The organism is Stenotrophomonas sp. STK17_22, from assembly GCF_051983905.1.
Lineage (GTDB): Bacteria > Pseudomonadota > Gammaproteobacteria > Xanthomonadales > Xanthomonadaceae > Stenotrophomonas > Stenotrophomonas maltophilia_A.
In genome coordinates this window covers 5,067,120-5,122,962 of record NZ_CP197010.1, presented here as the reverse complement: position 1 = coordinate 5,122,962, position 55,843 = coordinate 5,067,120, and the positions used below count along the sequence as shown (strand labels likewise).

Sequence of the window (55,843 nt, the reverse complement as noted above, 5' to 3'; positions counted from 1 at the left end):
GGCAGCACCAGCAGGGTCAGCACGGTGGCGGTGATCAGGCCACCGATCACCACCGTCGCCAGCGGCTTCTGCACTTCCGCACCGGAACCGCTGGCAATCGCCATCGGAATGAAGCCGACGATCGCCACCAGCGCCGTGGTCAGCACCGCACGGATACGGCTCGATGCACCGTTGATCGCTGCCTGCAGCGGCAGGTCACCGGCATCCAGGCGTTCGCGGATCGCCTGCATCAGCACCAGGCCGTTCAAGGTGGCCACGCCGGAGACGGCGATGAAGCCGACCGCCGCCGATACCGAGAACGGCATGCCACGCAGCAGCAGCGCGAGGATGCCGCCGACCAGCGCCAGCGGCACGCAGCTGAACACCAGAATGGCTTCCTTGCCGCTGCGCAGGGCCATGAACAGCAGGCTGCCGATCAGCAGGAACACCACCGGCACCACCGTTGCCAGTCGCTTCTCCGCGCGCTGCAGGTTCTCGAACTGACCGCCCCAGGTCAGGTACGCACCCGGCGGCAGCGCCACGTCGGCTACTGCGGCCTGCGCCTCGCCGACGAAGCCGCCCAGATCACGGCCACGCACGTTGGCCTGCACTACCACGCGGCGGCTGCCGTTGTTGCGGCTGATCTGGTTCGGTCCTTCGCTGACCGTGATGCGCGCGACCGACGACAGCGGAATCACCAGCCCCGACGGCGTGGCGATCGGCAGCGAGGCCAGCTGGTCCGGATCGTTGCGCGAGGCATCGTCCAGGCGCACCACCACGTTGAAGCGGCGATCACCTTCGAAGATCTTGCCGGCCGCGGTGCCACCAATGCCGGTGGACAGTGCATCACTGACGTCTGCGGCAGTCAGGCCGTACTGCGCCGCCGCCACGTGGTCGATCGCCACGTTGAGCGTAGGCAGGCCGGAGATCTGTTCCACCCGCACGTCGGCCGCGCCGTTCACCGCACGCAGCTTCAGCGCCACCTGGTCGGCCACCTTCTGCAGCTGGCTGAAGTCATCGCCGAAGATCATCACCGCCAGGTCGGTACGCACGCCGGAGATCAGTTCGTTGAAGCGCAGTTCGATCGGCTGGCTGAACTCGAAGCTGTTGCCCAGCTGCTGCCCGGCCAGCTTTTCGAAGCGTGCCACCAGCGCGTCCTTGCCCAGCTTCGGATCCGGCCAGTCCTTGCGTGGCTTGAGCACGATCACGCTGTCGGAGATGTTGGTCGGCATCGGGTCGATCGCCGCCTCTGCGGTACCGGTGCGCGAGAACACGGTTTCCACTTCCGGCTGCTTGGCAATTGCTTTTTCCAAAGCCAGCTGCATCGCCAGCGACTGCTCCAGCGAGGTCGACGGCACGCGCAGGGCCTGCATCGCCACGTTGCCTTCGTCCAGCGTCGGCATGAACTCGCGGCCCAACAGCGAGAACGCGCCGATGCCCACCACCACCATCATCACCGCACCGGCCAGCACCGTGCGCGGATGCGCCACGGCTTTGCGCACCACTGGTTCGATGCGCGCACGCAGCACGCGGATCAGCTTGGTTTCGTGCTCGCCATCGTCAGCATGTGCATCGCCGTCCTTCACCTTCGGCTCGCGCACCAGCAGTGCGGCCATCGCCGGCACGAAGGTGAAGGAGAAGATGAAGGCACCGATCAGGGCCAGCATGAACGTGGCCGCCATCGGGTGGAACGTTTTGCCCTCCACGCCCTCCAAAGTAAGGATCGGCGCGAACACCAGCAGGATGATCAGCTGGCCGAAGGCCGCAGGGCGCGCCATCTTCATCGCCGAATCGGCGGCCACGCGCAGGCGTTCCATCGCGGTCAACGCACGGCCCAGTTCGGCGCGGCGCTGGCCCAGCATCAGCAGCGTCGACTCGACCACGATCACCGCACCGTCCACCAAGATGCCGAAGTCCAGCGCACCCAGGCTCATCAGGTTGCCGCTGATGCCGAAGCGGTTCATGCCGATGACTGCGAACAGGAACGACAGCGGAATGACCAGCGCGGTGATCGTTGCCGCACGCAGGTTGCCCAGCAGCAGGAACAGCACCACCACCACCAGCAGCGCACCCTCGGTGAGGTTCTTGGCCACGGTCTTGATGGTGGAATTGACCAGCACGCTGCGGTCCAGCACCGGTGCCGCCACGATGTCGGCCGGCAGCGACTTGTTCACCTGTTCCAGGCGCGCGGCGGCGGCCTGGGCCACGGTGCGGCTGTTGCCGCCGGCGATCATCAGCGCGGTACCCAGCACGGCTTCATGGCCGTTGCGGCTGGCCGCACCCAGGCGCGGCGCGCGGCTCAGCTCGACCTCGGCCACATCGGCCACGCGCACCACCACGCCATTGCGGGTAGCCACCGGGGCCTGTGCCAGATCCTCGGTGGTCAGCGCCAGGCCGTCGGCACGTACCACCAGGCCTTCGCCCGCACGCTGCACGAAACCGGCACCGGCCTGCACGTTGGAACGCTGCAGGGCAGTGACCAGGTCGGCCAGGCCGAGGCCGTGCGCGGCCAGCTTGGCACTGTCCGGATGCACGCCGTATTCCTTGACGTAGCCGCCGACCGTATCGACGCCGGCCAGCCCCGGGCTGGAACGCATCTGCGGCGCGATGATCCAGTCCTGCACGGTGCGCAGGTAGGTGGCACGTTCTTCCGGCGTGCGAAGCAGGTTGCCTTCCGGCGTGCGGTAGACCTCGCCGGCCTGCCAACCCGCTTCACCGGGCTTGGCCAGCTTGGCCGGATCGAACGCGGTGAAGTCCACGGTCCACATCAGTACCTCGCCGAGGCCGGTGGTGACCGGCGACAGCATCGGCGACGCGCCATCGGGCAGGTCTTCCGATGCCTCGCGCATGCGTTCGGCCACCTGCTGGCGGGCGAAGTAGATGTCGGTGGCATCGGTGAAGATCGCGGTGACCTGCGAGAAGCCATTGCGCGACAGCGAACGCGTGGTGGTCAGGCCGGGAATGCCGGCCAGCGCGGTTTCCAGCGGGTAGGTCACCTGCCGTTCGATCTGCTCCGGGGTCAGTGCAGGTGCCACCGTGTTGATCTGCACCTGGCGGTTGGTGATGTCCGGCACCGCGTCGATCGGCAGCTTGCCCAGCTGGAACAGGCCCACGGCAGCGATCAGCGCCGCCATGAACACCACCAGCCAGCGGTGGCGCACCGCTGTTTCAATGATCAGCTTGAACATGGTCGCCTCCTCAGTGGCCGTGCTCGGCTTCGCCCTTGGCCAGTTCGGCCTTGAGCAGGAAGGCGTTGGCACCGACGATGCGCTCGTTGCCGGTCAGCCCACCGAGGATCTCGATGCGGTCGCCGGCACGGCGCCCGGCCAGCACCGGCTGCGCCTTGAAGCCGCCGTCGACGGCGACGAACACCGCGCTGCTGCCATCAACGTTCTGCACCGCATCGGCGGGCACGCTGAGCGAACCGTCCTGGCCTTCGGTGACCACCACTGCCGAAACCGGCGAACCGGCCGGCGGCAGCGACGCATCCACCGGCGTGGCACGGATGACCGCGACGCCGCCCTGCTGGCGCACATCGGCGGCCGAACCGGTGACGGTGGCGGTGAAGCTGCCACCCGGCACGCTGACTTCCAGCTTCATACCGGGCGTGACCTGCGCGGCCAGCGCGGGCGGTGCGGTGAACACCAGCTCGTTCATCGTCGGGTCGGCGACGTCGGCCACCGCGCTGCCGGCGGCGACCACGCCGCCCGGGGTGACCTGCACGTTGCCGACGATGCCGGCCACCGGGCTGGTGATGCGCACGCGACCGCTGGCATCGGGCGCACCGTTGGCGGCGGCCTGGGCCTGCGCGGCAGCAGCCTGGGCCTGTGCCGCCAGCGAACGTGCACGCGAGGCTTCCATCTCCTGGCGGGCGACCACGCCCTGGTCGACCAGCGCCTTGTCGCGGCCATAGGCCAGCCGCGCGGCTTCGGCTTCGGCCGCTGCGGCCAGCGCATTGGCGCGGAACACCGCCGCTTCGCCGCTGACCACGATCGCCAGCGCCTGGTTCTGCTTCACCGCGGTGCCCGGCGCGACCAGCACGCGCTCGACGCGGCCGGTCACCGTGGAGGCCACCGACGCGCGTGCGCCGACCGACGGTTCGACCCGGCCGGACAGGCGCGTGGAACCACCGCCACCGCGACCGATCGCGACCACTTCAATACCGGAGGCCTTGATCTGCTCCGGGGTCAGCTGCACCACGCCTTCGTCGGCGTCAGCAGGCGCCTTCGCGGTTTCTGCCTTGGCTTCCTTGCTGCCGGCGGCATGGCCGTGGCCATCGTCGGTGCCGGCCTTGGCCGCAGCGGGGTTTTCATTGGCAGGCGTCTGCGCGTTGCCGGCGCAGCCGGCCAGCAGCATGGTCAGCAGCACGCCGCCGATCAGCGGGAAAGTACGGGAGAGAGTCATTTGGCCTCCACAAAAGGTGCGCGCCCTTCCAGGCGGGCAAGATCGATTTCCGCGGCGACGCGCGACAGGCGCGCATCCACGGCGGTGCCGCGGGCGGCGATGAGGGCGCTGCGCGTGCTGCGCAGTTCCAGCTGCGAGATGCGTCCGGCGTCGAAGCCAATGCGGGCCAGGCGATACGCCTCTTCGGCGGCGACCACGCTTTCATCGGCGGCGCGGGTACGGCTGCTGGCGGCCTTCAACCCGGCCACCGCAGAGAGGCGCTCGGCCTCGCTGTCGCGGCGCTGCTGGTCCAGGCGCGCTTCGGCCGCGCGCTGGTCGGCATTGGCGGCGCGGATGCCACCGCGGTTGCGGTCGAACAGCGGGATGCTGAGGCTGACCCCGAGGTTGTAGGCACGCTCGCCGCCTTCGCGGAAGCGGGTCTGCGCGGCGGTGACACTGAGGTCGGGCAGGGCACGCTTGCGCTCCACCTCGACCAGCTTGCCCGCCGCATCGGCTTCGGCTTCGGCAATGCGCACCGCCAGCGCCACGTCGGTGGCACCGCGCGGCAGCGGCGGCGCACGGTCGAGCAGGCTGTCGTTGATCGACTGCACCGGTGCATCCAGCAGTGCAGCACCGGCCAGGCGGGCCAGCGCGGCATCGCGGAAGGCCTGCGCCTCATCCAGCGAGGCGCTGGCGTTGGCCACTTCGCTCTGCGCCTGCACCGCACGCAGCTGCGGTTCGCGGCCCTGCTTGACCAACGCGTTGACGGCGTTGGCGTCATCGCGGGTGAGGCTCAGTGCCTCTTCGGCCAGGGCGTAGCGGCGCAGTGCACTTTCCGCCTGTGCGTAGACCACCGCCAGCTGGCTGGCCACGTCGCTGCGGCTTTGGGCACCACGCAGGTTGGCGGCCTGTGCTTCGGCCCGGGCCGCACGGACGCGCGCGCCACGCTGGCCCCAGACCTCCAGCGGCTGGGACAGGGTGAGCACGGTATCGGCCTTGCCCATGCCGCCGTAGGAGCCGGTGCCCCAGGCGTTTTCGGCGGAGTAGGAGAGGGAAGGATTGGGCAACGCACGGGCCTGGTCGGCGCGCGCGTCGGCGGCCTCGGCCAGCGCCGTACCCACACGGGTACCGGGCAGCTGGTCCAGGCGTTCAAGCAGGGTGTCGTAGGAGGGGGCGGCTTGCGCCATCACCGATGCCGCCGGGGCCAGGCCCAGCAACACGGCGACGACCAGCCCGGCCGCGCGCGGCGACCGAGGTGTCAGGATCGACATAGGGGGATTCCGGTTGTGAGTGAAACGGGAGCCCGCGATTGCGGGACGCGCTCAACTCACGCCCGGGGGGGACGCGTCAATTCATCCTGGGCGACCGCATAGGTCGCAACGTCGCCGGCATTCATCCAGCGCGCCGGCAGCGGCGTACCGAAGGCGGCGAAATCGTTCGCCGGCAGGCTCAGCGTGGAGTGGTGGCAGTGGTTATGCGTGCAGGCACCCGTGTGCTTGCTGTCGCTGTCACCGCCTGCATCGTCCGCGAGGGATTCGACATGGGCGCTGCTGGCATGCGGTTCCACCGCACACACCAGTGCGTCGGCCACCGGCACGACCACGAATGCCGCCATCAGCAGCATCATCAGGTACGTACGCAGTTGGCGGGTGATCCGGCGCATGGAGGGGAGGCTAGCAAGCGGTTTTCGCCGGATACAATATCAATGGCCACCTCGGGAATTCGTCGGAACCTCCCGTTCAGGTGGGCCGGGCACGCCAGCTCTGGCAGGTGCCGACCTCCTGCCCCGGTGGGTGTCGACCTTGGTCGACACGCTTTTCGGCCCCCGACACGTTGCCGGCCAGCGGCCGGCACTACCCGTATCACGGCAGCTCCGCTATCACCCTGATCTCGAACTGGAACCCGTACAGCCAGGTCACGCCGACTGCCCTGGTAGGTGTCGACCTTGGTCGACACGCTTTTCGACCCCCGACACCTTGCTGCCGGCCATCGGCCGGCACTACCGCCGGTCTGCAGGCAGCTTCGCGATCACCCTGATCTCGAACTGGAACCCATACAGCCAGGTCACGCTGACTGCCCTGGTAGGTGTCGACCTTGGTCGACACGCTTTTCGACCTCCGACACATTGCCGGCCAGCGGCCGGCACTACCCGTATCACGGCAGCTTCGCGATCACCTTGATCTCGAACTGGAACCCGTACAGCCAGGTCACGCCGATGCCGGTCAGGGTCGGGTGCGGCGCCTCGCCCCAGTACTCGGGCACGATCGCCCAGGCCTTCTCAAAGTTCTTCTCGGGGTCGACCAGGAACACGGTCACGTCGACCACGTCATCGAAGCTGCAGCCGGCGGCAGCCAGTACCGCATTGAGATTTTCGAAGGCGCGGCGCACCTGCGCTTCGAAGTCCGGCTCAGGCGAACCATCCTCGCGGCTGCCGACCTGGCCGGAGACGAACAGGAAGCCATTGGAACGGATCGCCGGCGAGTAGCGGTTGCGCTCGTACAGGGCCTGGCGGCCGGCGGGGAAAACGACATCACGCTGTGACATGGGGAAGATCCCGTGGGAGAGAACGCCATCCTCCGCGCCAGCGCTGTCTGGATAAACCGCGATGATCGGCCTAGATTGATTGCCAATTCCAAACAATTATGACCCACCATGGACCGTTTCGAGGCGATGCGGGCCTTTGCCCGGGTAGTGGAAACCGGCAGCTTCACCCGCGCCGCACACACGCTGCAGATCAGCCGCACTACGGTCACCCAGCTGGTGCAGCAGCTGGAGGCGCACCTGCGGCTGCGCCTGCTCAACCGCACCACGCGCCGGGTCAGCGTCACCGCCGACGGCGCGGCCTACTACCCGCGCATCGCCCGCCTGCTGGCCGAGCTGGAAGAAGTGGAGGGCGGGCTGGGCGACGCGGCCACCCAGCCACGCGGGCGGCTGCGCGTGGATGTGCCCGGGCCGTACGCGCGGTTGCGGCTGGTGCCGGCGTTGCCGGATTTCCAGGCGCGCTACCCGGAGATCCAGCTGGACATCGGCGTCAGCGACCGCGAGGTCGACGTCATCGCAGACAACGTCGATTGCGTGATCCGGGGTGGTACCCCGACCGACCCGGCACTGGTGGCGCGACCGCTCGGCGCCCTGCCGATCGGTTTCCACGCCAGCCCCGGCTATGTGCAGCGTTTCGGCCTGCCGACCGATCCGCGCGCACTGGAAGGCCCCGATCACCACATGGTCGGCTTCCTCAGCCCGCGCAGTGGCCGCGCACGCGTGTTCGTTGCACAGCGCGGCGATGAGCGCGTTGAGGTGCAGGGCCGCTATACGGTCGGCTTCGATGATGGAAACGCCTATCTGGCCGCTGCGTTGGCGGGGTTGGGCGTGGTGGCGCTGCCCAGCTACATGGCCGAGCCGCACATGGCGCGTGGCGAACTGCTGCCGCTACTGCAGGACTGGCAGCTGCCACCGATGCCGATGCATGTGATGTTCCCGCCGAATCGGCACATGAGCCAGCGGCTGCGGGTGTTCATTGATTGGGTGGTGGAAGGGTTGGGGTGAGTGCATCGGTCGCGTGCGAAAATCCGGCTACACGTACTGGAGAACGCACACCCTGATGAGCCGCATCGTCGCACTGGATACCGAAACCACCGGCATCTCCCACCGCCTGGGGCACCGGGTGATCGAAATCGGTGCCGTCGAACTGATCGATGGCCAGCTCACCGGCCGCCAGTTCCACACCTACCTGCAGCCGCAGCGCAAGGTGGACTGGGGCGCGCAGCGCGTGCACGGCATCAGCGACGCGATGCTGGTGGGCAAGCCACTGTTCTCCAGCAAGGCCGCCGAGCTGCTGGAGTTCCTGCGTGGCAGCGAGATGGTCGCGCACAACGCCACCTTCGATGTGGGCTTCCTGGACAACGAGCTGCGCCTGGCTGGCATCCCCGGCACGCTGGCCCAGCATTGCCGCATCACCTGCAGCCTGAAGCTGGCGCGCGGGCGCTGGCCAGGCCAGGGCAATAAACTGGACGACGTGTTGCAGCGCCTGCGCATTCCCAGCCAGCGCGGCCTGCACGGCGCGTTGAAGGATGCCCATCTACTGGCCCAGGTGATTCCGCATCTGCGCTGAGGCCTGGTCGCCGTTACATCGGCCGCAACCAGCGCTCGATCATTGCCACGCCACATGCCACCCCGTCCTCACTGCTCATCGCCACGCCCAAGGCCGCCGCGCGTGCGCGTGTTGCTTCGGTTGCAGCGAAGGTGATGGCTGCTGCCAGCGCTGCTGCATCCAGTCGCTTCGGTGACAACGGTGCCGGTGCTACGCCCAATCGATACAGGCGATCGGCCCAGAAGAACTGATCTGCGGCGAACGGCATCACCAGTGAAGGAATGCCGGCGCGGCAGGCCGAATGCGTGGTGCCGCTGCCACCGTGGTGGATGGCGAATGCGCAACGCGGGAACAGCGCTTCGTGTGGGGTCGGGCCCAGGACGAAGACAGAATCGGGCAAGCGCATCGCAGGCAGTCCCACCCAGCCGGGAAACAGCAGGACACGGCGCGGTGCCAACGCCTGCAGCAGGGCCGGCAACACGCGTTCGCGATCAAAGCCGGTCATGCTGCCGAAGCCCAGATAGACCGGCGGCGGTCCGGCGTCGAGGAAGGCCTGCAGATCGGCCGGCGGCGTCCAGGGCGCATCAGGAAACCGCCATTGGCCACAGACGATGTGGTCGGCCGGCCAGTCCGTGGGTGGCGGCAGCAGCTGCGGCGAGATGCCATAGAGCATCGGCAGGCCGGACCACAGTGAGCGGCGCGGCGATTGCCCCAGCTGCTTGCGGGCCTCGTTGATCGGCTGGCGGAACTGGCGCCAGATCAGGCCGTTGACCAGCCCATAGCTGGCCCGGTTCAACCAGCCCGGCGAGCGTCCCGGCGGCAGGAACGGGGAGCGGAAGGCACGCGTCGGGGTCAGTGGAATCATGCCGGTCCCGATCACCGGCAGACCCCGGCGTTCGCCCACACTCATGCCGACAAAGGCCGCCAAGCCACCGGTCAGAATCGCATCGCAGCCTTCGGCAGCGGCATCGGCCTGACGCATCCAGCCGCTGACATGCTGCAGCGCCATCCGTGCCAGCCCGCTACTGGCGGCGGCAACACCGTTGCCACGCGAGACCAGCGCGACCACTTCGTCATGGATGTCACCTTCAAGAGCCGCATGGGGCACATCCAGTGCCTGCGCGCTGCCCAGGGTGCCGCCATCGGCAAGCAGTGTCACCTCGTGGCCTGCGCCAATCAGCCCATGGCAGAGCATGGCCAGCGGACGCGTATCGCCTTCGGTTCCGTAGGTCAGGGCCAGCAGCCGCATGGAAAGCTCCGCAGTGAACCGGGCCAGTATGCCGGTTGGTGGGCTCCCGGCCCTCCCGGTTCAGCCCCAGCCTGTGGGTAACTTGCGCAAGTGCTTGAACCCGTGCATAATGCGCGGCTCGCTGTGTCCGGTTTTCTACCGGGCGGCGCCTCCGGGAGCACGTCCCCGGCCGCCCAACGCCAGCGTAACCCTTTGATTCTCTTGACGTGTGGTGGACAACCATCGAGGCCGCCGTCTCCCGGGCTACGGGCTGACACAACTTACTATCGAGGTGCGCAATGTCCCGCGTATGCCAGGTTTCCGGCAAGCGAGTGCAGACGGGTAACAACGTCTCGCACGCCAACAACAAGACCCGTCGTCGTTTCCTGCCGAATCTGCATGAGCGCCGCTTCTGGGTTGCCAGCGAAAACCGCTGGGTGAAGCTTCGTGTTTCCGCGCATGCACTGCGCACCATCGACAAGAACGGCATCGATTCCGTTCTGGCTGAGCTGCGTGCGCGCGGCGAAAAGGTCTGAGGAGTAGACGATCATGGCAGGCAAGCGCGATAAGGTCCGTATGATTTCGACCGCTGGTACCGGTCACTTCTACACGACCGACAAGAACAAGAAGAACACCCCGGGGAAGATGGAATTCTCCAAGTACGATCCGGTCGTGCGTAAGCACGTCCCGTACAAGGAAGGCAAGATCAAGTAATCCGCAAGGATTGCTGATCCCCGCGAAAAAACCCGCCCTTGTGGCGGGTTTTTTCATGCCTGGCATCCAGATGGTGGGTGCCAACCTTGGTTGGCAACTTGTCCCGCCCCCGGTAGGTGTCGACCTTGGTCGACACGCTGTCCCTTCACCCGGTAGGTGCCAACCTTGGTTGGCACGCCGTCCCCACCCCCGGTAGGTGTCGACCTTGGTCGACACGCTGTCCCCCACCCGGTAGGTACAAACCTTGGTTGGCACACGGCTTCAAAGCAGTCGAGCGCGGCTCGACTCTACACACCCCGCTGGGCAGAATGGCCCATCACCTCCCGACGGGCGACGCGATGCTGTTCGAGTGGTTGCTGGGTTCCTACCTGCTGCTGATCGACTGGCTGATCCGGCTGGTCGCGCTGTGCTGGATCCCCACCCGCACCACGCCGGGGGCGGCGCGCAGCTGGCTGCTGCTGGTCGGCTTCGTGCCGCTGCTGGGCCTGCCGCTGTACCTGCTGTTCGGCCATCCGTGGCTGTCACGCGAGCGCATCCGCCGCCAGGCCGAGGCCTCGCAGGTCATCCGCGAGGAACAGGCGCTGCAGCATCGCCTGCGCTGGACCCCGCAGCCGGACACTGCCTGCGCCGAGATCGTGCCGCTGGTGCAGCGCCAGGGCGACTTCATGCCGGTGCATGGCAACGCGGTGGACCTGCTGACCGACTACGACGAATCGCTGCACACGCTGATCGCCGACATCGACCAGGCCGAAGACCGCGTGCACCTGCTGTACTACCTGATGTTTGACGACGCGGTGGGCGAGGCGATGGTCGAGGCGCTGCAGCGTGCAGCCGCGCGTGGCGTGCAATGCCGTGTGCTGCTCGACGCGGTGGGTGCCAAGCGCGGTCTGCGCGCCTATCGCAAGCGCCTGCAGGCGCGCGACATCGAAGTGCGCGCGATGCTGCCCGGTGGCCTGCGCTGGCGCCGCAGCGGGCGCATGGACCTGCGCAACCACCGCAAGATCGCGGTGATCGACAACGAAGTGGCCTATGTCGGTTCGCAGAACCTGGCGGGCCCGCAGTTCGTGCCCGGCCACCCGAACCGAGAGCTGGTGGCGCGCGTGCGCGGCCCGGCGGTGGCGCATCTGGAAGCGGTGTTCGCCAGCGACTGGTACATGGAAACCGGCCAGCGTCTGGACGTGATCGCCGATGTGCCCGAGTGCAGCGATGACATCGCCACCCAGCTGCTGCCCAGCGGCCCGGCCTATCCGTACAGCAACGCACGCGATGCGGTGGCCGCGCTGATCCACCTGGCACGGCGGCGGCTGGTGATGGTCACGCCGTACTTCGTGCCCGACGAGGCCACGTTGAGCGCGCTGCGCATTGCGGCGCTGTCCGGCGTGGACGTGCAGCTGATCCTGTCGGCCAGCAACAACCAGCGGCTGACCTCGTGGGCGCAGGAGGCGTACTACGACGAGCTGCTGCGCTGTGGCGTGCGCATCGCCCTGTACGAACCGCAGTTCCTGCACGCCAAGCACATGAGCGTGGACGAGGACATCGCCGTGCTCGGCTCGATCAACATGGATATCCGCTCGTTTGCGCTGAATGCCGAGATCGGCCTGATCTGCTACGACCGCGCGCTGGTGCAGCAGCTGTGCGCAATCGAGGACAGCTACCTGCGTGAATCGCGGCAGCTGGATCTGCAGCAATGGCGCAGCCGCCCCACGTGGAGGCGCAGCCGCGAAGGCATCGCACGGCTGGCCGATGCGTTGATGTAAGGCAATGCCGGCCGCCCGCTTCGGCAATCCGGCCTGTCATCGCCGATGGCCTACAATCGGCACATGACTGATTCACCGCGTAATGGCGAACTGGACCTGGCAATCATCGGTGGTGGTGCGGCCGGGGTGCTGGTGGCGATCCAGGTACTGCGCCAGGCCAAGGCGCCGCTGGCGCTGGCCATTTTCGAACCCGCCTCGCAGCTGGCGCAGGGCATCGCCTATGCCACGCCGTGGCCGGAGCATCTGCTGAACGTGCCGGCGGCGAAGATGAGTGCGTTTGCCGACCAGCCCGGCGATTTCCTCGACTACCTGATGGCCGCCAACGCCTACCCGGGCGAGGCGCGCGAGGTGCTGGGCGAGCGTTACGTGTGCCGCCACTACTTCGCGGCCTACCTGCAGCAGCGCCTGCAGGACGCTGCCGCAGCCAGCCCGGCGCAGCTGCAGGTGATCGCGCAGCCGGTACTGGGCCTGCAGCCGGATGACCACGGCTACCAGCTGACGCTCGGCGATGGCCACACGCTGCACGCCGCGCAGGCGGTGCTCGCCACCGGCAACAGCATGCGCCCGCTGCCGGTGGCCGGTGCCGATGCACTGCCCGCCGATGACGTGATCGAGGCCTGGGACTACGACGGCGTACGCACCCTGGCCGGCGAGCAGGCCGTGGCCATCGTCGGCTCCGGCCTGAGCATGGCCGACACCGTGCTGGCATTGGTCGCTGCCGGCCACACCGGCCCGCTGCACGTGATCTCGCGCCACGGCCTGCTGCCGTTGCCGCATGCGCACGGCGGCTTGCCCAGCTTCGACCCGGCCACGTTGCTGCCGATGAACCTGCGCCAGCGCCTGCACGCATTGCGCGGGTTCGCACGCCAGACGCAGGCCGACGGCCTGCCGTGGCAGGGCGTGATGGACCGCATCCGTCCGCACGGGCAGGCGCTGTGGTGCAGCCTCGACGCGGCCGACCAGCGCCGCTTCCTGCGCCATGTGGTGCGCTATTGGGACGTGCATCGCCACCGCATCGCCGAAGAAGTGGATGCGCAGCTGCAGTCCCTGCAGGACAGTGGCCAGCTGCGTATTCACCGGTCCCGCCTGCAGCGCGTCTGGCGCGACGGCGATTCACTGCAGCTGTCCGGCCGCGATGCCTCGGGCAATGAACAGCAGTGGATGATCGGCGGGGTGATTAACGCCACCGGCGTGGAGACCCGCGCCAGTGCGCTGCGCAACCCGTTGCTGCAGCAGCTGCAGGCCGACGGTCTTACCCGCCCCGGCCCGCATGGGCTGGGCCTGGACAGCACGGTGCCTGGCGACCGCCTGTGTGCCGCCGGTGGCCAGCCGCAGGCACGGCTGGGCGTGCTCGGCAGCCTGCGCATCGGCAGCCTGTGGGAAAGCCTGGCGGTGCCTGAACTGCGTCAGCAGGCCCAGGCACTGGCCACCCAGGTGGTCGCAGGAGCCGCGACGGCGATGCCGTAAAATGGGGGCATGGATGTCTCCCACCTGCTTGATGGCCTGAACCCGGCCCAGCGCGAAGCCGTCTCCGCTCCCCCCGGCCACCACCTGGTGCTGGCCGGTGCCGGTTCCGGCAAGACCCGCGTACTCACCCACCGCATCGCCTGGCTGCATGAAGTCGATGGCGTGCCGACCCACGGCATTTTCGCGGTGACCTTCACCAACAAGGCGGCCGGCGAAATGCGCCACCGCATCGACGCACAGCTGCCCAATGGCAGCCGTGGCATGTGGATCGGCACCTTCCACGGCCTGGCCAATCGCCTGCTGCGCCTGCACTGGCAGGACGCGAAGCTGCCCGAAGGCTTCCAGGTGATGGACTCGGACGACCAGCTGCGGCTGGTCAAGCGGGTGGTGCAGGCGCTGGAACTGGACGACGGCAAGTACCCGGCCAAGCAGATCGCGTGGTGGATCAACGCGCAGAAGGACGAAGGCCGCCGCCCGCAGCACATCCAGCCCGAGCCGCATGATGCGTGGCTGGAAACCATGCGCCAGGCCTATATCGAGTACCAGGCACGCTGCGACCGCGCCGGCCTGGTCGACTTCGCCGAGCTGCTGCTGCGCGCGCACGAACTGCTGCGCGACAACCCGGCCCTGCTGGCGCACTACCGCGCCCGCTTCCGCGAGATCCTGGTGGACGAGTTCCAGGACACCAACGCCATCCAGTACGCCTTCGTGCGCGTGCTGGCCGGCGATTCCGGCCACGTGTTCGTGGTCGGCGACGATGACCAGGCCATCTACGGCTGGCGCGGTGCCAAGGTCGAGAACGTGCAGGGCTTCCTGCGCGACTTCCCGGGTGCGCAGACCATCCGCCTGGAACAGAACTACCGCTCCACCGCCAACATCCTCGGCGCCGCCAATGCGGTGATCGCGCACAACCCCGACCGCATCGGCAAGCAGCTGTGGACCGACAGTGGCGACGGTGAGCCGATCGACCTGTACGCCGCCTACAACGAGATGGACGAGGCACGCTACATCGTCGAGCGCGCGCGCCAGTGGGTGCGTGACGGTGGAAGCTATACCGAAGTGGCCGTGCTCTACCGCAGCAATGCGCAGTCGCGCGCGCTGGAAGAAGCGCTGCTGAGCGAACAGGTGCCGTACCGCGTGTACGGCGGCATGCGCTTCTTCGAGCGTGCCGAAATCAAGGACGCGCTGGCCTACCTGCGCCTGCTGTCCAACCGCAACGACGACGCGGCGTTCGAGCGCGCGGTCAATACGCCGACGCGTGGCATCGGCGACCGCACGCTGGACGAAGTGCGCCGCGAGGCGCGCGCGCAGGGTATTTCGCTGTGGGAAGCGACCATGCTGGTCACCCAGGGCAGCGCGCTGGCCGCGCGTGCGCGCAATGCGCTGGCCGGCTTCCTGGTGCTGGTCAACGAGCTGCAGGCGCAGACCGTGCACATGACCCTGGCCGAGCGCGTGGACCACGTGCTGGCCCGCTCGCAGCTGCGCGAGCACTGGAGCAAGGAAAGCCGCAACGCGCTGGACTCGGAATCGCGCACCGACAACCTCGACGAACTGGTCTCGGTGGCCTCGCGCTTCGTGCGCCGCGCCGACGACATCGAGGAAGTGGGCGAGAACATGGACGAGCTGGTCGCGTTCCTGGCCTATGCCGCGCTGGAGGCTGGCGAGGGCCAGGCGCAGGCGGGCGAGGACGGCGTGCAGCTGATGACCCTGCACTCGGCCAAAGGCCTGGAGTTTCCGCTGGTGTTCCTGGCCGGCCTGGAAGAAGGCCTGTTCCCCAGCGCACGTTCGCTGGAGGAAAGCGGGCGGCTGGAAGAAGAGCGCCGCCTGGCCTACGTCGGCATCACCCGCGCGCGCCAGAAACTGGTGCTGAGCTACGCCGAATCGCGCCGCATCCACGGCCAGGACAACTACAGCCTGCCGTCGCGCTTCCTGCGCGAGATTCCCCGCGAGCTGCTGCACGAAGTGCGGCCGAAGGTGCAGGTCTCGCGGCCGGCCTCGATGGGCGCCAGCCGGGTGATGGGCCATGCCTCGATCGAGGCGCCGCCGCTGAAGCTCGGCGCGCTGGTCACCCATCCCAAGTTCGGCGAAGGCATGGTGACCGACTACGAAGGCAACGGCGCCCACGCCCGCGTGCAGGTCGAGTTCGCCGATGCCGGCAGCAAGTGGCTGGTGATGGCGTATGCCAACCTGACGGTGATCTGATCACTGTCGGGGGGCGGGAATTCCTGTAGAGCCGAAGGTAGCGGCAGGAGCCGCTGCCAACGTCGCTTGCGACGGCCCGAAGGGTGCCGGTCAGGACGACCGGCATAGCCATGCTCGGCTGCTTGCAGCGGGAAAAGTCAGTCGAGCACGGCTCGACTCTACAAAAACGAGTATCCATGACCCGCAACGTGCTCTTCCTCTGCAGCCAGAACCGCCTGCGCAGCCCCACCGCCGAGCAGGTATTTGCCGATTGGCCGGGCATCGAGACCGCCTCAGCCGGGTTGCTGGCCGACGCCGAGGAAGTACTCAGCCCCGAGTTGCTGCAGTGGGCCGACCTGGTGTTCGTGATGGAGAAGGCGCACCGCAACCGTCTGTCCAGCCGTTACAAGGCATGGCTGAACGGCAAGCGGGTGATCTGTCTGGATATCCCCGACGACTACGACTACATGGACCCGGTGCTGGTGGAGTTGCTGAAGCGCAAGGTGGCGCCGTTTCTGCGCTGATCGCATCGAACCCCCGTAGAGTCGAGCTTGCTCGACTGCCTTGTGCCGCGCTAGAAGCAGTCGAGCAAGCTCGACTCTACAATGGGGCCTGACATCTTCCAGGAACGCCCCGATGACCGAACCCACGCTGCACGTCACCGTGAAGTTGAACGCCAAGCTGCAGCCCGAGCATCGCCACGAACTGTTCGAGGATCCGCTCGATGCGCTGCTGCAGGCGGCCCAGGTGGGCGAGCTGACCGGCGGCGGCACCGCGATGTCCGACCTCGGCGAGGTCGAATACGGCGATATCGAAGTGGCGCTGGTCGATGCGGCCGGCGTGCCGAAGCTGATCGATCTGCTGGAGCAGCTGGGTGCGCCGAAGGGTTCGCAGCTGCAGGGCGCAGGCCAGGCTGACCGCAGCTTCGGCGTGACCGAAGGCCTGGGCATCTACCTGGATGGCCTGAACCTGCCGGACGAGGTCTACGAACAGTGCGATTCCAACCACGTATTCGAGCAGCTGTCGGAGAACATCGACGGCCTGGGCGAGATCTGCAGCTGGTGGCAGGGCCCGACCGAGACCGCGCTGTACATGTACGGCGAATCGTTCGAAGCGATGCGTGATGCGATTGCCGGATTCGTGGGCAGCTATCCGCTGTGCCAGAACGCACGCGTGGTGCAGATCGCCTGAAGGTAGGGGCGCTGTAGAGTCGAGCAAGCTCGACTCTACGGCAGCAGGTTATCGGCCGGCTGACTGCCGGGCGTTGTCGCGCAGCGCCATGTCCTTGCCGATCTGGTAGCCGCCGAACAGCACCGCCAAGGCGATGATCGCGGCGACCATGATGGACTTCTGGGAACTCCAGACGGGCGGCTTGTTGTCCTGCATGTCGGTCGTCCTTGGGCGCGGCGTGCCGCCGCCCACCCAGCTTGCGCTGCGGTGTCCGGGTACGCAAGCCGGCGGTGCGCACACGCCGCTGCACGGCGCCGGATTGATCCTGCTCAAGGCGCGGCCTGCACATCCGGTGTGCAATGGTGTTGTTCCCATCTGGCAGACCGCCACGGAGCCCCACCATGTACAAGCGCATCCTGATTGCCACCGACGGATCCGAGCTGGCCGACAAGGGCCTGGCCAAGGGTCTGGAGCTGGCCAAGGACCTCAACGCCGAGGTCGATATCGTGACCGTTTCCGAGCCGTGGGCCGTCGGCATGTACGACGCCATGGGCTGGAGCGTGGGCTACATGAACAGCCCTGAATACAAGGCCGACCGCGAGGAAGGTGCGCAGAAGGTGCTGCAGCCGGCGCTGGCCAAGGCCGCCGAGCAGGGCATTACCGCCAACCCGGTGCACGTGCTGGACCGCTATGCGGCTGACGGCATCATCGAGACCGCCGGCGAGCGCAACAGCGACCTGATCGTGATGACCTCGCATGGCCGCCGTGGTGTGACCCGTGTGCTGCTGGGCAGCCAGACCGCCGAAGTGCTGGCACGCAGCACGCTGCCGGTGCTGGTCATCCGCTGATACAAGCGTTCCCGGGGAGGGGACCCGACGCCGGCCGCAGGATGCGCGCCGGCGTCATCTTTTGTAGGGGCCGGCAGGGGCCCATCCACGCATGGCGTGGATCTACTGAATCGCAGGGATCCGACCCCGGTCACATCACCAGCTGTACAGCTTCCAGTACACCGGCGACACGCCGTCCTTGTCGTTGTCGAAACGGCCATCGCCGTTCTTGTCGTACATGTAGAACGGGGCACCGCGCGACGGGGTCACCTTGACCATGCGCAGCTGGCCGGACACGCGGTATTCCTCGATGACATCGCCGTTGTCCATGGTGCGCTTGGACACATCCGCGCCCTTGACGTCCACCGGGGGAGCGCCCGCGCCACCCATGCTGGCGCAGCCAGCGAGCAGGAGCAGGGAAGCCAGCATCAGGGTCTTCATCGGCGGGGGCCTTTGCCTGGAAAGAGCCTTGATTATGCCCCATCGCCGCGGCTGTGCCGTGTCGTCGCAGTGCAGGCACGGGCGCGTAGAATCGACCCATGAGCAGATTAGTCCTGATCGACGGGTCCAGTTACCTGTACCGCGCGTTCCACGCGCTGCCGCCCCTGTCCAATGCACAGGGCGAACCCACCGGCGCGCTGTTCGGCGTGGTCAACATGCTGCGCTCGACGCTGAAGGAGCGCCCGGCCTACGTGGCGTTCGTGGTCGATGCGCCGGGCAAGACCTTCCGCGATGACCTGTATGACCAGTACAAGGCCAACCGCCCGCCGATGCCCGATGAGCTGCGCAGCCAGGTCGAGCCGATGTGCCGCATCGTCGAAGCGCTGGGCATCAGCATCCTGCGCATTCCCGGCGTGGAAGCCGACGATGTGATCGGCACGCTGGCCCTGCAGGGCGTGGCACAGGAACTGAAGGTGACCATCTCCACCGGCGACAAGGACTTTGCCCAGCTGGTGCGCCCGGGCATCGAGCTGGTCAACACCATGACCGGCAGCCGCATGGATTCCGATGCCGCAGTGATGGAGAAGTTCGGCGTGCGCGCCGATCAGATCATCGACCTGCTGGCGCTGATGGGCGACGCGGTCGACAACGTGCCGGGCGTCGAGAAGTGCGGGCCGAAGACCGCTGCCAAGTGGCTGGCCGAGTACCAGCACCTGGATGGGGTGATGGCGGCCGCGCCGACCATGAAGGGCAAGATCGGCGAGAACCTGCGCGCCGCGCTGGAGCGCCTGCCGCTGAACCGCGAGCTGGTGACCATCCGCACCGACGTGGAGCTGGACGCCAGCCCGACCACGCTGGCCCTGCGCGAGCAGGACGTGCCGGCGCTGACCGAACTGTATACGCGCTACGGCTTCACCCAGGCGCTGAAGGAACTGAGTGCGCCGCTGCCGGCGCCGGCAGCCGCCAGCGAGGCCACCCCGAGCCTGCGCGGTACCGCCGCCGGCTTCGCCCGTGGCAGCGCCGAGGCGCCAGCCGCTGGCACGCTGGATCCGGCGCTGGCCGCACCGGGTGAATACGAGACCGTGCTGACCGTCGAGCAGTTGCAGGCCTGGGTTGAGCGCCTGCAGCAGGCCGATCTGATCAGCTTCGATACCGAAACCGATGCACTGGACGCGATGCGCGCGCGCCTGGTGGGCGTCAGCCTGGCGGTCGAGCCGGGCAAGGCGGCGTACATTCCGGTCGGCCACGATTACCCGGGTGCGCCGGCGCAGCTGCCGATGCAGGAGGTGCTGGATGCGCTGCGCCCGGTGCTGCAGGACCCGGCGAAGAAGAAGCTGGGCCAGCATGGCAAGTACGACCTGCATGTGCTGCGCCGCCACGGCGTGGACGTGCAGGGCTACCACGATGACACCATGCTCGAGAGCTTCGTGCTCAATTCCACCGCCACCCGCCACGACATGGATTCGCTGGCCCTGCGCTACCTGGGCTACAGCACCATCAAGTTCGAGGACGTGGCCGGCAAGGGTGCCAAGCAGATTCCGTTCTCGCAGGTGGGTATCGACGAAGCCAGCCGCTATGCGGCCGAGGACGCCGACGTCACCCTGCGCCTGCACCGCGCGCTGCAGCCGCAGCTGCTGGCCGAGCCGGCGCTGGACAGCGTGTACCGCGACATCGAGATGCCGCTGGTGCCGGTGCTGACCACGATCGAAGCCAACGGCGTGCGGATCGACACCGACGAACTGCGCCGGCAGAGCCAGGACCTGTCCTCGCGCATGCTGGCCGCGCAGCAGAAGGCCACCGAGCTGGCCGGCCGCAGCTTCAACCTGGATTCGCCCAAGCAGCTGCAGGCGGTGCTGTTCGATGAGCTGAAGCTGCCGGCGGTGGTGAAGACCCCGAAGGGCCAGCCCAGCACCAATGAAGAGGCGCTGGAGGCGATCGCCGACCAGCACGAGCTGCCGCGAGTGATCCTGGACTACCGGGGCCTGGCCAAGCTGCGCAGCACCTACACCGACAAGCTGCCGGAGATGGTCAACCCGGACACCGGCCGAGTGCATACCAGCTACCACCAGTCCGGTGCCGCCACCGGCCGCCTGTCCTCGTCGGACCCGAACCTGCAGAACATCCCGATCCGCACCGAGGATGGCCGCCGCATCCGCCGCGCGTTCATCGCCCCGGAGGGCTTCCAGCTGCTGGCGGCCGACTATTCGCAGATCGAGCTGCGGATCATGGCCCACCTGTCCGAGGACCCGGGCCTGGTGCGTGCCTTCGAGCAGGGCGCCGACGTGCACCGCGCCACCGCCGCCGAGGTGTTCGGGCGCACGCTGGAGGAAGTGACCCCGAACGAGCGCCGCGCGGCCAAGGCGATCAACTTCGGCCTGATGTACGGCATGAGCGCCTTCGGCCTGGCGCGCAACCTGGGCATCGACCGTGGCCAGGCGCAGGACTACGTGGCGCTGTACTTCAGCCGCTACCCGGGCGTGCGCGACTTCATGGAGCGGATGCGCCAGCAGGCCCGCGACCAGGGCTATGTGGAAACCCTGTTTGGTCGTCGCCTGTACCTGAACGACATTCATGCACGTAACCAGGGCCTGCGCGCCGGTGCCGAACGCGCGGCGATCAACGCGCCGATGCAGGGCACCGCCGCCGACATCATCAAACGCGCGATGGTGGACGTGGACCAGTGGCTGCGTGACAGTGGCGCACCGGCACGGATGATCCTGCAGGTGCACGATGAACTGGTGTTCGAAACCGAAAGCAGTTTCGTTGAAGACTTGCGTTTGCAGGTGGTCGAGCGCATGTCGCAAGCGGCCAAACTGCGGGTGCCGCTGGTGGTCGATACCGGCGTCGGCAACAACTGGGACGAAGCACACTGAGGGTGTTTCAGGCCGAAAACGACGTGAATTCGTTCATTCGTCAGAGGTTTCTGACTCGATCATGAATGTTGTCCTGATCGAGGTTCATTAAATTGGGCCCCTTCACGAACCGTTAGTGTTCGGAGTGCTTCTATAACTCTCGACAGGCGCAACGCCTGTTGTGGATCTCTCCCATCCCCTGGAGCAGATCTCGGAACGGGGACTCCTCCCCAAGTGCCCGTTCCCCGGCCCCGTTGACCTCCCCCTGGTCAGCGGGGCTTTTTATTTGTGCCGTTGCCAGACGCCATCGCCTGCGCCACGCTGGGCCACCGCTCCGCAGGGGAAGACCATGCCCGACCTGTTCGCTCTGGCCATGCCGTGGTGGGAGTTCATCCTGCGCGCGGTGGTGGTGTATGTCGTGGTGCTGGGCATGGTCCGGCTGGGCGGCAAGCGGGCCCTGGGGCAGATCACGCCCTTCGACGTGCTGCTGATCGTGCTGCTGGGCAACGCGGTGCAGAACGCGCTGCTGGGCGCTGACACCTCGCTGGGCGGCGGCCTGCTGCTGGCGGCGACCCTGATCCTGCTGAACTACGGGGTGGGCTGGCTGACCACCCGGAACCGGCGGATGGAGCGGTTGATCGAAGGAGAACCCACCGTAATCGCGCGCGATGGTCGCCTGTTGGAGGGCGTTCTCCGCCGCGAACTGATCAGCCGGGCCGATTTCGACGCCGCACTGCGCCAGCAGGGCGGTCTGCGGATCGAGGACGTGCAGATCGCGCTGCTGGAGACGACCGGACACATCACGATCATCACGCAGAAGGGCACCTGACTTGTAGCACCGAGCCCAGGCCCGGCGCGACCAGGCTGCCCCTCACAGCCAGTCGCGCGGGGCCAGGTAGTCGGCCAGTCGCGATTCTGCGCTGCCGGGTTCAGGCGAGAAGCCGTACTCCCAGCGCACCCGGGGCGGCAGGCTCATCAGGATGCTCTCGCTGCGGCCACCGCTCTGCAGCCCGAACAGGGTGCCGCGGTCGTAGACCAGGTTGAATTCCACGTAGCGGCCGCGGCGGTACAGCTGGAACTCGCGTTCGCGTTCGCCATGGGGTGTGTCCTTGCGCTGCTGCACGATCGGCAGGTAGGCGTCGAGGAAACCATCGCCGACCGCACGCAGATAAGCGAAGTCGCGCTCGAAGTCGCCGTGCAGGTCGTCGAAGAACAGCCCGCCGACGCCGCGCGTTTCATTGCGGTGGCGCAGGAAGAAGTACTCATCACACCAGCGCTTGTGCGCGGCATAGCGTTCGTCGCCGAACGGCGCACACAGATCGCGTGCCACCTGGTGCCAGTGCTGCACGTCCTCGTCGAACGGATAGAACGGGGTCAGGTCGAAGCCGCCGCCGAACCAGCTGGCCACCACTTCGCCGTCGCGCTGCGCCTGGAAGAAGCGCACGTTGGCATGCGTGGTCGGCACGTAGGGGTTGAGCGGGTGGAACACCAGCGACACGCCAGTGGCACGCCAGGAGGCGCCAGCCAGTTCCGGACGGTTGGCCGAGGCCGATGGCGGCAGGCGGCTGCCGGCCACGTCGGAGAAGCCGATGCCGGCCTGCTCGAACACCGCACCGTCGCGCAGCACGCGGGTACGCCCGCCACCGCCCTCGGCACGCTGCCACAGGTCTTCCTGGAAGCGGGCCTGGCCATCGACGGCCTCGATCGCCGCACATATGCGGTCCTGCAGGTCGGTGAGATAGGCGCGCACGCGCTCGAATTCGTTCATGGCGCGTACTTTACCGCAGGGCCCGCCCGAAGCTGTGGGCAGGCCCTGGCCGGCTCAGCGCTTGCGGTTGGAGTTGCGCGGCGGGATGCCCCCTTCCGCCGCATCTTCCATGGCCTTCTGCAGGGCGCGGCCCAGTTCCAGTGCTCTCCAGTTGCCGGTTTCCAGCACGTCGCAGGCGACGTGGTGGCCACTGCCATCGGCGTTGCAGAGCTGTTCCAGCGTGGCACGGGCATCCACCTCGGGGCTTTCTCCGTGGGCGGTGACCAGATTCTCGCAGCCCTCGCGCACGCCCGCGCGGCACACGGTGGTGAAGTGGGCAGCCGCCTGCGGCCACTGCTCGGACAACGCGAGGCGGTTTCCGAGCACATGGCAGCCCTGCAGACTGCCCTGTGCGCAGCACGCATTGGCACCTCCATCGGCCAGTGCCTGCGGGCAGTCCTCCGGTAGCGGCAGCACCGTGTACTGCTTCGGCGCGCTGCAGTTGGAAGGGCCTTCGTCGGTGGCGGTGAACACCTTGTAGCGGGTCCAGTTGTCCAGGCCCAGGAGCTTGCCACCCGGCAACGGGCGCAGCACGAAGTCGCCGCCCTTGTCGTGACGAATGCGGATGTCGCCGTCTTCGATCCGCGCACGCAGCTGGCTGTTCCCGCCGTTGCCGACCAGGCCTGCATCGCCGAACGTCAACGTATTCATGAAGCTGCCATCGGAATGGAAGCTGCCGCACGGCAGCACCGTTGCCGGTTGTGGCCTCAACGCTGGGCCCACTGCCTGCAAGCCGGGCAGGCGGGCGCAGTCGCCGCCTTCACCGCCCGTTGCGCAGGACAGGGCCAGTGCCCGCACTGCTTGCAGGTGGTCGCCCGAGTCCCAGGCCAGTTCAGCCACGCGCTTGCAGAAGCGGTCAGAGGGCATCTGCTGGCAAAATTGCAGCAACTGCATGCGCCGTCCGGATGGAACCACTACGGGTGCGTATGTGGATGCCAGCGAGCTCATCGTCTCAAGCATCGCCGCACCCATCACGGCCCTGATGACCTTTTCCTGCAGCGCTTTATCGGCTTCCAGTGCAGCCATACAGGCGGGCGTCCCGTTGTTGAAGCCATCCTCGCGGCACGGGGCGGGCAGCTCGATGCCGGCCAGCGCCCTATCGACGACTGCTTTCTGTTCGGATGCCCGGGTCTCGGCCGGCGCCCTTGCGTCGTCATGCCAACGATCGGCCAACTCAAGACACAGGCCGGGCACACCCTCGCGACACGCTGCTTCCAGTGCGGCCGGCGTCGCCTCGTGACGATTGTCCAGGCAGGCCGCCGCATCGGCTAGGCAGCTTCCCTCCGTCGGCGCGGCTGCAGCTGCGCACACTGCCGGTACCTGCAATCTAAAGATCGTGTCACTCATCTCGACAGTGCGGCCGCGATCGCGTATCCGCAATTCGCGAACCGCACCGTATTCCAGATTCACCAGCTGCAGCTTCCCATCGATCTGCTGAAAAACGACTGGAGATGGTGCGCTGCCGAAGAACGCTTGCTCGCCGCGGTTGGCTGATTGGACGCGCAGCGTGCCGCTGCCTTCTTCGGCCTTGAACAGGCCGCACTGCGGCGATTGCGCGGCGGCCATCGGCGCAGCCAGCAGCAATGCCCAGGTCAGCCAGTGGCGGCACGGTGCGGGTGAAAGCATGTCGTCTCCTTGACGATCGAACGAAAAACGCAAAGTGCTACGGCGAACCACGGCCCTCGCGCGGGGACGTGCATTGTGCCGTGCCCGGCACGCGCTGGTAACGCTGGTAGCCGGTGCGGGCATCCATGCCGAGCAGATCGCCATTGCCAAGCTGACGCAGCACAAGGGTTTCGCCGTCCTGCTGCAGTTGCACGGCGCCGTCACGCAGGTGGGCACGGGTGCCGTCGCCGATCTCGAGCGTGCTGTTCACGTCAGCGCGGTAGCGACCGCACGGTACGTGCTGGAGTGGAACCAGGCGCAGGTCAGCGCCAAGGCCACGCAGCGGCGCGATGCGCTCACAGGCGCTGACGCGGCCGCCTTCGCAGACCACCTGCAGGGCCTGCACCGCCAACGCCGGGTCCAGCGCAATCAACTGCTGCTCGGCAACCTGGGTGCAGAAGCGGCCGCCGCGCTGCTGCAGGCAGAGCTTCTGGAGCCACGCGCGTGCTGTGGTGGGCAGAGCGGCAGCGTCATCCGCTGCAGCACGCTGCAGGCCTTCGTCCACCTGCCCGGTCGCGTCGCGCGCACCTTCGCGCGTCCGCTGCAGCAGCGCCGAGCAGGCCGCCCCCACGCCTTCATCGCAGGCGCGTTGCAGCTGCGCCAAGGGCGCGCCAGGCAAGCGTGCGAAGCAGTCGCTGCCCGCCGCCTGGCAACTGCCGTGCGCAGGCGTTGGCGATGCCGCGCAGGCCTGCGCAGTGTGCAATGTGTAGCTCACCACCCCGTCGTCTACGGTGCGTCCGTCGTCGCTGACGTGCAGGGGTTGCGCCACGCCGTCATCAAGCAGCAGCAGGCGTGGCTGTGTCGGGCCGCGGTCGATGCGCAGAGGCGCGCGTTCCTGACCATCGAGAGCGCGATAACCGGTAGTCGATGATTCGAACACCAGCGCCATGCCGCCATCGGTGCTGCGATACTCGCCACATCGCAACGCGTCGGCGAACGCAGGCAGCGCGGCGAACAGCAGCAGTGCGGGGAGCAGGGTCAGCAAGCGCATGCGACGGCCCTTGTCGCGCGGGAAAGGGGTATGGCTCAGTGGAAGCGCGCGCGCACGTCGGGGCGCAGCAGTCGCCAGGCCAGCCAGCCCTGCAGGCCGAGAAGCACGAACGACATGCCGACCACGGTCAGCGTGATCAGCCAGCGTTTCAGCTGCAGCTCCTGCAGCAGGGCCGGGTCATCGGCCAGCAGCGGAATGAAGTCGCCCATGAACAGGTCCAGCCACCAGGCGGCTGCGAAGTTGGTCAGGGCACTCAGCAGCAGCAGTACCACGAAGCTCCACAGGCCCCAGCGACGTTCACGCAGCAGGCCCCAGCTGGACACGGTCGAGGCCAGGCACAACAGCGCGACGACCATTGACGCGGCCACCGGGTGCGCCAGCAGCCAGACCAGGCTGTGCAGCTGCTGTTGCTGCACTTCGCTTTCCACCAGGTGCCACAGCGTGAGGTTCTGCAGCGGCCACAGCACCAGTCCCTGCAGCACGAAGTAGATCGTCAGCAGCAGTGACAGCCAGAACGAAGCCTGTGCGACCGGGCGCACCCAGGCGTGATAGGCCGGGGAAAGCGGCGAGGGGATCGACGGGATCGACATTGACATCCGATGTCCTTGCAGTCGGCGCCCGCCTGCTCAGCGGGCCGTCACCCGGGTGGCGACCGCCGGCAGGATATGGTGTTCGCTCAAGGGTGCCAAGGGCAGGCCGTGCGGTGGCTGCAGCGGCACCCAGGCCAGTTCGGCGATCTCCGCGCGTGCCTGTGGCATGCCGTCCACCTGCACCCACCAGGCCTGGGCCTGCACGCGGTGGCCAGGCTCGTTCACCGCCCAGTCCTGGAACGTGCCCAGCGCGATGGAGGCATCGGTGCACAGCTGCACGCCGAGTTCCTCGTCCAGCTCACGGGCCAGCGCCTGCAGTGGCGCTTCGCCGGGTTCGGGCTTGCCGCCGGGCTGGATGAAGCGGGTGGCGCCGTGCTTGCGCACCACCAGCGCCCGGCCGCGGTCATCCAGGATGACCGCGGCCACGATATGGATCGTGGCCGCGGCGTTGCTCACTTCAGGTTCTGCTCGAACAGCTTGAGGATGCGCTTGTACTGGTCCAGCCAGGAATCGGCGCGGACGTAGCCGTGGCGCTCCAGCGGGTACGGAGCGATCGACCAGTTGTCCTTGTGCAGTTCGATCAGGCGCTGGGTCAGGTTCACCGAGTCCTGGAAGAACACGTTGTCATCCATCATGCCGTGGGCAATCAGCAGGTTGTCCTGCAGGTTCTGCGCGTACTCGATCGGCGAGGACACGCGGTACGCCTCCGGATCGATGTCCGGGGTGTTGAGGATGTTGCTGGTGTAGCCGTGGTTGTACTGGTGCCAGTCGACCACCGGGCGCAGCGCGGCGCCGGCCTTGAACGTGCCCGGCGAGCGGAACAGCGCCATGAAGGTCATGAAGCCGCCGTAGGAACCGCCGTAGATGCCGGCGTGGTCGCGGTCACCCTGCTGGGTGTCGACCAGCCAGTCCAGGCCGTCCTTGTAGTCTTCCAGTTCCGGGTGGCCCATGTTGCGGTAGATCGCCGTACGCCAGTCGCGGCCGTAGCCCTCGCTGCCGCGGTAATCCATGTCCAGCACGATGTAGCCCTTCTGCACCAGCAGGTTGTGGAACATCTGCTCGCGGAAGTAGGCCGGGTAGCGCTGGTGCACGTTCTGCAGGTAGCCGGCGCCGTGCACGAACATCACAATCGGGTACTTCTTCCCCGGTTCCTTGTTTTCCGGTTCGTAGTACTTGGCCCAGACCACGCCGGCGCCATGCTTGGACGGCACTGCCACCAGCTTTGGCTGGATCCACTGGCGCGCCTTGTAGTCGGCGGTGCGGGTGTCGGTCAGCACGCGGGCCTGGCCACCGGTGCTCGGCAGCACGGCCAGCTGCGGCGGCAGGTAGGCGCCGGAATAGCGCACCAGCAGCTGCTGGCCGTCCGGCGACAACGAGAAGTCTTCCACGCCGTTGAGGCTGGTCAGCTCGCGCACCTGGTGGCTGCCGGTATCGACCGCGCAGACTTCGTAGTCATGCGGCGCCTGCTGGTTGCACAGGAAGTAGAAGCCCTTGCCATCGGCCGACGGCACCGGCGCCGAGGTTTCCCACTTGCCGCTGGTCAGCGCCTGCGGCTTGGCCGTGCCGGCCTGGGTGTACAGGTGCGAGAAGCCCGATTCCTCCGACAGCAGCCACAGCGTGCGGCCATCGGCCATCCAGCCGAAATCGTTGAAGCCCCAGTTGATCCAGCCGTTGTCGGTCAGGCGATGACGGTTCTGCACGCGGCCATCGGCAGCGTTGACGCTGATGATCCAGCGGTCCTTGTTGTCGTTGGCACGCAGCATCACTGCGGCCTGCTGGCCATCGGGGCTCCAGCGGATGCCACCGCCCATGAAGTCGCTCATCACCTGCAGGCTGCGCTCGCCCTTCAGCGCGTCCTTGCCGGCCTTGCGGCGCAGCTCGGCCAGCGGATCGGTGCTGATGCCAGGCAGGCCGGCCAGCGAGACCTTCTCGGCCTTGCCGGTGCGCACGTCCACGTACCACAGGGTGTGCGGTTCGAAGCCGTTGCGGCCGACGCGGGTGCGGGTGTCTTCGGTTTCCTCGTAGCCCGACTCGGTCACGTACAGCGGCATCTTGCCGCCGCGGCCGTCATCGAAGTCCTTCGGCTTGGTCACCACGATCAGGTGGGTCAGGTCCGGCGACAGCACGCTGTCGGCGATCTCCACGTCGGTGCCCAGGTACACCGGGCCCGGCGCGCGGGTCGGGTCGGCCTGGCGCCAACGCTGGTCCTGGTCCTTCAGTGCTTCGCGCTGGTCGCGGTCGCGGCGCAGGGTTTCCAGCGTGCGCAGCTGCTGGTCACGCAGCACGTCGGCCTTCGGCGGCGTGCGCGGATCCTTCTCGGCCTTCAGGCTGGCCACCTGCTGCACGCCGCTCGCGGCGGTCCAGTGGAACCAGTTCTGGCCAACGCGCCAGATCACGCCATTGTCGGCAGCAAAGTTCACGTTGCCCGCGCGCTCGTTGCTGCGGGTCAGCTGGGTCAGCGCGCCGCTGCGCAGGTCGCGCACGAACACGTCGCCATTGCGGACGAAGGCGCTGCGGCTGCGGCTGCGGTCGTAGACCGGCTCGGCCACGTCCAGGGTGCCACGCTGGTCATCGGCCACCTGTGCGGCCACGCCACCGGCCACCGGCTGGCGGAAGGTATCGCGCACCGGGCTGCCGTTGCGCTTGAGCTGGTATTCCACCTGCTGGCTGTTCCACGACCACCAGGCCTTTTCGACCGGCGGACCGATCCAGTCCGGGTCGGCCATGGCCTGTTCGATGGTGATCGGCGTCGGCGCGGCATGCGCAGCCGGTGCGGCCAGCACGGCCGACAGCAGGAGGGACAGGGGCAGCACTCGGGACATGGGCGGACGGCACCAGAAGAGGAAACCGGCCAAGCGTAGCAGCCGCAAGGGCCCGGGGCAGGGGCCACAGGTCATGGCAGCGGGATTGGCAAAGTGGTGCAACCGGTAGCCGGCCTCGCGCATCCATTCTCCTGAACCCGCATCATCCACCGAACAGGAGCCCGACCATGCAGGAACTGATCCCGATCACTCTCTTCATCTGCATCGCCTACGCGATCCACGCCATTGCCGATGCCCGCGCCCGCAGCAAGCTGGTGGCCCCGCACGTGCCGGAGGAAGTGATCCGCTCGCTGGCCGTGCTGGAAGAAGAACGCCGCCGCCAAGGGGCGCTGCGCTGGGGCATCAGTCTGGTCTGCCTGGCGTTGGCCATGGCCCTGCTGGAAGCCATCGGTGCCCGTGACCTGACCTTCGGTGCCGCCGCCGCGCTGGTCGGCAGTGCTGGCCTGGGCCAGCTGCTGGCCTGGCACTTCACCCGTCCTGCCGCACGCAAGGGCTGAGCCGGCCCATGCCACGGGCACAGGGGGCGCCGCGCAGATGAGCCTGCTCGGCGAAGCACTGTCGGCACTGCGGGGCCGTCGTCGCCACGAAGCAGCGGCGATGGCGGCACCCGCCGCACCGCTGGATGCGGACCAGGCCCTGGTGCGGGCCATCATCGACGGCTCGCAGGCGGCGTTTTCGCAACTGGTCGAGACCCACCAGCGCACCTGCGCGCATGTGATCGGGCGCATGGTGGGCGACCGCGATCAGGTGGCCGACCTGCTGCAGGAAACCTTCCTGGCCGTGTTCCGCCAGCTGCAGCGCTTTCGTTTTGAATCCTCGCTGCGCACCTGGGTTTCCCGGGTGGCCTACACCACCGCGCTGCAGCACCTGCGCCGGCGGCGGCTGGAGGCGCAATGGATGGTGGCGGTGGAGGTGCCGGAGGAACTGGGAATCGGCGATGAAGGACCGGGGCCGGCTGAACTGAGCGAGGCGCTGCAGGCGGGGCGCCATCTTGGCGTGGCGCTGGAGCGGTTGAGTGCACCGCAGCGCCTGATCGTTGGCCTGCACTACCTGGAGGACTTCGACCTGGTCGAGATCGAGCAGGTGACCGGGCTGGCACGCGGTACCATCAAGAGCCACCTGCACCGCGCGCGCCAGGTCCTGAAGCAGGAACTGACGCGGCATGCCGCCGCCGGAGAACTGCTGTGAGCCCATCGACCGATCCTCGCGATGCGGAAGAACGCGCGCTGGCGCAGGCGTTGCGTGAGCAGACGCAGCAGGAAGAAACGCCGGATGTGAGCGAGGCGCTGCAGAAGCGCATTGCCGCTGAATCGCGCGACAGTGGCGTGGGTTATGTGGTGGTGCAGGTGGTGTTGTTGGGGGCGTTGGTGGCTGCCGCAGCCTGGTATTTCTGGGTCTAGAAGAACGCTGACGCCTGCACCTCATTCTGGACGCTTTTTCCTCCAACACCTGATCAGATGGCCAGGCATCGGGCGTGATCTGCAAATCGACAGTTGGTCTTCCGCGTCAGATTCCGTCACATCGGTCTCGTCGTCGGTGGCGATGGCTCTATCCAGGACCTACGAGCTGCGTGTGTTTCCTGAGGAAAGTTGCAAATCCCATGTCTCCACTTGAGGCGTAGTTTCACAATCAGAGATTCTCAACCATCAGCTTCCAAAGGCATGGAGTGAGAATCACATGGACAGGTGCGCGAGTAAGCCAATGCTGGATGCAGTTGGATGATGCTCTACTACGTCCAGCTTTCGCTTGCCCGATTCAAGCAGAGAGTCGGCACTCATCTGGCAATCGCTCTCATGCTGGGTGCGGGGGTAGGGATCACCACCGTGATGCTTTCCATTGTTCTCCAGGCATCGTCGGATCCCGCTCCAGGCCGGAGCTCGGCACTGTTCCGCCCTTACCTTGACGCGCGTCCAGATGCACTGCGCAGTGGTTCCCCGGATCCGGGACAGGCACTGACCTGGCCGGATGCGAAGGCGCTTCTGGGCCAGGGGAGGTTGTGGAAGCAGGCCGCCATGGCGGGCGGGGCGGTGACGCTCTCCCGGCCGGGAGCCGCCAGCGCAAGGCTGCGTGCGAGGTTCGCAACGTCCGAAGTGTTCAGTGTTCTTGGCATTGCTGTTGTTGAAGGGCGCGCATGGACCGCCGAGGAGGGGCATGCTGCGAGTCGTATAGTGGTCCTGTCGCGTGCGCTCGCCGAGCGCGAGTGTGCGCAGGACTGTGTTGGTCATCGGTTGGAACTGGGCAGGCGCACCTACACTGTTGTGGGTGTCGCGGAGGACTGGCATCCGGTGCCGATGTTTCAGGGAGACCTCACGCGCAGGCCGTTTGTGGAGCCTGACGAGATCTACCTGCCGCTTGAAACCGCAATCGCAGACAAGCTGACTGTTTTGGACGGGACTGCGATCTGGGGTGGTGACCAGGACACGGATCCTGCAGGGGCCAACGTTTCCTGGCTTCAATTGTGGGCGTGGCTGCCCACCGCAGACGATGTCGCCGCTTACCGCGCGAGTCTGAACGCCTATGCGCATGAAAAGGGGCTTCGGATCGAGCCAGGCGCCCAGCAGGTGGCACTCTGGCCGTTGATGGATTGGCTGGACAGGCTGGGATTGGTTCCGGAGCAGGCCAGGATGCAGCTTCGGTTGTCGCTGATCCTGCTCGGCGTGTGCATCGTCAACGCGGCGGCGCTGCTGAGCTTCAGTCTGGGGCGCCGTCGGCGGGAGCTCGCGATACGACGTGCACTGGGAGCACGACGCCGAGACGTGTTCATCCAGCTCATGTGGGAATCCATCGCGGCGGGCGTCGCAAGCGGTGCGCTCGCTGTCGTCACCTATACGCTGGGAATACGGGTGGTTGCTGCGGGAGACGTTCTGCCCAGCGCGATAACAGCGATGCATGCCGGGGCAATGCTGATGGCGGCTGGTCTGGGAGTCGTCACGACGTTGCTCTGTTCATTGGTCCCATCGTTTGAAATCTGCAGGGTCAGCTCACTGTCGAGTGCCTTCGCGAAGGGGGCTGCCTGAAATGTTCGAATCAATGAGGGAGACTCGACGACATCTGGGAAGCGCCGCACTGCTTGCAGTGCAGGCTGCGCTTGCAAGCCTGGCATGTGCGTTCGCACTGCAATCTGTGCTGGACAGCTTCGCCAGATTGAACACCCGCAGCATCCGGGACGCAGTATCGATTGGTGTGGTCAGGGTCTCGGATGTCGAAGAAGGCGCTGATGCTGCAGTGCTGCGGGCAGACCTGTCCGCGATCCGGCTGCCCGGTGTTCAGGGCACGGTTGTGAGCGACGCTGTTCCGTTCGGGGGAAGAGCCCATCGATACGGTGTGTGCACCAGCGAGTCGGCCATGGCGTACTCGATGAACGCGGGTACGACAGACGTTGCTGGATGTGATCGCATTCCTGTGGTAACTGCCAGCTCTGGCTTGCTGGCGATGCTGGGCGCGGGAATCGTCCTGGGGCGGGATGCCACAGAGGACGACATGGCTGAAGGTGCTCCGGTGGTGCTGATCAGTGAAGCGCTGGCTGCCCGTCTGTTCGGAACGGAGCGTGCTGTTGGCCGCCACCTGCATTTCGGCCCCGGCAGCAGCCGGGTCATCGTGGGCGTATTTGCGTCTGTTGCTGGACCGGCACCAGGAGGCAATGAGCGAGACTTGCAGTGGGCGCTGCTTCCGGGCCTTCCCATGGGCGCCAGTCGCTATTATCTGGCGAAGTGGAGGTCGGAGGTTGATCGTTCTTCGCTTGATCGCATTGTCGATGCGCTGCAGCGGCCCTATCGGATCGTGAATCCGGCGGGTGTCGAGACGCTGTCGGGATATCGCGACGCCTACGTCAAAGCCGATCGATTCGCTACGACCGTGCTCGCCATCATGACCGCGGTTGTTCTGGGTGTTCTGATGGCAGGAGTTTCCGGGGTCGTAGGTGCGTGGCTCGATCGACGCCGGCAGTCCATCGGGATCCGACGCACATTGGGTGCGCGCGGATCCGTGATCTTTGCCGAAATCATGTTCGAGGTTTCACTGTTCACCACGTTGGGCGCCCTGCTCGGGGCGATGTCGTTGCAGTGGATAGGGTCGCCGCAGGACGGCATCACAGGGTCACCGTGGGTCTCGATACTGAGCGCTGTCGTGCTGGTGATGGCGACCTGCTTGACCGCACTGGTACCCCGGGCCCTGCGAATCGCCAAGGAGCCGCCCTTGACCCTGCTGAAGCCCCTGTAGCCCGTTCATCCTGTCATCCAGCTTCCCTGCGACAAAGTGAAGCAGCGCGTCACCCGGTCGCATCCCACCTTAACGAAATCCTCCTAAAGTGGTCCGGTATCCCACCGGTCGCAGGCAGGAGGCGTCCCTTGGACGCGTTGTTGTTGTCCCGGATCCAGTTCGGATTCGTCATCAGTTTCCACGTGCTGTTCCCCGCCTTCACCATCGGCACGGCCAGCTGGCTGGCCTTCATCGAATGGCGGTGGCTGCGCACGAAGTTGCCCGTGTGGCGCGAGCTGTATTTCTTCTGGCAGAAGATCTTCGCCGTGTCGTTCGGCATGGGCGTGGTCAGCGGCATCGTCATGGCCTTCCAGTTCGGCACCAACTGGCCGCGGCTGAGCGAGGTGGCCGGCACGGTCATCGGTCCGTTGCTGACCTATGAGGTGCTGACCGCGTTCTTCCTGGAAGCCAGCTTCCTCGGCGTGATGATGTTCGGCTGGGGCCGGGTCTCGCCGCGCCTGCATTTCTTCTCCACCTGCATGGTGGCGCTGGGCACGCTGTTCTCCACGTTCTGGATCCTGTCGTCCAACAGCTGGCTGCATACACCGGCCGGCTACGAGATGGTCAACGGCATCGTGCATCCGGTGGACTGGTGGCAGGTGGTGTTCAACCCCTCGTTCCCCTATCGCCTGGCCCACATGGCGCTGGGCTCGTTCATCACCACCTGTTTCGTGATCGGTGGCGTCGGCGCGTGGTACCTGCGCAAGGGCACACATGTCGAGGCCGGACGGCGCATGCTGATCGCGGCGGTGGCGTTCGCGGCGCTGACGGTGCCGGTACAGATCTTCGTCGGCGACATGCATGGCCTGAACACGCTCAAGCATCAGCCGATGAAGATCGCGGCGATGGAGGCGCATTGGCATGAAACCCAGGAAGGCGAGGGCGTACCGCTGGTGGTGTTCGCGCTGCCGAACGAGAAGGAAGAGCGCAACGATTTCGAAGTCGCCATCCCGAAGCTGGGCAGCGTGATCCTCACCCACAGCCTGGACGGCACCTTCGATCCGCTCACCTCGGTGCCGGCCAGCGAGCGGCCGCCGGTGACGCCGGTGTTCTTCGCCTTCCGCATCATGGTTGGGCTGGGCACGCTGATGCTGCTGCTGGCCTGGGTGTCGGCTTTCCAGCTGTGGCGCAGGAAGCTGCTGGATTCGCCGTGGCTGCTGCGCGGCTGGAACTGGATGCTACCCAGCGGTTTCATCGCACTGCTGTCGGGTTGGTTCGTCACCGAGATGGGGCGCCAGCCGTGGGTGGTATATGGCGTGCTGCGCACCGCTGATGCGGTCGGCCCGCAGAGTGCGTGGATGACGGCGTTGTCGCTGGGTGTCTATGTGGTTGGCTATGCCTTCGTGTTCGGCTGGGGCATCTGGTACCTGGTGAAGATCCTGCGCCACGGGCCGCAGCCGTATGCCGAGGGGCCGTCGCTGGACCATGGCAGCCATACCCCGGCACGTCCGTTGTCGGCCGCCGATGAACCGCTGGAGGAGCGCTGACATGGACCTGATGACCTGGCTGCCGGTGGCGTGGTTCGCGGTGATCGGCTTCGGCGTGCTGATGTACGTGGTGCTGGACGGCTTCGTGCTCGGCATCGGCATCCTTGCCCCGTTCGCCGAGGACGAGGAACAACTGGACCTGATGATGAACACCGCCGCGCCGATCTGGGACGGCAACGAGACCTGGCTGGTGCTCGGTGGCGCTGGCCTGCTGGCGGCCTTCCCCAAGGCCTATGCGGTGCTGCTGTCGGCGCTGTACCTGCCGGTGCTGCTGCTGGTGGTGGCGCTGGTGTTCCGCGGCGTGGCCTTCGAGTTCCGCTTCAAGGCGCATCGATCGCGCCGGTTGTGGAGCGTGGCGTTCGGCCTCGGTTCGCTGCTGGCCACGTTTGCCCAGGGCGTGATCCTCGGCACCCTGGTGCAGGGCATCCCGCTGGTGGACGGTGTCTATCAGGGCGGGCCGTTTGCCTGGTTCAGCCCGTTCGCGATGCTGACCGGTGCCGCACTGGTGGCCGGCTATGCGCTGCTGGGCAGCACCTGGCTGATCCTGAAGACCGAAGGCCGCGTGCAGGCGCTGGCGCGGCAGATGACCCGGCCACTGGTGGTGGCGGTGATCGCGGCGATGGGCCTGGTCAGCAGTTGGCTGCCGTTCCTCGATTCGCGCCTGATGGCGCGCTGGTTCAGCGACGGCAACTTCTGGTGGCTGTCGCCGGTGCCGCTGCTGACCCTGGCGGTAGCCGCCGCGCTGTGGCGCAGTGCCACCCACCCGCGCCGCGACCTGCCGCCGTTCCTGCTCAGCCTGGCCCTGTTCGTGCTCGGCTTCCTCGGCCTGGTGCTGGGCATGTGGCCTTATCTGCTGCCACCGTCGATGACCCTGTGGCAGGCCGCCGCGCCGGCGTCGTCGCTGGGCTTCACGCTGGTCGGACTGGTCATATTGCTGCCGGTCATCCTCGGCTATACGGCGTGGTCCTACCGGGTATTCCGCGGCAAGGTGCACGCCGACACCGGTTACCACTGATCGATTGAAGACGGGGCCTGCCGGTGCCGGGCCCCGTGTTGGGAAATGTGAAACCTGCACACCCTGCGCGGGACGTGCTAGCGTGCGCTCCTTTCCGGCGGCCAGGGGGGCAGCCGGCGACGTCCTGGACGGACGCACGGCTGCAGGAACGGGGGGCCGCCGCGCGTCGCCGTAATGGCTCGTGCCTATCGTTCTCCCGTTGAAGCACCATCGCTAAATGATCGAATTCTCCATCGTCGACTGGGCTGCCTGGGCGCCCGGCCTGAGTGAGCGTAGCCAGTGGCTGGGCTGGGCCGATGCGCCGTACCTGCCGCACGGCGCGGACACGCCGGCGCTGGCCGAAGTGCCGGCGATGCAGCGCCGCCGCATCGAGCGGCTGGGCCGGATGGCGATCCAGGCCGCGTGCTGGTGCGAGGACGGGCAGGGCGCCGACAGTGACGTGCCGCTGGTGTTCGCCAGCCGCCACGGCGACGTGGCCCGTTCGATGGACCTGCTGGGCGCGCTGGTCGGCGACCAGCCGTTGTCGCCGACCGGATTCGGCCTGTCCGTGCACAACGCGATTGCCGCGCTGTATTCCATCGCCCGCGGCCACCGCGGCAACTACCTGGCGCTGGCGGCGGGCCAGGCCACGGTGGAGACGGCTTGCCTGGAGGCCGTCGGCCTGCTGGCCGACGGTGCCCGCGAAGTGCGGGTGGTGGTCTATGAGTCGCCACTTCCGGAAATTTACGCGACGTTCGCCGACGAACCCGACCCGTTCTTTGCCTGGTGCTGGCGCCTGACCGCCCCGGCAAAGGGCCGGCCGACGCTGTCGCTGCAGTGGCAGCCGGCCAACGCCCAGGCCAGTACTGCGCCCGGCCTGCTGCCGCATGCGCTGGACCTGCACCGGTTCCTGTTGTCCGGCGCGCCAGCGCTGGAACACGTGGCCCACGGCCAGCGCTGGCGCTGGAGCCGCCGTGGCTGAGCTGCTGCGCCGCCTCGACCACGCCTGGCGGGTGTTTGGCACCGGCCTGAGCTTTGTCGCATTTGGCCTGGGCGGCCTGCTGCTGGGCGTTCTGGTGATGCCGGTACTGCTGCTGATGCGTGACCCGGTGGCACGCCGCCGCCGCGCCCGACGCGTGGTCCAGGTCGCCTTCGCCAGCCACCTGCGGCTGATGCGCGGGCTGGGGGTGATGACGTACGAGATCGAGGGCGGCGAACGCCTGCAGCGCGACGGCCTGCTGGTACTGGCCAATCACCCGACCCTGATCGACGTGGTCTGCCTGATCTCGCTGCTGCCCAACGCCGACTGCGTGGTCAAGCGGGCCGTGGCCTGCAACCCGTTCATGCGCGGTCCGGTACGGGCCGCCGGCTACATCTCCAATGACGATGGCGCCGGCCTGGTCGATGACTGCGTGGCCGCGGTGCATGCCGGCGGCACCCTGGTGATCTTCCCGGAGGGCACCCGCAGCGTGCCCGGGCAGCCGCCACGGCTGCAGCGCGGGGCCGCCAACATCGCCGTACGGGGCCGCCTGGACGTCACCCCGGTGCGGATCACCTGCAGCCCGCCAACGCTGACCAAGGGGCAGAAGTGGTATCGTGTCCCCTCACGTCGCTTTCACGTTCGGCTGCAGATCGGCGAAGATATCCCGATCGCGCCATTTCTGGCCGAAGACGACTCGCCAAGGGGGGATGCCTTGGCAGCCCGTCGCGTCACCGAGCACCTTTCTCGTTATTTCGACCTGTCTGGAGATCCGAACCGTGCAAGCACTTGAGCACGAGATCAAGGAATTGATCATTTCCTCCCTTTCGCTGGAGGACATCACGCCGGAGGACATCGATCCGACCGCCCCACTGTTCGTCGAGGGCCTCGGCCTGGATTCGATCGACGCGCTGGAGCTGGGCCTGGCGCTGCAGAAGAAGTACGGTGTGAGCCTCTCGGCCGATTCGGAAGAAACCCGTCGCCATTTCTCCAGCGTGCGCGCGCTCGGCGAGTTCGTCGCCGCCCGCCAGTCGTAACGGTGCCAGGACCTGCCATGACCAAGAATGAACTGTTCGAACGCATCGTCAGCATCCTGACCGACAGCTTCGAGATTGAAACCGCCCGGATCACCCCCGAGGCCCGCCTGTACGACGACTTGGACATCGACAGCATCGACGCGGTCGACCTGATCGTGCAGCTGAAGCCGTTGCTCGGCCGCAACCTGCAGCCGGAAGCGTTCAAGGCCGTGCGTACCGTGCAGGACATCGTCGATGTGGTGCACAGGCTGCTGCCGGACCAGGCAGCCGCCTGACCGCAGCGCCGGCGGCTCCACCATGGCACGCGCACGCACGGTCGTGGTGGCTGCGATCTCGCTGGCCTACCCGGTGCTGGTGTACCTGGCGATGGGCCGCTTCGAGCCACGCTGGTTGTCGCTGCTGCTGTTCACCCTGGCCCTGCTGCGCGCGCTGAGTACGCGCCAGCCGCTGTGGTGGGCCGCGGCCGCCGGCACCGGCCTGCTGGCGGTGCTGGCCACCGTGCTCAACCAGGCCCTGCCGCTGAAGCTGTACCCGGCGCTGGTCAACGCAGTGATGCTGGCGGTATTCGGCACCAGCCTGCGTTTCGGCCCGCCGCTGGTGGAACGTCTGGCACGGCTGCAGGAACCGGACCTGCCCCCGTTCGCGGTGGCCTATACCCGCCGCGTCACCCAGGTGTGGTGCGGCTTCTTCGTTCTCAACGGCAGCCTGGCCCTGCTGACCGCGCTGTACGCGTCGGACCGGGCCTGGATGCTCTACAACGGATTGTTGGCGTACGTGATGATGGGCGTGTTGTTCGCAGGTGAGTGGCTGGTGCGGCGGCGGGTGAAGGCGGCGCACGCGCATGGCTGAGTGGATTGCCCTGGACCGGCTGCTGCTGGAGGCGCGGCCGCAGCGCAGCGTCGGCCTGTGCGACGGAGACATGGTTGACCACGCCTGCTTCCGCCAGCGCGTGCTGGGCTGGCGCGCCGCCTTTGCGGCGGCCGAAGGCCGTGACTGGGCCCTGTATTTCGATGATGCGGTGGCCTTTGCCGCTGCGTTGTTCGGTGCCTGGCATGCCGGCAAGCGGGTGTTCCTGGCTGCCGACAATCTGCCGGCCACGCTGCAGGCGCTGCAGCCGCAGGTGAGTGGTTTCGCAGGCGACGTGTCCGCCGATTATCGTCCGCTGGCGGCGCTGGACGCCGCACCGGACGAGGGTCTTCAGGCGCTGGACGAGCGCGCCTGCGAGCTGTGCGTGTTCACCTCCGGCAGCACCGGACAACCCAGTGCGATCAACAAGCGCATGGACCAGCTGACGCGCGAGGTGGACGCACTGCAGGCTGCGTTCGGCACGCAGCTGGAAGGCGTGCAGGTGCATGGCACGGTGTCGCACCAGCACATCTATGGCCTGCTGTTCCGCGTGCTGTGGCCGCTGGCTGCCGGCCGCCTGATCCATCCACGCCGGTTCTTCCACGAAGATCTGGTGGGTGCGCTGGCCGGTACCGATACGGTGCTGGTCGCGACCCCGGCCCACCTCAAGCGCCTGCCCGAGCAGCTCGACTGGGCCAGCCTGCATGGCCGCCTGCGCGCGGTATTCTCCTCTGGCGGCCCGCTGCCGGAAGAAGCCGCACGCCAGGTGCGGCAGTGGCTCGGCGTGGCACCGACCGAGGTCTATGGCAGCAGCGAGACCGGCGGCATCGCCTGGCGCCGCTGGGACACCGACCTGCCGCCGTGGCAGCCGCTGCCCGGCGTGCAGTGGCGCATCGAGGAGGGCTGCCTGGCGGTGGCCTCCGCACATCTGGAAACCCCGGATTGGTGGCGTACCCAGGACCGCGTTGAAGCGTTGGCCGATGGCCGCTTCCGCCTGCTGGGCCGCGCCGACCGCATCGTCAAGATTGAAGAGCGCCGCGTTTCGCTGGATGCACTGGAACGTGCGTTGCGCGAAGACGCCGAAGTGGATGACGTGCGCGTGCTGGTGCTGCCCGGGCAGCGCGAGCAGCTGGCCGCGGTGGTGGTACCGGCCGACCCGACGTTGCTGGAGGGCGGTGAGGCCGCGCGCCGCGCGCTGGGCCAGCGCCTTGGCACACGCCTGGCACAGGCTCATGACGCGGTCACCCGGCCGCGCCGCTGGCGGCTGGTGCCGGCGCTGCCGATCAACGCACAGGGCAAGGTCACCCAGGCGGCACTGGCAGCGCTGTTCCAGCCGCTGATGCCGGTGCCGGTCTGGGATCACCGCGATGCGGCCAGCGCCACGCTGCGGATGACCCTGGACCCGGCGCTGCGGCCGTTCCAGGGCCACTTCCCGCAGGCGGCGATCCTGCCCGGCGTGGCGCAGCTGGACTGGGCGGTGCGGTTTGGCCGCCAGGTGTTCGCCATGCCGGCAGTGTTCCTGCGCATGGATGCGGTGAAGTTCCAGCACGTGGCCCGCCCGGGCGATGAGCTGACCCTGCAGCTGGATTGGGATGCCACACGCAGCGTGCTGGCCTTCCGTTACACCTCCAGCCACGGTGTGCATGCCAGCGGCAAAGTGGTCTTCGCCGATGCGGACTGATCCGGCCGTTGCCGGTGCCGCGTTCGCGCCACTGGTGGTGATTCCCGTCTACGACCACGAGCACGCCATCGCGGCGGTGGTCGACGGCGTGCAGGCCGCCGGCCTGCCATGCCTGCTGATCGACGATGGCTCGCATGAGGCGTGCGCGGCAGCATTGCGTTCGCTGGCACAGCGCCAGGGCGTCGACCTGCTGCGTCTGGACGTCAACCAGGGCAAGGGCGGGGCGATGCTGGCCGGTTTCGCCGAAGCCGGCGCGCGAGGCTACAGCCACGTGCTGCAGATCGATGCCGACGGCCAGCACGATACCCGCGATCTGCCACGCTTCATCGAAGCGGCGCGCGCCCATCCCGAGGCGGTGATCTGTGGCATTCCGGCCTACGACGCCAGCGTTCCCAAGGCGCGCCTGTATGGCCGCTACGCGACCCACATCTGGGTCTGGATCAACACGCTGTCGCTGCATCTGCGTGACACCATGTGCGGCTTCCGCGTGTATCCGCTGCCGCCGGTGCTGCGCCTGATCGGTGAAGAAACCATCGGCCGGCGCATGGATTTCGATACCGAAGTGATGGTGCGCCTGTACTGGCGGCACCTGCCGGTCGAGCACCTGGCCACGCGCGTGACCTATCCATCCGATGGCGTCTCGCACTTCGATGTGTGGCGCGACAACGTGCGCATCAGCCGCATGCACACCCGCTTGTTCTTCGGCATGCTCTGGCGCGCACCGCGCCTGCTGTGGCGCCGCCTGCGGGGGCAGCGCTGAGATGGCGGCCGCGCAGGGGACCCCGCACTGGGCCGACATCGGCGAATCCACCTCGGTGGCCGGCGTGCTGTTCCTGTGCTGGGTGCACCGCTGGTTCGGGCGCTGGCCGTTCCGCCTGTGCGTGTGGCCGGTGGTGGCCTGCCATTGGCTGGGCAACCGCGTTGGCCGCCAGGCCTCGATGCAGTACCTGCAGCGCCTGCAGGCGCACAGCGGTGCGCTGGGTCGCGCGCCGACCCGGGGTGACAGCCTGCGCCACTTCTTCGCGTTTGCCGACACGATGCTGGACAAGATCCTCGGCCTGGGCGGACGCTATCCGGCCGAACGCATCCACCTGCATCGCGACCTGGTGCTGGAGAAGATCGCGCGCCGCGAAGGCGGGCTGATCCTCACCGCGCACATCGGCTGCCTGGAGCTGTGCCAGGTACTGGCCGAACAGGTGCCGGGGTTCCGCATCACCGTGCTGGTGCACACCGCGCATGCGCAGCGCTTCAACCGCCTGCTGCAGCGGCTGGACCCGCTGGCGGCGGTGGAGCTGGTGCAGGTAACCGAAATGGGACCGGCCACGGCGGTGATGCTGGCAGAGCGCGTGGCGGCCGGTGGCTTCGTCGCCATCGTCGGCGACCGCACGCCGGTGCAGGGCGGCCGCAGCGTCACCGCCGATTTCCTTGGCCACCGCGCGCCGTTCCCGATCGGTGCCTACGTGCTCGCCGCCGCGCTGGGCTGCCCGGTCTACACGATGGCCTGCCTGCACCAGGGCGAGGGTTATCGCGTGGCGTTTGAACAGTTCGCCGAACGCATCGTGCTGCCGCGTGGCTCGCGCGATGCCGCACTGGCCGAACAGGCACAGCGCTTCGCGCGCTGGCTGGAACTCCAGGTCATCCAGTCCCCGTTGGACTGGTTCAACTTCTTCCCCTTCTGGGATCAGGCTCCGCATGACGACTGACGCCGTACCCGTGTGCCGCTTTGGCGATGCACCGTTGACCATTGAAGACGTGGTTGCCCTGGCCCAGCGCCAGTGCGACGCCGCACTGAGCGACGCGCCGGCGTTCCGCGCGCATATCCAGCGCGGTGCCGATTTCCTCGACCGCCTGCTGCGCGAGGACGGCGTGATCTATGGCGTGACCACCGGCTACGGTGACTCGTGCACGGTGAACATCCCGCCGGCGCTGGTGGCTGAGCTGCCGCACCACCTGTACACCTACCACGGCTGTGGCCTGGGCCGTTACCTGGACCCGGTCGAGACCCGTGCGGTACTGGCTGCGCGCCTGGCGTCGCTGGTGCGTGGCATGTCCGGTGTCAGTGTGCCGCTGCTGGAAGGCCTGGCCACACTGCTGCAGCACGACGTGCTGCCGATGATTCCGGCCGAGGGCTCGGTGGGTGCCAGCGGTGACCTGACCCCGCTGTCGTACGTGGCCGCGGTGCTGTGCGGCGAGCGCGAGGTGCTGCACGACGGCCGCGTGCAGCTGGCGGCGGAGGTGCTGGCGAAGATCGGCATGACCCCGCTGAAGCTGCGGCCGAAGGAAGGCCTGGCGATCATGAACGGTACCGCCGTGATGACCGGCCTGGCCTGCCTGGCCTGGCAGCGCGCCGATTACCTGGCGCGCATGGCCACGCGGCTGACCGCGTTCAACGTGCTGGCCAGCGACGGCAACGCGCATCACTTCGACGAAACCCTGTTCGCCGCCAAGCCGCACCCGGGCCAGGGCCGCATCGCCGCGCGCCTGCGCAGCGACCTGCACAGCGAGCGTCCGCCGCGCAATGAACAGCGCCTGCAGGACCGCTACTCGCTGCGCTGCGCGCCGCATGTGATCGGCGTGCTGGAGGACAGCCTGCCGTTCCTGCGCCAGCTGATCGAAACCGAACTGAACAGCGCCAACGACAACCCGCTGATCGATGCTGACGGCGAGCGCATCCTGCACGGCGGTCATTTCTACGGCGGCCACATCGCGCTGGCGATGGACACCCTGAAGAACACCGTGGCCAACCTTGCCGATCTGCTCGACCGGCAGCTGGCACTGGTGGTCGATGCCCGCTACAACCACGGCCTGCCGGCCAACCTGTCGGCGGCCACCGGCCCGCGCGCGGCCATCAACCATGGCCTGAAGGCGCTGCAGATCAGCGTTTCGGCATGGACCGCCGAAGCGCTGAAGCAGACCATGCCGGCCAGCGTGTTCTCGCGCTCCACCGAATGCCACAACCAGGACAAGGTCAGCATGGGCACCATTGCCGCGCGCGATTGCCTGCGCGTGATCGAGCTGACTGAACAGGTAGTGGCCGCGATGCTGATCGCTGCCCGCCAGGGCCTGGCGCTGCGCGAACGGGTTGGCCTGAACGCGCAGCTGCATGGCAGTCTGGCCGACATGTACGCCGACCTGGGGCAGCGCATCGCCCTGGTTGAAGAAGACCGCGCGCTGGATCGCGAACTGCGGGAGCTGCTGGTGGAGATCCGCGCGCAACGTTGGGAGCTGTATGCCGGTGAATGAAGCAATCGAACGGGCCGGCGAGATTTCGCTGACCCCCGCCTTCCATGACTGCGATCCGATGAACGTGGTCTGGCATGGCAACTACTTCAAGTACTTCGAGATCGCGCGCTGCGCGCTGCTCGGGCGCTACGACTACGACTACCCGCAGATGCTCGAATCGGGCTACCTGTGGCCGGTGGTCGATGCCCGGGTGAAGTACGTGCGCCCGCTGCTGTTCAACCAGGCCCTGCGCGTGATCGCGCGCATCGTGGAATGGGAGAACCGGCTGAAGATCGAGTACGAGATTCTCGATGCGCAGAGCGGCCAGGTGCTGACCCGCGCGATGACCATCCAGGTCGCGGTGGACGCGGCCAGCAAGGAAATGCTGTACCAGTGCCCGCCGGTACTGTGGGAACGCCTGGGAGTGCCCGCGCCATGAACCGAGCGAACCGTTTTGCGCGCGCACTGCTATGCGCGTCGCTGCTGCTGGCCGCACCGCTGGTGCAGGCCGCCGATCCGGCCATCGATGCGATCACCCAGGCGGTGGCCCGGCCGGATGTGCTGCGTGGCCAGTTCAGCCAGGAAAAGCAGGTCAGCGGCTTCAAGAACCCGCTGCGTTCTCAGGGCCGGTTCGTGGTCGCGCGCCAGCACGGCGTGATCTGGTCCACGCTCAAGCCGTTCCCCTCCGAGGTGGTGGTCACCGCCGACCGCATCCTCAGCCGCCAGCGCGATGGCAGCACCCGCGTCGAACTCGATGCACGGCAGCAACCGGCGATGCGTTCGGTGAACGCGATCATGTTCGCGCTGATGAGTGGCGACGTGCAGGCGCTGTCCAGCCAGTTCAACGTGGCGGCCAGCCGTGAAGGACAAGGCTGGCGGCTGCGCCTGACGCCGAAGTCGGCGATGCTGGCCAAGGCTTTCGAATCGCTGACCCTGCAGGGCGACCGCTACGTGCGCCAGGTCGAGATCGTGGAGGCCAACAAGGACCGCACGCAGATCCAGTTCAGCGCGTTGAGCGAGACGCCGGTCACGCTCAATGCCGACGAGGCCCGCCGCTTTGAGTGAGGCCGCGGCATCGAACGCACCGGACCGGTTGCGGCGCTGGTGGCACTGGCTGGGCATCGCCTGGCTGCTGGTGCTGCTGGTGATGGGCGCGCAGCAGTGGCGCCTGTGGAGCCAGCAATCGCGGATCGACACCGACATCCTCGCCCTGCTGCCGCAGGATGCACACGACCGCCTGTTGAGCGATGTCACCCGGCGCATCGCCGATGGCAGTTCGCGGCAGGTGGTGGTGCTGCTGGGCAGCAAGGACGGCGCCGCCGCCAAGCGTGCGCAGGCGGCTTTTGCCGCGGCCATGGCCAAGGACGCCGATCACGCCCTGCTGGTACCCAGCGGCTCGATCGAAGGCTGGTTCGATGAGGCGCGCGCGTTCTACGCGCCGTACCGCGATCGCCTGCTCACGCCGGCCCAGCGCGAGCAGCTGCAGGGCAGCGAACCGGGCGCATTGGCCGAGCAGGCATTGGCCGCGCTGTACGGTCCGATGGGCGCGCCGCGCCTGACCGACTGGCGGCAAGACCCGTTGTCGCTGTGGCCGCAATGGTGGCAGCAACAGGCGCAGGGTTCGGGACTGCGGCTGGGCGATGACGGCCTGCTCGAAGCCGAGGGCAAGCATTGGGCCGCGCTGCAGTTCGATACGCCGGGTTCGGCATTCCAGCTCGATGGTGAGCGCCATCTCGACGGCCTGCTGGAACGCGCCGGGCAGGCAGCAAAAGCGGCCGCTCCTGATCTGGAGATCCTGCATGCCGGCGTGCCGCTGCATGCCGAAGCGGCCGCGGTGCAGGCCAACCAGGAGATCAACACCATCGGTTGGGGGTCGCTGGCGGCGGTGCTGCTGCTGGTGTGGCTGGCGTTCCGTTCGCTGCGGCCGATCCTGCTGGTCGCCGCGTCGTTGCTGATCGGCTGCGGCGTGGCGCTGGCGGTGACCGTGCTGGTGTTCGGCAAGGTGCACGTGCTCACCCTGGTGTTCGGCGCGTCGCTGGTGGGCGTGGCCGAGGATTACGGCATCCACTGGTTTGCCTCGCGCCAGGCCGAGCCGGCCGATCGTCGCTGGAAGCTGCTGCGGCATCTGCTGCCGGGCCTGTGGCTGGCGTTGCTGACCAGCGCACTGGCCTACCTGGCCCTGGGCCTGGCCCCGTTCCCGGGCCTGCGCCAGATGGCGCTGTTCTCGGTGGTCGGCCTGGCTGCCGCCTTCCTCACGGTGATCTTCTGGTTCCCGTGGCTGGATGGTGGCGAGATCCGCCAGACCCGCTTCTCGCAGTGGCTGGGCAACACGCTGGAGCGCTTCCCGCGCCTGCATGGCCGCCGCGCGGTGACGATGTTCGTGGTGATCACGCTGGCACTGTCTGCCATCGGCATCGCGCGCCTGCAGAGCAACGACGACCTGCGCAGCCTGCAGTCGTCGCCGCCGGCATTGATGGCGCAGCAGATCCGCCTGAGCCAGTTGCTGGGCATGCCCAGCCCGGCGCAGTTCTACCTGGTGCAGGGTGCCGATGCCGCGCAGCTGCTGCAGCGCGAAGAAGCACTGACCGAGCGCCTGCGTGTATTGGCCAACGACAAGCGCATTGGTGGCTATCGCGCGATCAGCGATTGGCTGCCGTCGCCGTCGCGCCAGCAGGCCGATGCCGCGCTGACCGCGAGGGTGGAACCCGGCGTGCTGTCGGCCGTGTCCGAGGCCGTGGGCGAGCCGCTGCAGCGGCCGCAGTTCGCCGCCGCGCCGCTCACCGCCGAAGCCTTCCTGGCCTCGCCGGCCTCGCAGCCGTTCCGTCACCTGTGGGTGGGTGAGGTCGGTGGGCAGATGATCAGCGTGGTGATGGTCGATGACCTGTCGCGCGCCGATGCGCTGGCCACCCTGCAGGGCGCGGCCGAAGGCCTGCCGGGCGTGCGCTGGGTGGATCGCACCGCCGACTTCTCCACGCTGCTGGGCCACTACCGCAAGCTAATGGGTGGGCTGCTGCTGGTCGGCATCGCGCTGGTGTTCGGCGCGCTGTGGCTGCGCTACCGCCGCCAGGCCTGGCGCGTGTTCGCACCGACCCTGATCGCCGGTGCCTTGACCCTGGGCCTGCTGGGCCTGTTCGGCCAACCGCTGCAGCTGTTCAACGTACTGGCACTGATGCTGCTGCTGGGCATGGGCATCGACTACGGCATCTTCCTGATCGAGCACCGTGGCGATGCCAGCGCCTGGCTGGCAGTGTGCGTGGGCGCGGCCAGCACCTGGCTGTCGTTCGGCCTGCTGGGCCTGTCGCAGACCCCAGCGCTGCGCGCGTTCGGCCTGACCCTGCTGTTCGGCATCGGCCTGGTCTGGCTGATCTCGCCGCTGTTCCGGCCGCCGCCACATGACCTGCCGCCAGCTTGAACCTGTCTTCCGACTTCCTTCTTTCCACCTGATCGAGCAACAAGGACGCACCGATGAATACTGCTGTGGATGCTGTCGAACGTACTGAAATCCTGATCATCGGTGCGGGCCCGGCCGGCTCGGTGGCCGCGGCGATGCTGCGCCAGCATGGCCGCCAGGTGCTGATGCTGGAGCGCCAGCAGTTCCCGCGCTTCTCGATCGGTGAAAGCCTGCTGCCGCAGAGCATGGAGTACATCGAAGCGGCAGGCCTGCTGCAGGACGTGGTCGAAGCCGGCTTCCAGTACAAGAACGGCGCGGCCTTCGTGCACGGTGAAGCGCGTACTGCCTTCGACTTCCGGAAGAAGTTCTCGCCGGGCTGGGGTACCACCTACCAGGTTCAGCGCGCCGACTTCGACAACGTGCTGGCACGCGGCGCCGAGCGCATGGGCACCACGCTGCGCTTCGGCGATGAAGTGCTTGCGGTCGAGCCGGGCGAGCAGCCGGCGGTGACCGTGCGTCGTCCGGACGGCAGCGAGTACCGCATCGAGGCCGATTTCATCCTCGATGCATCCGGCTTCGCGCGCTTGCTGCCACGCCTGCTGCAGCTGGAATCGCCGTCCAACTTCCCGGTGCGCGGCGCGATCTTCTGCCACGTGCGCGACAACATTCCGGCCGAAGCGGACTTCGATCGCAACAAGATCCTGATCACCACCCATCCCGAGCACATCGACGTCTGGTACTGGACGATCCCGTTCTCCAACGGCTGCTGCTCGCTGGGCGTGGTCGCCGAGCCGTCGTTCTTCGAGCGCTACGAGGGCGACGACCTGCAGAAGCTGCAGGCCATCGTCGGCGAGGACCCCAACCTGACCCGGCTGCTGGCCAACGCCGAATGGGCGGTGCTGCCGGTGCGTCGCATCACCGGTTACTCGGCCAATGTCAGCTCGTTGTGGGGCCCGGGCTACGCCCTGCTGGGCAATGCCGGCGAGTTCCTCGACCCGGTGTTCTCCTCCGGCGTCACCATCGCCTTCAAGTCCGCGCAACTGGCCAGCGAATGCCTGGCGCGACGCTATGCCGGTGAAACCGTCGACTGGGAAGCTGAATTCTCGATCCCGCTGCGTGCCGGCGTGAAGACCTTCCGCCGCTTCGTTGAAAGCTGGTACGAGGGCGGCTTCCAGAAGATCATCTACCACCCGCAGCAGCAGCCCGAAGTGCGCGACATGATCAGTTCCATCCTGGCCGGCTACGCCTGGGACACCAACAACCCGTATGTGGCCGACGAAAGCGGCCGCCGCATGCGCGTGCTGGAGCAGCTGTGCAGCGCCTGATCGCCCGTACCGCGGCCGTGCTGCTGTGCCTGCTGCTGGCCGCCTGTGCCGGCCGCATGCCCAAGCCATTGGTGGAACTGCCGCCGCTGCGCCTGTCGCCGGGCAGCCTGCCGGCGCCGCTGGCATTGCAGCAGCAGCTGCATTTCCGTTTCGGTACGCATGAGCGCGACCTGGATGCTCTGCTGGAAGCCGATGCGCAGCAGGTGCAGCTGGCGGTGCAGGCGATGGGCCAGACCGGCGTGCGCCTGCAGTGGGACGGCCAGCAGCTGACCCAGCAGCGCGCACCGTGGCTGCCGCCGCAGGTGCGTGCCGAGCGCGTGCTGGATGACCTGCAGTTCGCGCTGTGGCCGACCGCGGCCATTGCCGCCGCGTTGCCGGCAGGTTGGCAGGTCAGCGATGACGGCCGGCAGCGCAGCCTGTCGCGCGACGGCACGGTGTGGCTGCAGCTGCAGCGCCTGGACGATGGCAGCGTGCAGCTGGACAACCGCGCCGAAGGCTATGCGCTGCGCATCGAATCGATCGACATGGCCGGGCAGGACCGATGAGTGCACCGATCTACCTGAACGACCTGGGCGTGGTCTGCGCGCTCGGCGATGGCCGCGCCGCGGTCGCGTCGGCGATGTTCGCCGATGTGCCGGGCGGGCTCAGCGACAACGACAGCCTGCTGCCGGGGCGCACCCTGGCGCTGGGAGAGGTGCGCACGCCGCTGCCGGCGCTGGAGGACCTGCCGGTGGCCCTGCGCGGGCGCAACAACGCCCTGCTGGACGTGGCACTGGCGCAGATCGCACCAGCGGTGGCCGCCGCGATCGCCCACCATGGTGCCGAGCGTGTGGCGGTGGTGCTGGGCACCAGCACCTCGGGCATTGGTGAATCCGAGCAGGCCCTGCGCACCCACGCCGAACAGGGCCAGTGGCCGCAGGGCTTCGATTACGCCCAGCAGGAAATGGGCACCGCCGCGCAGTTCGTGCGCCAGCGCAGTGGTGCACAGGGGCCGGCATGGACCCTGTCCACCGCCTGCTCGTCCAGCGCCAAGGCGCTGATGTCGGCCGCGCGCATGCTGCGCGCCGGCATCGTCGATGCGGTGATTGCCGGCGGTGCCGATTCGCTGTGCCGCTTCACCGTGGCCGGCTTCAGCGCGTTGGAATCGGTGTCGGCCCTGCGCTGCAATCCGTTCTCGCAGCACCGCGCCGGCATCAACATCGGCGAGGGCGCCGCGCTGTTCCTGCTTACCCGCGAGCCGGGTCCGGTGTGCCTGGCCGGGTGGGGCGAATCGGCCGATGCCCATCACATGTCCGCCCCCGATCCGCAGGGGATGGGGGCCATCGACGCCCTCCAGCAGGCGCTGCTGCGCGCCGGCTGGGGCGCCGACGAAGTGGATTACGTGAACCTGCATGGCACCGCCACCGGGCACAACGATGCGATGGAAAGCCTGGCGGTCTCGAAGGTGCTGGGCAATGGCGTGCCGGCCAGTTCGACCAAGCCGCTGACCGGCCATACGCTGGGTGCCTCGGGCGCGATCGAGGCGGCGCTGTGCTGGATCCTGCTGGCCGAGAACCCACAGCAGCAGCTGCCGCCGCACTGGTGGGACGGCGTGCCCGACCCCGCACTGCCGGTGCTGCCGCTGGTCGCGCCGGGCTCCTGCCTGGCGCAGGCGCCGCGGCGGGTGCTGAGCAATTCGTTCGCCTTCGGCGGCAGCAATGCCGTGCTGGCACTGGAGCGTCGATGAACACGCTGTACGCGATCGAGGACGTGGTGCCGCACCGCCAGGACATGTGCCTGCTGGAGCGCATCACGCAGTGGGACCAGGACACCCTCGAGGCGGAACTGGTGGTGCCCGAATCCGGCCTGTTCGTGGAGAACGGCGAAGTGCCGGCGTGGGTCGGCATCGAATACATGGCGCAGGCCATCGCGGCCTGGGCCGGCTGCCGCGCGCGTGCGGCCGGCAAGCCGCCGCAGCTGGGCTTCCTGCTCGGCAGCCGCCGCTACAGCAGCGCGCGCAGCAGCTTCCCCAGCGGTTCGCGGCTGCGCGTACAGGCGCGCTGCGAGCTGTTGGGTGACAATGGATTGGGGATGTTCGCCTGCCGCATCCTGGCGGGCGAGGACGAATGGGCGACAGCCAACGTGTCGGTGTTCGAACCGGCCGACGCGATGGCCTATCTGGAGAGTGGACAGGCATGACAGGGAATCGAAGCGTGCTGGTGACCGGCGCCAGCCGGGGTATCGGCCGGGCCATCGCGCTGCGCATCGCGCGCGACGGCTTCGACGTGGTGGTGCATTGCCGCAGCCGCGTGGAAGAGGCGCAGGCGGTGGTGGCCGAGATCCAGGCACTGGGCCAGCAGGCCCGCGTGCTGGTGTTCGACGTGGCCGACCGCGAGGCCGCACGCGCTGCGCTGGAGGCCGATGTCGACGCGCATGGCGCGTATTACGGCGTGGTCTGCAATGCCGGCATCGCCCGTGATGGCGCCTTCCCGGCGTTGTCGGCGGAGGATTGGGACCAGGTCATCCACACCAACCTGGATGGCTTCTACAACGTGCTGCATCCGCTGATCATGCCGATGGTGCGGCGGCGCAAGCCGGGCCGCATCGTCACCCTGTCGTCGGTGTCCGGGCTGGCCGGCAACCGCGGCCAGGTCAACTACAGTGCCGCCAAGGCCGGCATCATCGGTGCCACCAAGGCGCTGGCGCTGGAACTGGCCAGCCGCCAGATCACCGTCAACTGCGTGGCCCCGGGCCTGATCGAGACCGAAATGCTCAACGACGAAGTGGTTGAACACGCGCTCAAGCTGATTCCCGCCGGCCGCGTCGGTCATCCCGACGAAGTGGCGGCCACGGTGGCGTTCCTGCTGTCCGAGCCGGCCGGCTACATCACCCGCCAGGTGATCTCGGTGAACGGAGGCATGCTCTGATGGCTGCCGATCGTCGCGTGGTGGTCACCGGTGCGGCCGCCATCAGTCCGCTCGGCCACGACTGGCCCACCATCGAAGCGCACCTGCGCAGCTGCCGCAATGCCGTGCGCACGATGCCCGAATGGGATGTCTACGCGGGCCTGAACACCAAGCTGGCCGCGCCGGCGCAGGACTTCGAGCTGCCGCCGAACTACAACCGCAAGACCACCCGCTCGATGGGCAAGGTCGCAATCATGTCGGTGCGCGCCACCGAGGTGGCACTGCGCGAGGCTGGCCTGCACGAGCACCCGGTGCTGCGCAGTGGCCGCACCGGCGTGGCCTACGGCTCGTCCTCGGGCAGCCACGAGGCCACCGGTGAATTCGGCCGCATGCTCAACGAATTCACCACCGACGGCATCAGTGCCACCACCTACCTGAAGATGATGAGCCACACCGCGCCGGTCAACATCGGTGTGTTCTTTGGTTTGTCCGGGCGCGTCTACACCACCTCCAGTGCCTGCACCTCGGGCAGCCAGGGCGTGGGCGCGGCCTACGAAGCGATCCGCAGCGGCAAGCAGACGGTGATGGTGGCTGGCGGTGCCGAGCAGCTCGATGCCACTGCCGCGGCAGTGTTCGACACCCTGTTCGCCACCAGCGTGCGCAATGATGCGCCGCAGACCACGCCGCGCCCGTTCGATGCCGGCCGCGATGGCCTGGTGCTGGGCGAGGGTGCCTGTACGCTGATCCTGGAAGACCTGGAGCACGCGCAGGCACGTGGCGCCACCATCCTTGCCGAGGTGGTCGGCTACGGCACCAACAGCGATGGCCAGCACGCCACCCAGCCCAGTGCCGACACCATGGCCCAGGCCATGCGCCTGGCGCTGGAGGATGCCGGGCTGGACGCGGCGCAGATCGACTACGTCAACGCCCACGGCACCGCCACCGACCACGGTGACATCGCCGAGACCCAGGCGACGGCGCAGGTGTTCGGCAGCCGCATGCCGATCAGCTCGCTGAAGAGCTACGTCGGCCACATGCTGGGTGCCTGCGGTGCGTTCGAGGCATGGATGAGCATCGAGATGATGCGCGCCGGCTGGTTCGCGCCCACCCTGAACCTGGCCGAGGTCGATCCACGCTGCGGCCAGCTCGACTTCATCACCGGGCAGGGCCGTGAACTGCAGGCCGAGTACGTGATGAGCAACAACTTCGCCTTCGGTGGCATCAACACCTCGCTGGTGTTCCGCCGCTGGCGCGAGTGATCCACCGCCCCACCGCCGCTGTTCCCGCAACCTACCCGCACCCTCGACAAGGAGATGTTCCGATGCGCCGCACCCTGATGATCGCCACGGCCACCGCACTGCTGGCCCTGGCCTCCACCGCTTCTGCCCGCGATACCCGCGTGGAGCAGTCCCTGCAGGAACTGGTCAGCTCGCAGGCTGCCAAGGACGCCGGCATCGACGGCAGCGTCCGCTTCTACCTGGCCGGCCAGCCGGTCAGCGTGCAGCAGCGCCTGGGCGAAGACGTGACCAACAAGAAGACCAACGCCGCCAACAAGAGCGATGCCGAGGCCTGCCGCTGGGTCGCGCTGTCGGCGCTGCGCGCGCTGCAGGACGGTGCCAAGTCGCGCGGCGCCAACGCCGTGGTCGACATCGTCAGCTACTACAAGAAGAACGAGTTCAAGAGCAGCACCAACTACGAATGCTATGCCGGTGCGATCCTCGCCGGTGTCGCGCTGAAGGGCACCTACGCCAAGGTCAAGTAAGCGCCCGTGTGGCGGCGGCGTTGGCTGAACGCCGCCGCCACATTGCTGAATCCTGCCGGGGAAACGCCGCCGATCACGCCGCCATCGTCGGCTGACGGCTTTCCCCGGTGTCGGCTTTCCGACACAATCATGGCTCTTCCCGGGTTATCGTCCCGCGGACATGCACGCCTACGTCTATAAAAGCCAACTCAAGCCGGACACCTACGTCTACGTTCCCCGTCGCGATGATTTCAGCGCGCTGCCTGCGCCGCTGCTCACCTCGCTGGGGACGCTCGCCTTCGTCCTGGACGTGGCCCTGGATGCCCAGCGCCGCCTGGCCCAGGCCGATCCGGAAAAGGTCCGCAGCGAAATGAGCGAGCGCGGGTTCTACCTGCAGGTGCCGCCGTCGGTGGCCAGCCTGATGCCGCGCCACTATGACTGACACGTCCCGTCCGCGCGCCCTGTCGATCGCCTTCGCCGTGGGTGCCGTACTGGCGCTGGGCGCCGCCGTGGGCGGCGTTCCGGGCACCATCCTTGCGGCACTGGCGCAGCCGGCGTTCGCGCTGGGTGTGTCGTGGTGGCGTCGCAGCCGCGCGCTGCTGCCGCTGAAGATCGTCGCGCGCCAGGACCTGCCGGCGCTGCTGGCGTTGTGGACGGCAGCGCCGCTGTTGCTGGCGCTGCTGCTGGCCTGGCCGCTGGCGGCGCTGCGTGACAGCGGCAGCCTGGCCGCGGTGCTGGGCCTGAGCGTGCTGGTCAGTGCCGGCCTGCTGGCAGCCTGGCGCACCTGGCCGTTGTGGAACGACGTTGAACGGCTTGATGGCAGCCTGGCCCAGCATTGGCAGGCACTGGCCGGGCGCGACCTGACCGCCTGGCGTGGCCTCGGTGTGGCCGCGCTGGTGATTGCCCTGGCGGCACTGGTGGTACTGCCGGCCTGGCCGGACCTGCTGCCGGAAAGCGCGCGTTGGCCCGCCACACTGGCAGTGCTGGTGCTGTCGCCGCTGCTGCACCTGTTGTTGCAACGGGTGGCACCGGCGCCGTTGGTGTCACTGCGTGCGAGCCCGTTGGCCACCGCCAGCAACGAGCACGAACCGATGTTCGCCGCTGCGGCCGAAACCGCGCCGCTGGAGGCGATGGCGCCGCAGGAGCTGACCCCGGCCCTGTATGAAGCCGCCCGCCATGGCCGCATCGACCGGGGCCTGCAGCTGCTGCAGGCCGGTGCCGATCCGTATGCGCTGCCGGACCCGAACTGGCGCGACCAGCGCAGCCTGGCAGTGCTGGCGGCGGTGCTGCCGGACCTGCGCCTGCTGCGCGAACTGATCGCCCGTGGCGTCGATGTGAATGCGCCGCACCGGGGCATGACCCCGCTGCTGGCCGCCACCCGCGACAGCTGGCACGGCCGTCCCGAAGCGGTGATGACCCTGCTCGCCAACGGTGCCGATTCGCGTGCCATCGACAGCGATGGCAACACCCCGCTGCACCATGCCGCGCGCAGTTCCGACCCGGGCGTGGCCGCGCTGCTGCGCGATGCCGCCGCCGAAGTCGACGCGCTGAACAACGAGGGCTGGTCGCCGCTGGCCGTGGCCTGCCAGGTCGGCAACTGGCGCCTGGCCCGCTTCCTGCTCGAACGCGGTGCGCGCAGCGAACCGGCCGAAGGCACCCCGGTGTTGCTGGCCGCGGCCGCCACCGAAGACGACGATCCGGCCGGCGTGCAGCTGCTGCTCAAGCACAAGGCGCGGGCTGACGCGCGTGATCGCCAGCGCCGCAGCGCGCTGCATGAGGCCGCACTGGCTGGCCACGTCGAGATCATCGGCGTGCTGCTGGGTGCCGGTGCCAATCTGGAAGCGCGCGATGCGCTTGGCCGTACGCCGTGGCTGGAAGCGGCCCGTGCCGGTCGCGCCGCCGTGGTCGAGCATCTGCTGCCGCACAAGCCGGATCTGGTTGCGGTGGACGGCGAAGGCCGCAATGCGGTGCAGCTGGCGGCGATGGCCGAGGATGTCTCGCCATTGCTGATCAAGCGCCTAGTCGAGCTGGGCATCGCCGCCGATGCCACCGATCCGGTTGGCCGCCGTGCGGTGGACTACGCCGCCGAAGCCGGTCGCTGGGCGATTGTGGCCCTGCTGGACCCGTCCTATCCGTTGCCGGCCGCCGTCAGTGATGGCCTGGCCGAGCGCGGCGAAGCCGCCAGCGCCAGTGGCCTGCTGCCGGACCGTCCGCCGCTGACCCTGCTGCGCGAAGCGCTGGGCTTCGGCAACACCGATGGCATGGCCGCGCTGGCCAAGCTGTGCCAACCGGAAGAACTGGGTGGCCTGCTGCTCGATCCGGAACTGGCACTGGAGCCGCGTGCGGTCGACTGGCTGCTGGGCCACGGCGCCGATCCCTACGTGCGTGACGCCTGCTCCGACACGCCGATGTTCGCGCTGCTGTCGCGCGGCATCGATGCAGTGCCTGCGCTGCAGGTGATGCTGCAGCGTGGCCTGTCACCGGCCGGCCGCGGTGGCCTGGCGCGCTTCCTTGCCGCCTGCGCACAGCACGATCAGGCCGCCCGTGGCCTGGAGCAGCTGGCGCTGGAACTGCTGGAACGTGGTGCCGATCCGTTCGCGGCCTCGCCGGCGGGTGACCCGCCGTTGTCGCTGGCAGTCCGCCTGGGCTGGCTGCGCCTGCAGCAGGCCCTGCTCAAGGCCGGTGTCGATCGTGAAGCGCGTGACAGCCATGGCATGACCGCATTGCATCTGGCCACCGCATTGGCCCGCGAAGGCGCGCTGAAGCTGCTGGTGCAGCACGGTGCCTCGCCGGAAGCACGTGCCGCCGACGGCCAGACGCCGCTGGGCGTGGCGCTGTCGATCGGTCGCCGTGACCTGGCCGACTGGCTCGACTGGCGGGTGTGGCCGTTGCCGCGCCGCACCCTGCGCGAGGCCGATCTGCCGGCCGCTGCGATGGCTGGTGACGTCGATGCGGTGCGCCGCCTGATCGATCTGGGATTTGCCGTCGACGCAGTCGACGCACAGGGCTGCACCGCGCTGCTGCGTGCGGCCGG

General features: G+C 67.8%; 55 protein-coding genes (2 of these 55 only partly in view). 40 read left to right on the top strand and 15 right to left on the bottom strand.

What is annotated here, in order from left to right:
- The 5 genes from ACSYS9_RS23815 to ACSYS9_RS23795 form a co-directional block, all read right to left on the bottom strand.
- Nucleotides 1–3,167, bottom strand: partial view of an efflux RND transporter permease subunit gene (locus ACSYS9_RS23815; RefSeq protein WP_071229455.1) — the 5' portion only. Its footprint begins 43 nt before the window's first position; only the first 3,167 of its 3,210 coding nucleotides appear in the window; the start codon lies at nt 3,165–3,167; its stop codon lies off the left edge, out of view.
- Between the two features lie 10 nt (nt 3,168–3,177).
- A complete protein-coding gene (locus tag ACSYS9_RS23810) occupies nt 3,178–4,383 on the bottom strand; it encodes an efflux RND transporter periplasmic adaptor subunit (protein ID WP_071229456.1) in 1,206 nt (401 codons plus the stop codon).
- Nucleotides 4,380–5,633, bottom strand: coding sequence for a TolC family protein (locus ACSYS9_RS23805; protein WP_071229457.1), 1,254 nt, complete (start codon nt 5,631–5,633; stop codon nt 4,380–4,382). The genes ACSYS9_RS23810 and ACSYS9_RS23805 overlap by 4 nt, the downstream gene beginning before the upstream one ends.
- A 56-nt stretch (nt 5,634–5,689) precedes the next feature.
- On the bottom strand, nt 5,690–6,025 hold the full coding sequence (locus ACSYS9_RS23800) for a hypothetical protein (RefSeq protein ID WP_006402574.1): 336 nt from the start codon (nt 6,023–6,025) through the stop codon (nt 5,690–5,692).
- Between the two features lie 491 nt (nt 6,026–6,516).
- A complete protein-coding gene (locus ACSYS9_RS23795) occupies nt 6,517–6,906 on the bottom strand; it encodes a RidA family protein (RefSeq protein WP_012512496.1) in 390 nt (129 codons plus the stop codon).
- Between the two features lie 108 nt (nt 6,907–7,014).
- Between ACSYS9_RS23795 and ACSYS9_RS23790 the strand changes: the two genes are divergently transcribed.
- Nucleotides 7,015–7,908, top strand: a complete 894-nt coding sequence (locus ACSYS9_RS23790; RefSeq protein ID WP_071228614.1) for a LysR family transcriptional regulator — start codon at nt 7,015–7,017, stop codon at nt 7,906–7,908.
- Nucleotides 7,909–7,963: 55 nt separating this feature from the next.
- Nucleotides 7,964–8,473: a DNA polymerase III subunit epsilon gene (gene dnaQ, locus ACSYS9_RS23785; protein ID WP_049462269.1), complete on the top strand. Its 510-nt coding sequence runs from the start codon at nt 7,964–7,966 to the stop codon at nt 8,471–8,473.
- Nucleotides 8,474–8,486: 13 nt separating this feature from the next.
- Here the strand turns inward: dnaQ and ACSYS9_RS23780 are convergent, their stop codons facing one another.
- Nucleotides 8,487–9,701, bottom strand: a complete 1,215-nt coding sequence (locus tag ACSYS9_RS23780) for a glycosyltransferase (protein WP_071228613.1) — start codon at nt 9,699–9,701, stop codon at nt 8,487–8,489.
- Nucleotides 9,702–9,979: 278 nt separating this feature from the next.
- Here ACSYS9_RS23780 and rpmB point away from each other — a divergent pair, with 278 nt between their 5' ends.
- Both rpmB and rpmG read left to right on the top strand, forming a co-directional pair.
- Entirely contained in the window at nt 9,980–10,216 is a 237-nt protein-coding gene (rpmB, locus tag ACSYS9_RS23775; protein ID WP_005411638.1) for a 50S ribosomal protein L28, read from the top strand.
- Between the two features lie 10 nt (nt 10,217–10,226).
- Nucleotides 10,227–10,394: a 50S ribosomal protein L33 gene (gene rpmG, locus ACSYS9_RS23770; protein ID WP_170272460.1), complete on the top strand. Its 168-nt coding sequence runs from the start codon at nt 10,227–10,229 to the stop codon at nt 10,392–10,394.
- Here the strand turns inward: rpmG and ACSYS9_RS23765 are convergent.
- Nucleotides 10,387–10,530, bottom strand: coding sequence for a hypothetical protein (locus ACSYS9_RS23765; protein WP_177179512.1), 144 nt, complete (start codon nt 10,528–10,530; stop codon nt 10,387–10,389). The two genes, rpmG and ACSYS9_RS23765, sit on opposite strands and share 8 nt — an antisense overlap.
- Nucleotides 10,531–10,732: 202 nt before the next feature.
- Here ACSYS9_RS23765 and cls point away from each other — a divergent pair, with 202 nt between their 5' ends.
- The 5 genes from cls (at nt 10,733) to ACSYS9_RS23740 (ending at nt 16,990) form a co-directional block, all read left to right on the top strand.
- Nucleotides 10,733–12,151 (top strand): cardiolipin synthase, encoded by a 1,419-nt coding sequence (cls, locus tag ACSYS9_RS23760; RefSeq protein WP_071228612.1) that lies wholly within the window; start codon nt 10,733–10,735, stop codon nt 12,149–12,151.
- A gap of 45 nt (nt 12,152–12,196) precedes the next feature.
- Nucleotides 12,197–13,618, top strand: coding sequence for an FAD/NAD(P)-binding protein (locus tag ACSYS9_RS23755; RefSeq protein ID WP_071228611.1), 1,422 nt, complete (start codon nt 12,197–12,199; stop codon nt 13,616–13,618).
- Between the two features lie 9 nt (nt 13,619–13,627).
- Nucleotides 13,628–15,820: a DNA helicase II gene (gene uvrD, locus ACSYS9_RS23750; RefSeq protein ID WP_071228610.1), complete on the top strand. Its 2,193-nt coding sequence runs from the start codon at nt 13,628–13,630 to the stop codon at nt 15,818–15,820.
- Nucleotides 15,821–15,996: 176 nt separating this feature from the next.
- Nucleotides 15,997–16,323, top strand: a complete 327-nt coding sequence (locus ACSYS9_RS23745; protein WP_053498324.1) for a low molecular weight protein tyrosine phosphatase family protein — start codon at nt 15,997–15,999, stop codon at nt 16,321–16,323.
- A 112-nt stretch (nt 16,324–16,435) separates the two neighbouring features.
- Complete coding sequence (locus ACSYS9_RS23740; protein ID WP_071228609.1) at nt 16,436–16,990, top strand: hypothetical protein; 555 nt, start codon at nt 16,436–16,438, stop codon at nt 16,988–16,990.
- Between the two features lie 48 nt (nt 16,991–17,038).
- On the opposite strand, the gene ACSYS9_RS23735 is transcribed toward ACSYS9_RS23740, so the two are convergent.
- Nucleotides 17,039–17,185, bottom strand: a complete 147-nt coding sequence (locus ACSYS9_RS23735) for a hypothetical protein (RefSeq protein WP_005411630.1) — start codon at nt 17,183–17,185, stop codon at nt 17,039–17,041.
- A 185-nt stretch (nt 17,186–17,370) separates the two neighbouring features.
- Here ACSYS9_RS23735 and ACSYS9_RS23730 point away from each other — a divergent pair, with 185 nt between their 5' ends.
- Nucleotides 17,371–17,817, top strand: coding sequence for a universal stress protein (locus ACSYS9_RS23730; protein WP_005411629.1), 447 nt, complete (start codon nt 17,371–17,373; stop codon nt 17,815–17,817).
- A gap of 135 nt (nt 17,818–17,952) precedes the next feature.
- Here ACSYS9_RS23730 and ACSYS9_RS23725 read toward each other — a convergent pair whose 3' ends face one another.
- Nucleotides 17,953–18,237, bottom strand: a complete 285-nt coding sequence (locus ACSYS9_RS23725; protein WP_005411628.1) for a DUF2782 domain-containing protein — start codon at nt 18,235–18,237, stop codon at nt 17,953–17,955.
- 98 nt (nt 18,238–18,335) lie between these two features.
- On the opposite strand from ACSYS9_RS23725, the gene polA reads away from it, so the two are divergent.
- Both polA and ACSYS9_RS23715 read left to right on the top strand, forming a co-directional pair.
- Complete coding sequence (gene polA / locus ACSYS9_RS23720; protein ID WP_071228608.1) at nt 18,336–21,110, top strand: DNA polymerase I; 2,775 nt, start codon at nt 18,336–18,338, stop codon at nt 21,108–21,110.
- A 328-nt stretch (nt 21,111–21,438) separates the two neighbouring features.
- Nucleotides 21,439–21,918 (top strand): DUF421 domain-containing protein, encoded by a 480-nt coding sequence (locus ACSYS9_RS23715; protein WP_071228607.1) that lies wholly within the window; start codon nt 21,439–21,441, stop codon nt 21,916–21,918.
- A 42-nt stretch (nt 21,919–21,960) separates the two neighbouring features.
- Here the strand turns inward: ACSYS9_RS23715 and hemF are convergent, their stop codons facing one another.
- Genes hemF through ACSYS9_RS23685 form a run of 6 tightly spaced genes read right to left on the bottom strand, consistent with a single transcriptional unit; the run spans nt 21,961 to nt 28,964 of the window.
- Nucleotides 21,961–22,857, bottom strand: coding sequence for an oxygen-dependent coproporphyrinogen oxidase (gene hemF, locus ACSYS9_RS23710; protein ID WP_071228606.1), 897 nt, complete (start codon nt 22,855–22,857; stop codon nt 21,961–21,963).
- 54 nt (nt 22,858–22,911) lie between these two features.
- Complete coding sequence (locus ACSYS9_RS23705; protein WP_071228605.1) at nt 22,912–24,522, bottom strand: hypothetical protein; 1,611 nt, start codon at nt 24,520–24,522, stop codon at nt 22,912–22,914.
- Between the two features lie 37 nt (nt 24,523–24,559).
- Complete coding sequence (locus ACSYS9_RS23700) at nt 24,560–25,552, bottom strand: hypothetical protein (protein WP_071228604.1); 993 nt, start codon at nt 25,550–25,552, stop codon at nt 24,560–24,562.
- A 35-nt stretch (nt 25,553–25,587) separates the two neighbouring features.
- The gene (locus ACSYS9_RS23695; protein ID WP_071228603.1) at nt 25,588–26,148 is read right to left on the bottom strand and encodes a hypothetical protein; all 561 of its coding nucleotides are present in this window, start codon (nt 26,146–26,148) and stop codon (nt 25,588–25,590) included.
- Between the two features lie 30 nt (nt 26,149–26,178).
- Nucleotides 26,179–26,598 carry an NUDIX hydrolase gene (locus ACSYS9_RS23690; RefSeq protein WP_071228602.1) on the bottom strand — a complete coding sequence of 140 codons (420 nt, stop codon included), beginning with the start codon at nt 26,596–26,598 and terminating at the stop codon, nt 26,179–26,181.
- Entirely contained in the window at nt 26,595–28,964 is a 2,370-nt protein-coding gene (locus ACSYS9_RS23685; protein WP_071228601.1) for a S9 family peptidase, read from the bottom strand. The genes ACSYS9_RS23690 and ACSYS9_RS23685 overlap by 4 nt, the downstream gene beginning before the upstream one ends.
- Nucleotides 28,965–29,131: 167 nt before the next feature.
- Between ACSYS9_RS23685 and ACSYS9_RS23680 the strand changes: the two genes are divergently transcribed.
- From ACSYS9_RS23680 to ACSYS9_RS23545, 28 genes are all read left to right on the top strand, one after another.
- Nucleotides 29,132–29,461, top strand: a complete 330-nt coding sequence (locus ACSYS9_RS23680) for a hypothetical protein (protein WP_005414880.1) — start codon at nt 29,132–29,134, stop codon at nt 29,459–29,461.
- Nucleotides 29,462–29,498: 37 nt separating this feature from the next.
- Nucleotides 29,499–30,152 (top strand): RNA polymerase sigma factor, encoded by a 654-nt coding sequence (locus ACSYS9_RS23675; RefSeq protein ID WP_071228600.1) that lies wholly within the window; start codon nt 29,499–29,501, stop codon nt 30,150–30,152.
- Nucleotides 30,149–30,364: a hypothetical protein gene (locus ACSYS9_RS23670; protein WP_071228599.1), complete on the top strand. Its 216-nt coding sequence runs from the start codon at nt 30,149–30,151 to the stop codon at nt 30,362–30,364. The genes ACSYS9_RS23675 and ACSYS9_RS23670 overlap by 4 nt, the downstream gene beginning before the upstream one ends.
- A 318-nt stretch (nt 30,365–30,682) precedes the next feature.
- The gene (locus ACSYS9_RS23665; RefSeq protein WP_440568676.1) at nt 30,683–31,981 is read left to right on the top strand and encodes an ABC transporter permease; all 1,299 of its coding nucleotides are present in this window, start codon (nt 30,683–30,685) and stop codon (nt 31,979–31,981) included.
- 1 nt (nt 31,982) lies between these two features.
- The gene (locus tag ACSYS9_RS23660) at nt 31,983–33,182 is read left to right on the top strand and encodes an ABC transporter permease (RefSeq protein WP_071228597.1); all 1,200 of its coding nucleotides are present in this window, start codon (nt 31,983–31,985) and stop codon (nt 33,180–33,182) included.
- 128 nt (nt 33,183–33,310) lie between these two features.
- Nucleotides 33,311–34,708: a cytochrome ubiquinol oxidase subunit I gene (locus ACSYS9_RS23655; RefSeq protein WP_049462287.1), complete on the top strand. Its 1,398-nt coding sequence runs from the start codon at nt 33,311–33,313 to the stop codon at nt 34,706–34,708.
- Nucleotide 34,709: 1 nt separating this feature from the next.
- Nucleotides 34,710–35,723 (top strand): cytochrome d ubiquinol oxidase subunit II, encoded by a 1,014-nt coding sequence (cydB, locus tag ACSYS9_RS23650; protein ID WP_005414876.1) that lies wholly within the window; start codon nt 34,710–34,712, stop codon nt 35,721–35,723.
- Between the two features lie 217 nt (nt 35,724–35,940).
- A complete protein-coding gene (locus ACSYS9_RS23645; RefSeq protein ID WP_071228596.1) occupies nt 35,941–36,684 on the top strand; it encodes a beta-ketoacyl synthase chain length factor in 744 nt (247 codons plus the stop codon).
- The gene (locus tag ACSYS9_RS23640; RefSeq protein WP_071228595.1) at nt 36,677–37,474 is read left to right on the top strand and encodes a lysophospholipid acyltransferase family protein; all 798 of its coding nucleotides are present in this window, start codon (nt 36,677–36,679) and stop codon (nt 37,472–37,474) included. The genes ACSYS9_RS23645 and ACSYS9_RS23640 overlap by 8 nt, the downstream gene beginning before the upstream one ends.
- A complete protein-coding gene (locus tag ACSYS9_RS23635) occupies nt 37,461–37,718 on the top strand; it encodes a phosphopantetheine-binding protein (RefSeq protein ID WP_005411610.1) in 258 nt (85 codons plus the stop codon). The genes ACSYS9_RS23640 and ACSYS9_RS23635 overlap by 14 nt, the downstream gene beginning before the upstream one ends.
- A gap of 17 nt (nt 37,719–37,735) precedes the next feature.
- The gene (locus ACSYS9_RS23630) at nt 37,736–37,993 is read left to right on the top strand and encodes an acyl carrier protein (protein WP_006402206.1); all 258 of its coding nucleotides are present in this window, start codon (nt 37,736–37,738) and stop codon (nt 37,991–37,993) included.
- 22 nt (nt 37,994–38,015) lie between these two features.
- The gene (locus ACSYS9_RS23625) at nt 38,016–38,567 is read left to right on the top strand and encodes a hypothetical protein (RefSeq protein WP_071228594.1); all 552 of its coding nucleotides are present in this window, start codon (nt 38,016–38,018) and stop codon (nt 38,565–38,567) included.
- Entirely contained in the window at nt 38,560–40,245 is a 1,686-nt protein-coding gene (locus tag ACSYS9_RS23620) for an AMP-binding protein (RefSeq protein WP_071228593.1), read from the top strand. Before ACSYS9_RS23625 ends, ACSYS9_RS23620 begins: the two co-directional genes overlap by 8 nt.
- Nucleotides 40,235–41,005: a glycosyltransferase family 2 protein gene (locus ACSYS9_RS23615; RefSeq protein WP_071228592.1), complete on the top strand. Its 771-nt coding sequence runs from the start codon at nt 40,235–40,237 to the stop codon at nt 41,003–41,005. The genes ACSYS9_RS23620 and ACSYS9_RS23615 overlap by 11 nt, the downstream gene beginning before the upstream one ends.
- Before the next feature lies 1 nt (nt 41,006).
- Nucleotides 41,007–41,948, top strand: a complete 942-nt coding sequence (locus ACSYS9_RS23610; RefSeq protein ID WP_071228591.1) for an LpxL/LpxP family acyltransferase — start codon at nt 41,007–41,009, stop codon at nt 41,946–41,948.
- Nucleotides 41,938–43,488: an HAL/PAL/TAL family ammonia-lyase gene (locus ACSYS9_RS23605; protein ID WP_071228590.1), complete on the top strand. Its 1,551-nt coding sequence runs from the start codon at nt 41,938–41,940 to the stop codon at nt 43,486–43,488. Before ACSYS9_RS23610 ends, ACSYS9_RS23605 begins: the two co-directional genes overlap by 11 nt.
- Entirely contained in the window at nt 43,475–43,906 is a 432-nt protein-coding gene (locus ACSYS9_RS23600) for an acyl-CoA thioesterase (protein WP_071228589.1), read from the top strand. Before ACSYS9_RS23605 ends, ACSYS9_RS23600 begins: the two co-directional genes overlap by 14 nt.
- Nucleotides 43,903–44,532: an outer membrane lipoprotein carrier protein LolA gene (locus ACSYS9_RS23595; protein WP_071228588.1), complete on the top strand. Its 630-nt coding sequence runs from the start codon at nt 43,903–43,905 to the stop codon at nt 44,530–44,532. The genes ACSYS9_RS23600 and ACSYS9_RS23595 overlap by 4 nt, the downstream gene beginning before the upstream one ends.
- Complete coding sequence (locus ACSYS9_RS23590; RefSeq protein ID WP_071228587.1) at nt 44,504–46,879, top strand: MMPL family transporter; 2,376 nt, start codon at nt 44,504–44,506, stop codon at nt 46,877–46,879. Before ACSYS9_RS23595 ends, ACSYS9_RS23590 begins: the two co-directional genes overlap by 29 nt.
- A 53-nt stretch (nt 46,880–46,932) precedes the next feature.
- The gene (locus ACSYS9_RS23585; protein WP_071228586.1) at nt 46,933–48,183 is read left to right on the top strand and encodes an NAD(P)/FAD-dependent oxidoreductase; all 1,251 of its coding nucleotides are present in this window, start codon (nt 46,933–46,935) and stop codon (nt 48,181–48,183) included.
- Nucleotides 48,171–48,728, top strand: coding sequence for a DUF3261 domain-containing protein (locus ACSYS9_RS23580; RefSeq protein WP_071228585.1), 558 nt, complete (start codon nt 48,171–48,173; stop codon nt 48,726–48,728). Before ACSYS9_RS23585 ends, ACSYS9_RS23580 begins: the two co-directional genes overlap by 13 nt.
- Nucleotides 48,725–49,909, top strand: a complete 1,185-nt coding sequence (locus ACSYS9_RS23575; protein WP_071228584.1) for a beta-ketoacyl-ACP synthase — start codon at nt 48,725–48,727, stop codon at nt 49,907–49,909. The genes ACSYS9_RS23580 and ACSYS9_RS23575 overlap by 4 nt, the downstream gene beginning before the upstream one ends.
- The gene (locus ACSYS9_RS23570; RefSeq protein ID WP_032129169.1) at nt 49,906–50,361 is read left to right on the top strand and encodes an ApeP family dehydratase; all 456 of its coding nucleotides are present in this window, start codon (nt 49,906–49,908) and stop codon (nt 50,359–50,361) included. Before ACSYS9_RS23575 ends, ACSYS9_RS23570 begins: the two co-directional genes overlap by 4 nt.
- Nucleotides 50,358–51,089: a 3-ketoacyl-ACP reductase FabG2 gene (locus ACSYS9_RS23565; protein WP_071228583.1), complete on the top strand. Its 732-nt coding sequence runs from the start codon at nt 50,358–50,360 to the stop codon at nt 51,087–51,089. Before ACSYS9_RS23570 ends, ACSYS9_RS23565 begins: the two co-directional genes overlap by 4 nt.
- Entirely contained in the window at nt 51,089–52,327 is a 1,239-nt protein-coding gene (locus ACSYS9_RS23560) for a beta-ketoacyl-ACP synthase (protein WP_071228582.1), read from the top strand. Before ACSYS9_RS23565 ends, ACSYS9_RS23560 begins: the two co-directional genes overlap by 1 nt.
- Before the next feature lie 62 nt (nt 52,328–52,389).
- The gene (locus tag ACSYS9_RS23555; RefSeq protein ID WP_010482305.1) at nt 52,390–52,830 is read left to right on the top strand and encodes a hypothetical protein; all 441 of its coding nucleotides are present in this window, start codon (nt 52,390–52,392) and stop codon (nt 52,828–52,830) included.
- 160 nt (nt 52,831–52,990) lie between these two features.
- Nucleotides 52,991–53,251: a YcgL domain-containing protein gene (locus ACSYS9_RS23550; protein ID WP_010482302.1), complete on the top strand. Its 261-nt coding sequence runs from the start codon at nt 52,991–52,993 to the stop codon at nt 53,249–53,251.
- Nucleotides 53,244–55,843, top strand: partial view of an ankyrin repeat domain-containing protein gene (locus ACSYS9_RS23545; RefSeq protein ID WP_071228581.1) — the 5' portion only. Its footprint extends 739 nt past the window's final position; the window shows 2,600 of its 3,339 coding nt (coding positions 1–2,600); it begins with the start codon at nt 53,244–53,246; its stop codon lies off the right edge, out of view. Before ACSYS9_RS23550 ends, ACSYS9_RS23545 begins: the two co-directional genes overlap by 8 nt.

Bases quoted from the DNA above. Each gene is read 5' to 3' on its own strand.
- polA (WP_071228608.1), top strand. From the start codon at position 18,336: ATGAGCAGATTAGTCCTGATCGACGGGTCCAGTTACCTGTACCGCGCG.
- ACSYS9_RS23695 (WP_071228603.1), bottom strand. From the start codon at position 26,148: ATGTCAATGTCGATCCCGTCGATCCCCTCGCCGCTTTCCCCGGCCTAT.
- ACSYS9_RS23630 (WP_006402206.1), top strand. From the start codon at position 37,736: ATGACCAAGAATGAACTGTTCGAACGCATCGTCAGCATCCTGACCGAC.
- ACSYS9_RS23605 (WP_071228590.1), top strand. From the start codon at position 41,938: ATGACGACTGACGCCGTACCCGTGTGCCGCTTTGGCGATGCACCGTTG.
- ACSYS9_RS23550 (WP_010482302.1), top strand. From the start codon at position 52,991: ATGCACGCCTACGTCTATAAAAGCCAACTCAAGCCGGACACCTACGTC.
- ACSYS9_RS23645 (WP_071228596.1), top strand. From the start codon at position 35,941: ATGATCGAATTCTCCATCGTCGACTGGGCTGCCTGGGCGCCCGGCCTG.
- uvrD (WP_071228610.1), top strand. From the start codon at position 13,628: ATGGATGTCTCCCACCTGCTTGATGGCCTGAACCCGGCCCAGCGCGAA.
- ACSYS9_RS23595 (WP_071228588.1), top strand. From the start codon at position 43,903: ATGAACCGAGCGAACCGTTTTGCGCGCGCACTGCTATGCGCGTCGCTG.
- ACSYS9_RS23780 (WP_071228613.1), bottom strand. From the start codon at position 9,701: ATGCGGCTGCTGGCCCTGACCTACGGAACCGAAGGCGATACGCGTCCG.
- ACSYS9_RS23755 (WP_071228611.1), top strand. From the start codon at position 12,197: ATGGCCTACAATCGGCACATGACTGATTCACCGCGTAATGGCGAACTG.
- ACSYS9_RS23665 (WP_440568676.1), top strand. From the start codon at position 30,683: ATGATGCTCTACTACGTCCAGCTTTCGCTTGCCCGATTCAAGCAGAGA.
- dnaQ (WP_049462269.1), top strand. From the start codon at position 7,964: ATGAGCCGCATCGTCGCACTGGATACCGAAACCACCGGCATCTCCCAC.
- ACSYS9_RS23800 (WP_006402574.1), bottom strand. From the start codon at position 6,025: ATGCGCCGGATCACCCGCCAACTGCGTACGTACCTGATGATGCTGCTG.
- ACSYS9_RS23705 (WP_071228605.1), bottom strand. From the start codon at position 24,522: ATGCTTTCACCCGCACCGTGCCGCCACTGGCTGACCTGGGCATTGCTG.
- ACSYS9_RS23700 (WP_071228604.1), bottom strand. From the start codon at position 25,552: ATGCGCTTGCTGACCCTGCTCCCCGCACTGCTGCTGTTCGCCGCGCTG.
- ACSYS9_RS23735 (WP_005411630.1), bottom strand. From the start codon at position 17,185: ATGCAGGACAACAAGCCGCCCGTCTGGAGTTCCCAGAAGTCCATCATG.
- ACSYS9_RS23685 (WP_071228601.1), bottom strand. From the start codon at position 28,964: ATGTCCCGAGTGCTGCCCCTGTCCCTCCTGCTGTCGGCCGTGCTGGCC.
- ACSYS9_RS23810 (WP_071229456.1), bottom strand. From the start codon at position 4,383: ATGACTCTCTCCCGTACTTTCCCGCTGATCGGCGGCGTGCTGCTGACC.
- ACSYS9_RS23740 (WP_071228609.1), top strand. From the start codon at position 16,436: ATGACCGAACCCACGCTGCACGTCACCGTGAAGTTGAACGCCAAGCTG.
- ACSYS9_RS23715 (WP_071228607.1), top strand. From the start codon at position 21,439: ATGCCCGACCTGTTCGCTCTGGCCATGCCGTGGTGGGAGTTCATCCTG.
- ACSYS9_RS23585 (WP_071228586.1), top strand. From the start codon at position 46,933: ATGAATACTGCTGTGGATGCTGTCGAACGTACTGAAATCCTGATCATC.
- ACSYS9_RS23590 (WP_071228587.1), top strand. From the start codon at position 44,504: ATGCCGACGAGGCCCGCCGCTTTGAGTGAGGCCGCGGCATCGAACGCA.
- ACSYS9_RS23600 (WP_071228589.1), top strand. From the start codon at position 43,475: ATGCCGGTGAATGAAGCAATCGAACGGGCCGGCGAGATTTCGCTGACC.
- ACSYS9_RS23805 (WP_071229457.1), bottom strand. From the start codon at position 5,633: ATGTCGATCCTGACACCTCGGTCGCCGCGCGCGGCCGGGCTGGTCGTC.
- ACSYS9_RS23795 (WP_012512496.1), bottom strand. From the start codon at position 6,906: ATGTCACAGCGTGATGTCGTTTTCCCCGCCGGCCGCCAGGCCCTGTAC.
- ACSYS9_RS23625 (WP_071228594.1), top strand. From the start codon at position 38,016: ATGGCACGCGCACGCACGGTCGTGGTGGCTGCGATCTCGCTGGCCTAC.
- ACSYS9_RS23560 (WP_071228582.1), top strand. From the start codon at position 51,089: ATGGCTGCCGATCGTCGCGTGGTGGTCACCGGTGCGGCCGCCATCAGT.
- cls (WP_071228612.1), top strand. From the start codon at position 10,733: ATGCTGTTCGAGTGGTTGCTGGGTTCCTACCTGCTGCTGATCGACTGG.
- ACSYS9_RS23675 (WP_071228600.1), top strand. From the start codon at position 29,499: ATGAGCCTGCTCGGCGAAGCACTGTCGGCACTGCGGGGCCGTCGTCGC.
- ACSYS9_RS23620 (WP_071228593.1), top strand. From the start codon at position 38,560: ATGGCTGAGTGGATTGCCCTGGACCGGCTGCTGCTGGAGGCGCGGCCG.
- ACSYS9_RS23610 (WP_071228591.1), top strand. From the start codon at position 41,007: ATGGCGGCCGCGCAGGGGACCCCGCACTGGGCCGACATCGGCGAATCC.
- hemF (WP_071228606.1), bottom strand. From the start codon at position 22,857: ATGAACGAATTCGAGCGCGTGCGCGCCTATCTCACCGACCTGCAGGAC.
- ACSYS9_RS23615 (WP_071228592.1), top strand. From the start codon at position 40,235: ATGCGGACTGATCCGGCCGTTGCCGGTGCCGCGTTCGCGCCACTGGTG.
- ACSYS9_RS23730 (WP_005411629.1), top strand. From the start codon at position 17,371: ATGTACAAGCGCATCCTGATTGCCACCGACGGATCCGAGCTGGCCGAC.
- ACSYS9_RS23790 (WP_071228614.1), top strand. From the start codon at position 7,015: ATGGACCGTTTCGAGGCGATGCGGGCCTTTGCCCGGGTAGTGGAAACC.
- ACSYS9_RS23575 (WP_071228584.1), top strand. From the start codon at position 48,725: ATGAGTGCACCGATCTACCTGAACGACCTGGGCGTGGTCTGCGCGCTC.
- ACSYS9_RS23565 (WP_071228583.1), top strand. From the start codon at position 50,358: ATGACAGGGAATCGAAGCGTGCTGGTGACCGGCGCCAGCCGGGGTATC.
- ACSYS9_RS23745 (WP_053498324.1), top strand. From the start codon at position 15,997: ATGACCCGCAACGTGCTCTTCCTCTGCAGCCAGAACCGCCTGCGCAGC.
- ACSYS9_RS23570 (WP_032129169.1), top strand. From the start codon at position 49,906: ATGAACACGCTGTACGCGATCGAGGACGTGGTGCCGCACCGCCAGGAC.
- ACSYS9_RS23680 (WP_005414880.1), top strand. From the start codon at position 29,132: ATGCAGGAACTGATCCCGATCACTCTCTTCATCTGCATCGCCTACGCG.
- rpmB (WP_005411638.1), top strand. From the start codon at position 9,980: ATGTCCCGCGTATGCCAGGTTTCCGGCAAGCGAGTGCAGACGGGTAAC.
- cydB (WP_005414876.1), top strand. From the start codon at position 34,710: ATGGACCTGATGACCTGGCTGCCGGTGGCGTGGTTCGCGGTGATCGGC.
- ACSYS9_RS23725 (WP_005411628.1), bottom strand. From the start codon at position 18,237: ATGAAGACCCTGATGCTGGCTTCCCTGCTCCTGCTCGCTGGCTGCGCC.
- ACSYS9_RS23555 (WP_010482305.1), top strand. From the start codon at position 52,390: ATGCGCCGCACCCTGATGATCGCCACGGCCACCGCACTGCTGGCCCTG.
- ACSYS9_RS23660 (WP_071228597.1), top strand. From the start codon at position 31,983: ATGTTCGAATCAATGAGGGAGACTCGACGACATCTGGGAAGCGCCGCA.